This window comes from Bradyrhizobium sp. 18BD (assembly GCF_054185225.1).
The window spans coordinates 344,806-398,055 of record NZ_JAVAYL010000004.1 but is presented as its reverse complement, the minus strand read 5'-3'; the positions used below and the strand labels follow the sequence as shown (position 1 = coordinate 398,055).

General features: G+C 60.9%; 65 protein-coding genes and 2 pseudogenes (2 of these 67 cut by a window edge). 30 read left to right on the top strand and 37 right to left on the bottom strand.

Features of this window, described 5'->3' with window-relative positions; all coding sequences use genetic code 11:
• Positions 1-746, bottom strand: the 5' portion of a protein-coding gene (locus tag RAD16_RS10325; protein WP_458157748.1) for a DNA topoisomerase IB. Its footprint begins 358 nt before the window's first position; only the first 746 of its 1,104 coding nucleotides appear in the window; it begins with the start codon at positions 744-746; its stop codon lies beyond the left edge, outside the window.
• A 259-nt stretch (positions 747-1,005) separates the two neighbouring features.
• Here RAD16_RS10325 and RAD16_RS10320 point away from each other — a divergent pair, with 259 nt between their 5' ends.
• On the top strand, positions 1,006-1,830 hold the full coding sequence (locus RAD16_RS10320; protein ID WP_458157747.1) for a ribonuclease HII: 825 nt from the start codon (positions 1,006-1,008) through the stop codon (positions 1,828-1,830).
• A 31-nt stretch (positions 1,831-1,861) separates the two neighbouring features.
• On the opposite strand, the gene ligD (RAD16_RS10315) is transcribed toward RAD16_RS10320, so the two are convergent.
• From ligD (RAD16_RS10315) to RAD16_RS10275, 9 genes are all read right to left on the bottom strand, one after another.
• Positions 1,862-2,809 carry a non-homologous end-joining DNA ligase gene (ligD, locus tag RAD16_RS10315; protein ID WP_458157746.1) on the bottom strand — a complete coding sequence of 316 codons (948 nt, stop codon included), beginning with the start codon at positions 2,807-2,809 and terminating at the stop codon, positions 1,862-1,864.
• A complete protein-coding gene (locus RAD16_RS10310; protein WP_458157745.1) occupies positions 2,806-3,141 on the bottom strand; it encodes a hypothetical protein in 336 nt (111 codons plus the stop codon). Before RAD16_RS10310 ends, ligD (RAD16_RS10315) begins: the two co-directional genes overlap by 4 nt.
• Before the next feature lie 320 nt (positions 3,142-3,461).
• Positions 3,462-3,767, bottom strand: a complete 306-nt coding sequence (locus RAD16_RS10305) for a DUF2934 domain-containing protein (protein WP_458157744.1) — start codon at positions 3,765-3,767, stop codon at positions 3,462-3,464.
• Positions 3,748-3,942: a DUF2934 domain-containing protein gene (locus RAD16_RS10300; protein ID WP_458157743.1), complete on the bottom strand. Its 195-nt coding sequence runs from the start codon at positions 3,940-3,942 to the stop codon at positions 3,748-3,750. The genes RAD16_RS10305 and RAD16_RS10300 overlap by 20 nt, the downstream gene beginning before the upstream one ends.
• A gap of 566 nt (positions 3,943-4,508) precedes the next feature.
• Positions 4,509-5,150, bottom strand: a complete 642-nt coding sequence (locus tag RAD16_RS10295) for an HD domain-containing protein (RefSeq protein WP_458157742.1) — start codon at positions 5,148-5,150, stop codon at positions 4,509-4,511.
• A gap of 180 nt (positions 5,151-5,330) precedes the next feature.
• Entirely contained in the window at positions 5,331-6,305 is a 975-nt protein-coding gene (locus RAD16_RS10290; protein WP_458157741.1) for a GlxA family transcriptional regulator, read from the bottom strand.
• A gap of 221 nt (positions 6,306-6,526) precedes the next feature.
• A complete protein-coding gene (locus tag RAD16_RS10285) occupies positions 6,527-7,033 on the bottom strand; it encodes a cupin domain-containing protein (RefSeq protein WP_458157740.1) in 507 nt (168 codons plus the stop codon).
• Positions 7,034-7,056: 23 nt separating this feature from the next.
• Complete coding sequence (locus RAD16_RS10280; protein ID WP_458157739.1) at positions 7,057-7,710, bottom strand: HD domain-containing protein; 654 nt, start codon at positions 7,708-7,710, stop codon at positions 7,057-7,059.
• A 73-nt stretch (positions 7,711-7,783) separates the two neighbouring features.
• Entirely contained in the window at positions 7,784-8,773 is a 990-nt protein-coding gene (locus tag RAD16_RS10275) for an NADP-dependent oxidoreductase (RefSeq protein ID WP_458157737.1), read from the bottom strand.
• Positions 8,774-9,326: 553 nt separating this feature from the next.
• Between RAD16_RS10275 and RAD16_RS10270 the strand changes: the two genes are divergently transcribed.
• Entirely contained in the window at positions 9,327-9,746 is a 420-nt protein-coding gene (locus tag RAD16_RS10270; RefSeq protein WP_458157736.1) for a CopG family transcriptional regulator, read from the top strand.
• A 4-nt stretch (positions 9,747-9,750) separates the two neighbouring features.
• Positions 9,751-10,899, top strand: a complete 1,149-nt coding sequence (locus tag RAD16_RS10265) for an extracellular catalytic domain type 1 short-chain-length polyhydroxyalkanoate depolymerase (RefSeq protein WP_458157735.1) — start codon at positions 9,751-9,753, stop codon at positions 10,897-10,899.
• Positions 10,900-10,999: 100 nt separating this feature from the next.
• On the opposite strand, the gene RAD16_RS10260 is transcribed toward RAD16_RS10265, so the two are convergent.
• From RAD16_RS10260 to RAD16_RS10240, 5 genes and pseudogenes are all read right to left on the bottom strand, one after another.
• A complete protein-coding gene (locus RAD16_RS10260; protein WP_027559961.1) occupies positions 11,000-11,197 on the bottom strand; it encodes a hypothetical protein in 198 nt (65 codons plus the stop codon).
• Between the two features lie 160 nt (positions 11,198-11,357).
• Positions 11,358-11,614 (bottom strand): annotated as a pseudogene (locus RAD16_RS10255) (Ku protein); the annotation flags it as partial.
• A 279-nt stretch (positions 11,615-11,893) separates the two neighbouring features.
• Positions 11,894-12,109 (bottom strand): hypothetical protein, encoded by a 216-nt coding sequence (locus tag RAD16_RS10250; protein WP_458157734.1) that lies wholly within the window; start codon positions 12,107-12,109, stop codon positions 11,894-11,896.
• Between the two features lie 58 nt (positions 12,110-12,167).
• Complete coding sequence (locus tag RAD16_RS10245; protein WP_084334434.1) at positions 12,168-12,410, bottom strand: transcriptional regulator; 243 nt, start codon at positions 12,408-12,410, stop codon at positions 12,168-12,170.
• 96 nt (positions 12,411-12,506) lie between these two features.
• Positions 12,507-12,716: a cold-shock protein gene (locus RAD16_RS10240; protein WP_283079884.1), complete on the bottom strand. Its 210-nt coding sequence runs from the start codon at positions 12,714-12,716 to the stop codon at positions 12,507-12,509.
• Between the two features lie 409 nt (positions 12,717-13,125).
• Between RAD16_RS10240 and rpsU the strand changes: the two genes are divergently transcribed.
• Complete coding sequence (gene rpsU / locus RAD16_RS10235; protein WP_342738927.1) at positions 13,126-13,401, top strand: 30S ribosomal protein S21; 276 nt, start codon at positions 13,126-13,128, stop codon at positions 13,399-13,401.
• 137 nt (positions 13,402-13,538) lie between these two features.
• Here rpsU and RAD16_RS10230 read toward each other — a convergent pair whose 3' ends face one another.
• The 3 genes from RAD16_RS10230 to RAD16_RS10220 all read right to left on the bottom strand — a co-directional run bounded on the left by RAD16_RS10230 (position 13,539) and on the right by RAD16_RS10220 (position 14,459).
• Positions 13,539-13,817 carry a DUF1488 family protein gene (locus RAD16_RS10230; protein WP_342738928.1) on the bottom strand — a complete coding sequence of 93 codons (279 nt, stop codon included), beginning with the start codon at positions 13,815-13,817 and terminating at the stop codon, positions 13,539-13,541.
• 100 nt (positions 13,818-13,917) lie between these two features.
• A complete protein-coding gene (locus tag RAD16_RS10225) occupies positions 13,918-14,214 on the bottom strand; it encodes a hypothetical protein (RefSeq protein WP_458157733.1) in 297 nt (98 codons plus the stop codon).
• On the bottom strand, positions 14,211-14,459 hold the full coding sequence (locus RAD16_RS10220; protein WP_458157732.1) for a hypothetical protein: 249 nt from the start codon (positions 14,457-14,459) through the stop codon (positions 14,211-14,213). The genes RAD16_RS10225 and RAD16_RS10220 overlap by 4 nt, the downstream gene beginning before the upstream one ends.
• 349 nt (positions 14,460-14,808) lie before the next feature.
• Between RAD16_RS10220 and RAD16_RS10215 the strand changes: the two genes are divergently transcribed.
• The 4 genes from RAD16_RS10215 to RAD16_RS10200 all read left to right on the top strand — a co-directional run bounded on the left by RAD16_RS10215 (position 14,809) and on the right by RAD16_RS10200 (position 16,881).
• Entirely contained in the window at positions 14,809-15,153 is a 345-nt protein-coding gene (locus RAD16_RS10215; RefSeq protein WP_458157731.1) for a hypothetical protein, read from the top strand.
• A gap of 223 nt (positions 15,154-15,376) precedes the next feature.
• Positions 15,377-15,619: a hypothetical protein gene (locus RAD16_RS10210; RefSeq protein ID WP_458157730.1), complete on the top strand. Its 243-nt coding sequence runs from the start codon at positions 15,377-15,379 to the stop codon at positions 15,617-15,619.
• Positions 15,620-15,789: 170 nt separating this feature from the next.
• Positions 15,790-15,981: a hypothetical protein gene (locus RAD16_RS10205; protein ID WP_458157729.1), complete on the top strand. Its 192-nt coding sequence runs from the start codon at positions 15,790-15,792 to the stop codon at positions 15,979-15,981.
• Positions 15,982-16,578: 597 nt separating this feature from the next.
• Positions 16,579-16,881, top strand: a complete 303-nt coding sequence (locus RAD16_RS10200) for a hypothetical protein (protein WP_458157727.1) — start codon at positions 16,579-16,581, stop codon at positions 16,879-16,881.
• Between the two features lie 515 nt (positions 16,882-17,396).
• Here the strand turns inward: RAD16_RS10200 and RAD16_RS10195 are convergent.
• Positions 17,397-18,581: an MFS transporter gene (locus RAD16_RS10195; protein ID WP_458157726.1), complete on the bottom strand. Its 1,185-nt coding sequence runs from the start codon at positions 18,579-18,581 to the stop codon at positions 17,397-17,399.
• A 208-nt stretch (positions 18,582-18,789) separates the two neighbouring features.
• Here RAD16_RS10195 and RAD16_RS10190 point away from each other — a divergent pair, with 208 nt between their 5' ends.
• Positions 18,790-19,011, top strand: coding sequence for a hypothetical protein (locus tag RAD16_RS10190; protein ID WP_458157725.1), 222 nt, complete (start codon positions 18,790-18,792; stop codon positions 19,009-19,011).
• Between the two features lie 143 nt (positions 19,012-19,154).
• Here the strand turns inward: RAD16_RS10190 and RAD16_RS10185 are convergent, their stop codons facing one another.
• From RAD16_RS10185 to RAD16_RS10170, 4 genes are all read right to left on the bottom strand, one after another.
• On the bottom strand, positions 19,155-19,376 hold the full coding sequence (locus RAD16_RS10185) for a hypothetical protein (RefSeq protein ID WP_458157724.1): 222 nt from the start codon (positions 19,374-19,376) through the stop codon (positions 19,155-19,157).
• Between the two features lie 41 nt (positions 19,377-19,417).
• Positions 19,418-19,657: a hypothetical protein gene (locus RAD16_RS10180; RefSeq protein ID WP_458157723.1), complete on the bottom strand. Its 240-nt coding sequence runs from the start codon at positions 19,655-19,657 to the stop codon at positions 19,418-19,420.
• A 668-nt stretch (positions 19,658-20,325) separates the two neighbouring features.
• The gene (locus tag RAD16_RS10175; protein ID WP_458157722.1) at positions 20,326-20,823 is read right to left on the bottom strand and encodes an Hsp20/alpha crystallin family protein; all 498 of its coding nucleotides are present in this window, start codon (positions 20,821-20,823) and stop codon (positions 20,326-20,328) included.
• An 85-nt stretch (positions 20,824-20,908) separates the two neighbouring features.
• On the bottom strand, positions 20,909-21,364 hold the full coding sequence (locus RAD16_RS10170) for an Hsp20 family protein (protein WP_458157720.1): 456 nt from the start codon (positions 21,362-21,364) through the stop codon (positions 20,909-20,911).
• Between the two features lie 456 nt (positions 21,365-21,820).
• Between RAD16_RS10170 and RAD16_RS10165 the strand changes: the two genes are divergently transcribed.
• The 3 genes from RAD16_RS10165 to RAD16_RS10155 are packed head-to-tail and all read left to right on the top strand — an operon-like array spanning position 21,821 to position 23,673.
• On the top strand, positions 21,821-22,957 hold the full coding sequence (locus tag RAD16_RS10165; protein ID WP_458157719.1) for a glycosyltransferase family 4 protein: 1,137 nt from the start codon (positions 21,821-21,823) through the stop codon (positions 22,955-22,957).
• Between the two features lie 24 nt (positions 22,958-22,981).
• Entirely contained in the window at positions 22,982-23,308 is a 327-nt protein-coding gene (locus tag RAD16_RS10160; protein WP_458157718.1) for a hypothetical protein, read from the top strand.
• A complete protein-coding gene (locus RAD16_RS10155) occupies positions 23,302-23,673 on the top strand; it encodes a hypothetical protein (RefSeq protein WP_458157717.1) in 372 nt (123 codons plus the stop codon). Before RAD16_RS10160 ends, RAD16_RS10155 begins: the two co-directional genes overlap by 7 nt.
• Before the next feature lie 243 nt (positions 23,674-23,916).
• Here the strand turns inward: RAD16_RS10155 and RAD16_RS10150 are convergent, their stop codons facing one another.
• Positions 23,917-24,069, bottom strand: coding sequence for a hypothetical protein (locus RAD16_RS10150; RefSeq protein ID WP_458157716.1), 153 nt, complete (start codon positions 24,067-24,069; stop codon positions 23,917-23,919).
• Between RAD16_RS10150 and rpoH the strand changes: the two genes are divergently transcribed.
• The 3 genes and pseudogenes from rpoH to groL all read left to right on the top strand — a co-directional run bounded on the left by rpoH (position 24,068) and on the right by groL (position 27,075).
• Complete coding sequence (rpoH, locus tag RAD16_RS10145; protein ID WP_458157715.1) at positions 24,068-25,036, top strand: RNA polymerase sigma factor RpoH; 969 nt, start codon at positions 24,068-24,070, stop codon at positions 25,034-25,036. The genes RAD16_RS10150 and rpoH overlap by 2 nt on opposite strands.
• Before the next feature lie 61 nt (positions 25,037-25,097).
• Positions 25,098-25,399: pseudogene (locus tag RAD16_RS10140) on the top strand (co-chaperone GroES).
• Between the two features lie 38 nt (positions 25,400-25,437).
• Positions 25,438-27,075, top strand: a complete 1,638-nt coding sequence (groL, locus tag RAD16_RS10135) for a chaperonin GroEL (RefSeq protein WP_458157714.1) — start codon at positions 25,438-25,440, stop codon at positions 27,073-27,075.
• A gap of 177 nt (positions 27,076-27,252) precedes the next feature.
• Here groL and RAD16_RS10130 read toward each other — a convergent pair whose 3' ends face one another.
• Positions 27,253-27,474, bottom strand: a complete 222-nt coding sequence (locus RAD16_RS10130; protein ID WP_458157713.1) for a hypothetical protein — start codon at positions 27,472-27,474, stop codon at positions 27,253-27,255.
• Between the two features lie 219 nt (positions 27,475-27,693).
• On the opposite strand from RAD16_RS10130, the gene RAD16_RS10125 reads away from it, so the two are divergent.
• On the top strand, positions 27,694-28,119 hold the full coding sequence (locus RAD16_RS10125) for an Hsp20/alpha crystallin family protein (protein ID WP_458157712.1): 426 nt from the start codon (positions 27,694-27,696) through the stop codon (positions 28,117-28,119).
• Between the two features lie 66 nt (positions 28,120-28,185).
• The gene (locus tag RAD16_RS10120; RefSeq protein WP_458157711.1) at positions 28,186-28,584 is read left to right on the top strand and encodes an Hsp20/alpha crystallin family protein; all 399 of its coding nucleotides are present in this window, start codon (positions 28,186-28,188) and stop codon (positions 28,582-28,584) included.
• A gap of 236 nt (positions 28,585-28,820) precedes the next feature.
• Here the strand turns inward: RAD16_RS10120 and RAD16_RS10115 are convergent, their stop codons facing one another.
• Positions 28,821-29,003 (bottom strand): hypothetical protein, encoded by a 183-nt coding sequence (locus RAD16_RS10115; RefSeq protein WP_458157710.1) that lies wholly within the window; start codon positions 29,001-29,003, stop codon positions 28,821-28,823.
• 119 nt (positions 29,004-29,122) lie between these two features.
• On the opposite strand from RAD16_RS10115, the gene RAD16_RS10110 reads away from it, so the two are divergent.
• Together RAD16_RS10110 and RAD16_RS10105 are read left to right on the top strand one after the other, a co-directional pair.
• Complete coding sequence (locus RAD16_RS10110; protein ID WP_458157709.1) at positions 29,123-29,320, top strand: hypothetical protein; 198 nt, start codon at positions 29,123-29,125, stop codon at positions 29,318-29,320.
• A gap of 872 nt (positions 29,321-30,192) precedes the next feature.
• Positions 30,193-30,558: a response regulator gene (locus RAD16_RS10105; RefSeq protein WP_458157708.1), complete on the top strand. Its 366-nt coding sequence runs from the start codon at positions 30,193-30,195 to the stop codon at positions 30,556-30,558.
• A gap of 29 nt (positions 30,559-30,587) precedes the next feature.
• Here the strand turns inward: RAD16_RS10105 and RAD16_RS10100 are convergent, their stop codons facing one another.
• From RAD16_RS10100 to RAD16_RS10090, 3 genes are all read right to left on the bottom strand, one after another.
• Positions 30,588-30,884 carry a hypothetical protein gene (locus tag RAD16_RS10100; protein ID WP_458157707.1) on the bottom strand — a complete coding sequence of 99 codons (297 nt, stop codon included), beginning with the start codon at positions 30,882-30,884 and terminating at the stop codon, positions 30,588-30,590.
• A 120-nt stretch (positions 30,885-31,004) separates the two neighbouring features.
• Positions 31,005-31,439 carry a low affinity iron permease family protein gene (locus RAD16_RS10095; protein WP_458157706.1) on the bottom strand — a complete coding sequence of 145 codons (435 nt, stop codon included), beginning with the start codon at positions 31,437-31,439 and terminating at the stop codon, positions 31,005-31,007.
• Positions 31,440-31,539: 100 nt separating this feature from the next.
• A complete protein-coding gene (locus RAD16_RS10090) occupies positions 31,540-31,899 on the bottom strand; it encodes a PRC-barrel domain-containing protein (protein ID WP_458157705.1) in 360 nt (119 codons plus the stop codon).
• A gap of 557 nt (positions 31,900-32,456) precedes the next feature.
• Here RAD16_RS10090 and RAD16_RS10085 point away from each other — a divergent pair.
• Positions 32,457-32,651 (top strand): hypothetical protein, encoded by a 195-nt coding sequence (locus RAD16_RS10085; RefSeq protein WP_458157704.1) that lies wholly within the window; start codon positions 32,457-32,459, stop codon positions 32,649-32,651.
• Between the two features lie 544 nt (positions 32,652-33,195).
• On the opposite strand, the gene RAD16_RS10080 is transcribed toward RAD16_RS10085, so the two are convergent.
• On the bottom strand, positions 33,196-33,414 hold the full coding sequence (locus RAD16_RS10080) for a hypothetical protein (RefSeq protein ID WP_458157703.1): 219 nt from the start codon (positions 33,412-33,414) through the stop codon (positions 33,196-33,198).
• 447 nt (positions 33,415-33,861) lie between these two features.
• Here RAD16_RS10080 and RAD16_RS10075 point away from each other — a divergent pair, with 447 nt between their 5' ends.
• The 3 genes from RAD16_RS10075 to RAD16_RS10065 all read left to right on the top strand — a co-directional run bounded on the left by RAD16_RS10075 (position 33,862) and on the right by RAD16_RS10065 (position 38,136).
• Entirely contained in the window at positions 33,862-35,544 is a 1,683-nt protein-coding gene (locus RAD16_RS10075; RefSeq protein ID WP_458157702.1) for a helix-hairpin-helix domain-containing protein, read from the top strand.
• A 277-nt stretch (positions 35,545-35,821) separates the two neighbouring features.
• Positions 35,822-37,642: a DNA ligase D gene (ligD, locus tag RAD16_RS10070; protein WP_458157701.1), complete on the top strand. Its 1,821-nt coding sequence runs from the start codon at positions 35,822-35,824 to the stop codon at positions 37,640-37,642.
• Entirely contained in the window at positions 37,639-38,136 is a 498-nt protein-coding gene (locus tag RAD16_RS10065; RefSeq protein WP_458157700.1) for a hypothetical protein, read from the top strand. Before ligD (RAD16_RS10070) ends, RAD16_RS10065 begins: the two co-directional genes overlap by 4 nt.
• Before the next feature lie 252 nt (positions 38,137-38,388).
• On the opposite strand, the gene RAD16_RS10060 is transcribed toward RAD16_RS10065, so the two are convergent.
• Complete coding sequence (locus tag RAD16_RS10060) at positions 38,389-40,374, bottom strand: protein-L-isoaspartate(D-aspartate) O-methyltransferase (RefSeq protein ID WP_458157699.1); 1,986 nt, start codon at positions 40,372-40,374, stop codon at positions 38,389-38,391.
• A gap of 483 nt (positions 40,375-40,857) precedes the next feature.
• Positions 40,858-41,664, bottom strand: coding sequence for an IclR family transcriptional regulator (locus tag RAD16_RS10055; RefSeq protein ID WP_458157698.1), 807 nt, complete (start codon positions 41,662-41,664; stop codon positions 40,858-40,860).
• A gap of 238 nt (positions 41,665-41,902) precedes the next feature.
• On the opposite strand from RAD16_RS10055, the gene RAD16_RS10050 reads away from it, so the two are divergent.
• The 7 genes from RAD16_RS10050 (at position 41,903) to RAD16_RS10020 (ending at position 49,072) form a co-directional block, all read left to right on the top strand.
• Positions 41,903-43,252 carry an MFS transporter gene (locus RAD16_RS10050; protein WP_458157697.1) on the top strand — a complete coding sequence of 450 codons (1,350 nt, stop codon included), beginning with the start codon at positions 41,903-41,905 and terminating at the stop codon, positions 43,250-43,252.
• Between the two features lie 196 nt (positions 43,253-43,448).
• Complete coding sequence (locus RAD16_RS10045) at positions 43,449-44,363, top strand: sugar phosphate isomerase/epimerase family protein (protein ID WP_458157696.1); 915 nt, start codon at positions 43,449-43,451, stop codon at positions 44,361-44,363.
• A complete protein-coding gene (locus RAD16_RS10040) occupies positions 44,351-45,187 on the top strand; it encodes a shikimate dehydrogenase family protein (protein ID WP_458157695.1) in 837 nt (278 codons plus the stop codon). The genes RAD16_RS10045 and RAD16_RS10040 overlap by 13 nt, the downstream gene beginning before the upstream one ends.
• Positions 45,180-46,238 carry a Gfo/Idh/MocA family protein gene (locus RAD16_RS10035; protein WP_458157694.1) on the top strand — a complete coding sequence of 353 codons (1,059 nt, stop codon included), beginning with the start codon at positions 45,180-45,182 and terminating at the stop codon, positions 46,236-46,238. The genes RAD16_RS10040 and RAD16_RS10035 overlap by 8 nt, the downstream gene beginning before the upstream one ends.
• Positions 46,239-46,644: 406 nt before the next feature.
• A complete protein-coding gene (locus RAD16_RS10030) occupies positions 46,645-47,370 on the top strand; it encodes a LuxR family transcriptional regulator (protein ID WP_458157807.1) in 726 nt (241 codons plus the stop codon).
• Between the two features lie 84 nt (positions 47,371-47,454).
• Entirely contained in the window at positions 47,455-48,126 is a 672-nt protein-coding gene (locus tag RAD16_RS10025; protein ID WP_458157693.1) for an acyl-homoserine-lactone synthase, read from the top strand.
• Positions 48,113-49,072 carry a LysR family transcriptional regulator gene (locus RAD16_RS10020; protein ID WP_458157692.1) on the top strand — a complete coding sequence of 320 codons (960 nt, stop codon included), beginning with the start codon at positions 48,113-48,115 and terminating at the stop codon, positions 49,070-49,072. Before RAD16_RS10025 ends, RAD16_RS10020 begins: the two co-directional genes overlap by 14 nt.
• Here RAD16_RS10020 and RAD16_RS10015 read toward each other — a convergent pair.
• The 5 genes from RAD16_RS10015 to trbL form a co-directional block, all read right to left on the bottom strand.
• Positions 49,039-49,284 (bottom strand): DUF2274 domain-containing protein, encoded by a 246-nt coding sequence (locus RAD16_RS10015; RefSeq protein WP_458157691.1) that lies wholly within the window; start codon positions 49,282-49,284, stop codon positions 49,039-49,041. The genes RAD16_RS10020 and RAD16_RS10015 overlap by 34 nt on opposite strands.
• Positions 49,285-49,287: 3 nt before the next feature.
• Positions 49,288-50,493: a TrbI/VirB10 family protein gene (locus RAD16_RS10010; protein ID WP_458157690.1), complete on the bottom strand. Its 1,206-nt coding sequence runs from the start codon at positions 50,491-50,493 to the stop codon at positions 49,288-49,290.
• On the bottom strand, positions 50,490-51,524 hold the full coding sequence (gene trbG / locus RAD16_RS10005) for a P-type conjugative transfer protein TrbG (protein WP_458157689.1): 1,035 nt from the start codon (positions 51,522-51,524) through the stop codon (positions 50,490-50,492). Before trbG ends, RAD16_RS10010 begins: the two co-directional genes overlap by 4 nt.
• Positions 51,521-52,204, bottom strand: coding sequence for a conjugal transfer protein TrbF (gene trbF / locus RAD16_RS10000; RefSeq protein WP_458157688.1), 684 nt, complete (start codon positions 52,202-52,204; stop codon positions 51,521-51,523). The genes trbG and trbF overlap by 4 nt, the downstream gene beginning before the upstream one ends.
• Positions 52,205-52,301: 97 nt before the next feature.
• On the bottom strand, positions 52,302-53,250 hold the 3' portion of the coding sequence (gene trbL, locus RAD16_RS09995) for a P-type conjugative transfer protein TrbL (protein WP_458157687.1). 281 nt of this gene lie beyond the right edge of the window; only the last 949 of its 1,230 coding nucleotides appear in the window; the start codon falls outside the window, past its right edge — the gene reads right to left on this strand; its stop codon occupies positions 52,302-52,304.

The window sequence follows — 53,250 nt, the reverse complement described above, 5'->3', positions numbered from 1 at the left end:
TTGATGTAGGCATTGACGTCGCCGGAATCCACGGTGCGCGGCTGTCCGTCGTCGTCCAGGTACTTGAAGAGCTCGTGTCCCGGTATCTCAGCGCAGCGCTTCACAATCGCGGCTATGCGCTTATCCTCGACGCGGAGCTTCCACTGCTTGCCTGACTTGCCCGTGAAGTCGAACCGAAGGACGCCCCGGCCAACCGCAACGTGCTTGCGGCGCATGGTGGTCAGTCCGTAAGACTTGTTTTTCTCGGCGTATTCCGCGTTGCCGACCCGGATCAAAGTCTTCTCAAGCAGGCTGACGATCGTCGCCAGCACCTTCTCGCGGGGCAGCCCGTCCAGCTTCATGTCGGCGGCGACCCGCCCCCGCAGGGCGGGCAGCGCGGCCGCGAACTGGATGATGTGCTCGTACTTGTTCTGGTCGCGCAGCTCGCGCCATTTCGCGTGGTAGCAGTACTGCTTGCGACCCCGCGCATCGAGCCCAGTTGCCTGGATGTGGCCGTTCGGCGATGGGCAGATCCACACGGACTCGTAGGCCGGCGGGATGCCGATCGATTTGATGCGTCGGATGATAGTGGCATCGGTGATGCGCTTGCCGTCCTTGTCGTAGTAGCTGAAGGTGGTTCCGGTCCGCTTGCGCGTGTAGCCCGGCGCAGAGTCGCTGACGTACCGGAGGCTTTCTTCCGCGATGGTGGCCGCGACCTCGGCGGTGCGATCCAGAATCTGATCTTCGTTGCTGGTCTGTCGGAGCATGGGCCGGTCCTTCGGAAGCACCCTGGGGTGAGGCTCCGCTCTTTTCCAAGGGATGAAGATACCGGTTGGTTCCAGTCTGAAGGTCGGTGGTGCGATGTGTAACTGGCTGGCAGCGCCGATATCGAGACCTTAGATGAGATGCGGCCGGTTCCTTTGGTAAAGCGCTACGCAGTCGATGGAGACGGCATGGCTCAACTTCAGACAATCGACACAAAGTTCACGGACACGTTCCTCCCAGTCAGTCTTTGCGAAGGCCGCTATGTCCCAATATTCGCTCGATGTATTGCGTCAGCGCTATGTCCTCGAAAAAAGACCGCTCGAGGCCACGGTCGAGCAGATCTTGCGGGCCGACACCCGCGCGGGAGCCCGTGCCATCCTGGCGTCAATCGATAAGCGCCGCTTCGAAAATAGGTCCGAAGGGCAGCGTCTCCGCAAAATGGTCCGCTTCGAGACCTCTCTTTGGGAGAAGGGCCATCATGCCGTGGCGGGCGTGGATGAGGCTGGAATGAGTCCGCTCGCCGGGCCGGTCTCTGCTGGCGCTGTGATCCTGAAACCCGGCACGCGGATAGTCGGGATCGACGACTCGAAAAAACTCGACGCTGCCGCTCGCGAGGAACTCGCGAAGGAGATCAAGGAAAAGGCAGAGAGTTGGTGTGTGGCGTTCGTCGAGGTCGAGGAGATCGACGCGATCAACATCTATTGGGCAGGCATCCAGGCTATGCAGCGTGCGGTCCGGGGGCTGGGGTTGAAGCCGCAGCACTTGCTGATCGATGCGAAGCGGTTGAAGGAAATCGAGATCCCTCAGCAGGCTATCATCAAGGGCGACGCCAAGTCCGCCAGCATCGCCGCCGCCTCCATCCTCGCGAAAGTCGAGCGCGATACCGTGATGCGAGCGCTCGACCTGCGACACCCCGGCTATGGCTTCGCGGATCACAAGGGCTACCCGGTGCCGGCTCATTATGAAGCGCTCGCCAAACTAGGCGCATGCGCAGCTCACCGGCGGTCATTTGGACCCGTTCGTAAGGCTCTCGGGTTGCCGCCCCTGCCGCCGTGGCCTTCCGCATCCGAACGCGCCGCCGGCTGAACTCCAGGTCGTACGTTTCGGCTGGCCTGCATTATTTTCGCGACCAGCTCTTTTCGCGAACGACGTCCTTCGCGTTTTTGTCGGAGCGCAGCCCGAGATAGACCGGCTGGCGCAGCTCGCCCTTGCTGGTCCACTCCGCGAACTTCACTTCCGCGACCAATGAAGGACGCACCCAGGTCGTGACCCGCTCGTCCTTCACCTTGGCAGGAAAAGGCGACTTGGCTGTCTTGAGCGTCACGAGCTTGCCGTAAAGCTCTTCGAGAACTTGGTGGCTGAAGCCGGTGCCGACGTGGCCTATGTACCGCCACGCATCGCCTTCGCGTACCGCCAGCACGAGGGCGCCGAAGAACGGCCGGGCTCGCCTCGGCGCCGTGAAGCCGGCGATCACGACTTCCTGTCGCTGTGCGGTCTTCACCTTGAGCCAGTCCGCGGTCCGGCCTCCAGATGCATACGCGCTGTCGGCGCGCTTCGCCATGATCCCTTCGAGGCCTTTCTTCTCGGCCTCCGCGAAGAACTTTTTGCCGTCGGCTTTTCGGTGCCGGCTGAATGCGATCAGTCTGTGGCGTGGCAGGATGGCCTCGAGTCGCTGCTTGCGTTCGAGGAGGGGCAGCCTACGCAGGTCCTCCCCGTCTACGAACATGAGGTCGATCACGCAATACAAAAGCTTAGCCTCGCGGCGCAGGGCGTTTTGAAGCAGTTGGAAATGGGATACACCGTCTTTCCCGATCGCGACGAGCTCGCCTTCGATCACGGCGTCGCCCTTGACCCTTTCGAGGGCCTGTGCAACCTCCACATACGAATGGCTGATGATCTTGCCGTTGCGGCTGTACAAGGCCACCCTGCCCCCGCGGATCTCAGAGACCATCCGGAATCCGTCGTACTTGTCCTCAAACACCCAATGAGGATCGTCGAAGGGGGCATCGGTGAGCGTCGCCAGCATCGGCTGCAGGCGCTTAGGCAGCGTTGACTCTCGGCTCATTTCGAAGCCGACTGTCGATCGAGAACTCTCTCGGTGCTGCCGGGACGGAATACCCCGAACACACGCGTCCGAACCGAAACGAACGCTTTCCAGAGTTTCGCGAACCAAGGGATCATGAGCAGCTTCGGCTTCACGATGACGAAGAGCCGCTCGACCACCAGAAGGCTGAATGCGTAGCACGCCACGATCATCGCCGTCCCGGTGATCCAGTGCCCCTCTCCTGCCACGGCTACCGCCACGAGCTTCAGGGGCTCTACGGTAGCTGTCGGGAGCGCCAACAAGAAAAGCGACGGGTAGGGGCCGAGGCCTCCGATGGACCTTCTTAAGCTCATGCGATGCTCCTCCGAGGAAGAACGACAGCAGCCTGCCGGTTGTTCCTCGTAGCGGAACATACGTCGCTTGATCTCTTTCCATCCGTGCGGGGGCTTGAGAAGGACTGGATGCGCGCCGCCATCGAACACCACAGCGAAGTCAAGGACGCAGCGCCGCCCTTGGAAAACGAGGTGACCGCCGGGCGTGGCAGCCCCCGGTCCAGAGACAAGGGACCACGATAGGCAAAGTGCATGTCGTCCGTATCTCGAAGCGTGTGATGCCTCGCGTCTCATGGATGTTTTGCCACTCCGCTCTATCGGGTCAGCGGGCCGCGCCCCCTTCAACCTTCGCAACTTCCAAGCTTTGCTTGGTCCAGCACTTCGCGTTCCGCGCGTAGCCAGAACTCGGCATCTCTACCGTGTGGCCGCCCCGCACGCTCCCAAAGCTCGTACGCGCGTCGCCTGGTCTCGTGTTCCAGGCTCTCAAGTTTCAGTCTGCAAACTCTGCGGCTGATCTCACGAGCGAACTCTTCGAGGCGCTTCGCGGTCGCCTGATCGGTTATGAGCGCGGCCGCGCGACGAGCCAACCGAAGCTGATGTTCAAGCCGCCGAAGTTCGGACAGGTGGTCAATCAACGCACTCTGCATAGACCGTGATGGCCTCAGGATTGTCCGACGTCTTAAGCTCGTGGCTGAGGCTTTCCTCCTTCAGGCGTTGCTCCGCCTCGTACCAGAACTCATCTATTCGGCCCTCCGGCTTACCAGCTTCCTCCCAAAGCTTGTAGGCGCGGGCACGTACGTCATCTAAATCAACTTGGGTCATATTGCTTCATCCTCCCTTGCTGTACGTCAGCTGCCAAACGTACTGGCCGCCGGGACCAGAACTCCAAATTGCGAAAGCAACCTGTTTGGCGGTGCGGAGTTCCCCAGCCGGCAAAACCAAGACAGGTAGGTAACTGATCGCCACAGGGCCGCGCGGCTGGGGTTCGCCTGTCGACCGGACGACCCTGGTGTATCGACCATAGGAACGATGGTCCAAGGGAAGACTTGGCTCTGCATGCGTTTCCGACGCATAGGCTCTCCGACGCCGGCCGACTTTCAAGCCAACCGAGTTCAAGCCTGGTCTCCGGATACGTAGTCGGTCGCACCAATTTAGAGGGCCCTTTGAAAAGCTCGCGTTGCGCGCTCTGAGCTGAAAACTGATCTGCTCGATCGTCCGTCGCGCGACCGGCGCGTCGCAGAATTCACGGCACGCAAACCGGCCGGCCAAGATCCCATCGACCGCAACGACATCTCCCTCACCCGTGCCGGTGGCGACGCCTTCCCCGACCGGACATCGTCGTACGGCTGGGATCCATCTCGGCCTCCTCGGCTAGGAGCAGGCAGGGCTCAGTTCGGCCAGGTAGAGCCAAGGATGATCGAGCAGAAGTTCTGACGGACATAGTTCATGTCCTTCAGCGCGAGGACGTCGGCCTTCACGTTTCCGAACGTCGTCAGCGGCTTCTTGATGATGCCATTGGCGAAGTGATCGATGATATTCTCCTTGAAGTTTGCCTCGCGCGGATGATGGACGCAGACATGGTCGCGCTGTTCATGCGTGAAGTCGTGATAGGCGATGCCGAGCACGTCCATCTCCACGCCGGCGGTCACCAGCGCGATCGTCGGGCGCATATGCTCGGGGATTCCGGGCGTGGTATGGAGCGCGATCGCGGTCCACACGTCCTCGATGTCACGCTCGGGCACGCCGTAGCTTTTCATGAATTTGCGGGCGGCATTGGCGCCATCGACCTCGAAGCGCAGATCGGGGCTCGAATATTTCTCGGTCAGACCCATGTCGTGAAACATGGCGCCGAGGTAAAGCAGCTCCGGATCGTATTTCAGCTCGCGGCGCTCGCCGGTCAGCGCGCCCCAAAGAAAGACGCGGCGACTGTGGTTATAGAGCAGGTCGTCTTCGGTATCGCGCACCAGCTGCGTGGCGGCGCGCGCGATAGCGCTGTCAGGCACGCGGATGCCGGCGATGATCTCGGACATGGAGCAATCTCCTCGATTGAATAGTGGGCTGCTTGCTTGCCGGGATTAGGCAACAGACCCCAGTACCGGACAACGAGCGGGATGCTATGGATCAGGACAGCCGTCCGTCGTTTCCTGACAACAGGCCCGTCGGCGCCTTCGCGCCAGCAGGAGACAGCCCTTTCGTCCTTGGCTCGCGAGCTATTCCGGTTCCGCCCGCCGGAAGCTGGCGCGGTATTGGACAGGGGTCACGCCGAGACGGGTGCTGAAGACAATCCTCATCCGATCCGCCGATCCGAAGCCGCAATCGAAGGCAATGGCCTTCAGCGGTCGATCGCTTCCTTCCAGCATCATGCGCGCGGCATCAATACGGGCGCGCTCGATGAATTCGTGCGGTGTGGTCCCGGTCACCTGCACGAAATGCCGGGCCAGATTCCGGGCGCTCATGCCGACGACCGCGGCCAGCGACTCCAGGGTATGGCGATCGCCAATGTTGGCCATGACATGGTCCTGGATGCGCGCGATCGGCGATTCCGGATCGGCAGGCGCGGTGAGATAGGGACTGAACTGCGATTGTCCGCCCTGGCGCTGGGCAACCACGACCAGCCGCTTGGCGACTTTGAGTGCCGTTTCGGCACCGTGCCGCTGCCCGACGAGTGCCAAGCCGAGATCTATCCCCGCAGTCACACCGGCCGCGGTGATCAGCCGTCCATCGCGGACATAGATCAAATCAGGCTCGACTTTTGCCTTCGGAAACCTGGCCGCCAGCGCCTGTGCATCCTGCCAATGCGTTGTGACACGCCGATCGTCGAGAAGGCCGGCATAGCCGAGCACAAAAGCTCCTGTGCAGATCGATCCATAAAGGCTCGAGCGCCAAGGCAGCTCCTTGACCCACTGAAGCAGGCACGGTTCGGGCTCCGCTTCTGGTGGCGTCGGAGTGCCGGCCACCAGAACGACGTCGAAGCCGCCCGCCGCCTCTTCGAAGGTCAGGTCGGCGACCATGCGGATCCCGTTCGACGCGCGCAGCGGATTGCGATGAGCAGCAACCAAGGCGGTTTCGTAGCGATCCGCGCTGCCGAGAAACGTGTTCGCCTCGCTGAACACATCCATCGGGCCCGCCACGTCCAGGGCCTGGACCCCCTCACAGACGACGATCGCGACTGCTTGTACCGGCACCTGCTACAGCCTCTCCACCCTGGAGCCTTATTATGCAGGTAGTCCGGACTCTGTAAAAGGCCTGGCGGGATCCGGGAGGCAACGGAACGAACATCCGCACATCCGGATCAACCAGGGGTTATGGACTTCTATTGATCGATATTGCTCTCCCGGCGGCCAACCAGGCGGCGCATGCAGGTCCAAAAAAGATCGTCACGGCGACAGCCGCATTTGTCGCGCCGTTATTGTGATCCCGGCATCTTGTCTGGCATGGTCAAGGGCTCGTCCTTGGAATCGACAACGAAGACGGCCAGTAAGCTGGCGGGCTCCTTGTCGCTCGCGTTCTCACTGATCCTGTGATGTGAACCGGGCATTTCGTAAAAGCTTTCGCCTGGGTGATAGATCTTCGCGGGTTCGTCGCCGACTTGACTACGGATGACCCCGGACAGCACATAGGCGTAGATAAAAGCTGATGCTGCGTGGCGATGAGGGAGCGATTTGGCTCCGGGAGGATAAGTCACCGTGACAGCAACCAGCTTCTTTCCTTCGATATTCGGCAGTGCGTGCGCGAAGGCGACTTTCACCTGCTCCCGGCCCTGCGCGATCGCTGGCGAAGCTCCCAGAGCGATCGCTGCTGCTAACAGCGGGACGGCGGCAGCTCGCGTTGCTCTCCTCAGCGCGTTTGCTGCCGTCTCGCAAGAGATCGACAGAGCACTAATTCCAAAGACAAATCCCTTGATTGACGTCATCGCTACTCTCCTCACGAGGCCACTTAAACTATGGAATCCGGGAAGGGCGAAGCAGCGATCAAGTCGCAGGCATTGGGGCTCTTGAATCCCGGGATGAAACGTTCGCAGACGGCGGCATTGACGGTGCCATACGTCGTCGCCGGCTTGTGCGCAAAGCCGGCGAAATACTCCTGAATGAAGCCTTCTTTGAAATTTGTTCGCGGGTACTTGGCGACGATTTCCTCGCGCAACTCCGCGGGAAACTGATCGAAGCCCACCCCGGTGACATCGAGAAGTACGCCGGAGTTGAGGAGCGCCACTTCGGGTCCCATATGCTTCGGGATGCCGGGGGTGGTATGCAGCGCAATTGCTTCCCAGACGGTCTGTACCTGATCTTCAGCGATGTTGTGGGTGCTAAGAAACTGTCGGGCGGCATTTGCACCATCGACCTCGAAGCGCTCGTCTGGGCTCGAGAACTTCTTGATCAGGCCGAAATCGTGAAATGCGGCGGCGACGTAAAGGAGCTCACGGTCGAAGCGCTGATTCCTCTGACGGCCCTGCTCGGCAGCGAACAGGTAGACGCGGATCGAGTGATTGAACAGCAGATGGGTGGAATGCTCGCGCAGGATGTCCGTCGCCTCTTTCGCGAGCAAGGAATCGGGAATGACGAGAGCCTGGGCGAGATTTCGGGTTGTCATTGTTGCGTCCTCTCAAGTTACTGTGGGGCTTGGCTGCGCGTTGCGCGCGAGCGCAACGACGAAATCATGCTGATCAACTCGCTCCGACGGCGAGCACGATCTTTCCTTTCGGCTGAGGCCGCACGCGTTCCAGCATCAAATGAGCCTCGCGCGCATCCGCGAGGGGCAAGACTGCCCCGACGTTTGTTCGTAGTTTTCCACCATCGATGAAGCGAGCGATCTCCGTCAGATATTGGCTCGTGACGTTGACCAGAAAGAAGGCGGCTTCAACACCGTAGCGCTTTGCAAGATCCTGATCCGGGCGGGATACTGCCGAAATCAGCTTGCCGCCGCGACGAAGGACCCGGAACGAGCGGCTTTGGGTTTCGCCACCGACCAGATCAATCACAGCGTCGGCGTCCCGAACTTCTTCCTCGAAGCGCTGCGTCCGGTAGTCGATCACCGTGTTTGCGCCCAGATTGCGCAGGATGGAAATATCGCCCATCGATGCGGTTGCGACAGTTCGCAGACCAGCATGATGGGCCAGTTGAACCGCATAGGATCCAACGTTGCCGGCCGCACCGTGAATGACCACCGTTTGACCCGCTTTGAGTTGGGCGTGATCAAACAACGCCTGCCATGCCGTCACGGCAACGACAGGAACGGACGCGGCTTCAACGTGGGTTAACGAGGTCGGCTTGTTCGAGACCATGCCCGCGGACGCTAGAGCGTATTCGGCGTAGGCCCCGACAAACTGCGGATTCGTAACACCATAAACCTGATCTCCGACACGCAGTTCGGAAGCCCCAGATCCCATCGCGACGATTTCACCAGAGAGATCCGAGCCCAGCGTGAGGGGGAGCGGTTGCGGCAAAGCGCTCTTGCCGGACCTGATCCAGCCATCCCATGGGCCAACTCCAGCAGCCGCGACTTTGACCAGGACCTCGCCAGGACCTGGCTCGGGTCGCGGCACGGGTTCGAACTTCATAACCTCTGGCGGCCCAAACTCGTGCACGCGCCAGGCCATCATTGTTGAATGGGTTCGCTCTTCATCAAGTCGAGGAACGATGCTGCTGGAGGTCATCTCATGCTCCTTGCGCTTAGTTCGTCATGCTTGCCGTCGACCGTTCGGGGCGATTGATGGGACGGGCTTATCCGTATGTCGCAAGGACTCGTGCCCCAGACAACGAGCACGATCCCGCGGATCAGGACAGCCGTACGTCGTATCCTGACAAAGGCCTGTCGCGCCTTCGCGGCAATAGAGGCGCTTTCGTCGCCAGATGATTCTGGATCTATTCCGATTCCACTCTGCAGAAGCTGCCGCGATATTACGTCCAAGCGGGTGCTCAGAGGCTTACACCGAGGGTGGAAATCCCACGATAGTTGCTCGCGCGCATTCGCAGGCTATGGCTGAAGAACGTCACGGCAGGACCCCCAGCTTACGTTATCGGCCGGGGCAGCTCCCCTCCTCGGGTTCGCGCCGCGCTCAGCGCGCCTCCTGAAACCTAGACTCGTTCCGATCGAGAAGATTGGCTAGGCCCCTCCCCTGCGCCTCACGTCGTATCACTGGCGCACCCTTGAACGTCCAGCTTCTCCATCTATATACCATCCACCCGGATGGAAATAGGATGGAGGCCATGGCTAGTAACGTCCGCGAAATCCGACCAAAGCCGTCGGACTCGGAAAAAATCACGATCAATCTTGGCTTCGTTGATCTCGGTCAGGTCGACTTGATGGTCCAGGAAGGATTCTACTCGAACCGGACCGATTTCATCCGAACGGCAATCCGCAACCAGCTCGAACGCCATGCCGACGTGGTCAAGCAGTCCACGGTCCGAAAGAGTTTGGACCTCGGGCTTCGGCACTACAGCCGCGAGGATCTCGATGCGGCGCGGCGGGCCGGTGAAATGCTGCACATCAATGTTTTGGGGCTTGCCACCATCGCCCCAGACGTGACCCCCGAACTCGCTCGCGCGACGATTGCCTCGGTCTCCGTGTTGGGGGCCCTGCACGCCAGTCCCGCCGTCAAATCCGCTCTCGCCGACAGAACGAGGTAAAGCCATGCTGAAATTGGACATCGTTCGCGAAGCCACACGCCTCACGCGTTCGGGCCAGTTCGTCGAGGCCACGGCGCTGCTCCAACGCATGCTTCGGGGTGAGCACACACCGGACATCGCCGCCCCCACCACACAACGCTTTACCGCGACAAAAAGAAAGCCGCCGATCATCGACGCCAAGCCAGACGTCACCGCGACGAGAAGTCCGCGTCGCACGGTCCGTCCGCCGTTGGATCTCGCCAAGAACCTCCCTGGGCTTGGCCTCGGAGGGCCGCTGCGGCGCGCCCCGCCGTCCATGGCGGACATCGTCCCGGACCGCACTCGCTTCGTCGAAGGCAGCTACGGCAACGCCGCGGGAAGCCGCACGTACCGGCTCTTCATCCCCAGCGGCTATCATGGACAGGCCATTCCGCTGGTGATCATGCTGCACGGTTGCACGCAGTCGCCGGAGGATTTCGCCGCGGGCACGCGGATGAACTTCATCGCCGAAGAACAGACCTGCTTCGTGGCCTATCCCGCACAGCGGGCCGAAGCAAACCATGCGAAATGCTGGAATTGGTTTCGTCCAGCCGACCAGCAGCGCGGCGGCGGCGAACCCTCGCTCATCGCCGGCATCACCCGCCAGATCATGCGCGACCATTCTGTCGATCCGCAACGCGTCTACATCGCCGGGCTCTCGGCCGGAGCTGCGGCTGCCGCCGTGATGGCATCGACGTACGGCGATCTGTACGCGGCAGTCGGCATCCATTCCGGACTTGCCTGCGGGGCCGCCACCGATCTGCCCTCGGCGCTAATGGCCATGAAGCAAGGCGGCGGGCCCGAGGCGATGCCGGGCAAGGGTCCGCCCGTCCCGACGATCGTCTTTCATGGCGACCGCGACAACACGGTGCATTCGAAAAACGGTGATCGAATCGTCCGGCAGTCCATCGGTGGGACGAGCACGACGGCGAAGGTGCAGCGCGGACGGGTGCCAGGAGGGCATGCCTACACTCGCACGGTCCATGTCGACGCCGGCGGACGCGGAGTCCTGGAGCACTGGGAGATCCACGGAGCCGGACACGCATGGTCGGGGGGCAGCCCCGCCGGCTCCTACACCGATCCGGACGGACCGGACGCAGCGAGAGAAATGCTGCGCTTCTTCCTCGAGCATTAGCTCCTACAGGGGCGGAATCGAGGTGGCATCCGCTATCATCTCGGTGATGGGAAGCAGAGCTCGCAATCGTTCTCCATCGAACGGGAGCCCGCTGGCGCTATCAGGTCTTCGGCTTCTGTTCCGCTGCAGCCTCTCGAGCGATCCGCTCCGACTTCAGGCGCTCCCGGTTTGCATGGAATGCCTGTTGGTCGCGTTCATGCTCGGAGACCGGTGCCTCCGCGCGCGTGTCGCGAAACACCTTCTGGGCCTCCCGTTGGGCCGCGGTCGGCGTCATCCGGTCTGATGTGCGATTGTTCATTGCTCCCTCCTTCGGGCGCAAACGGTCCTTGCGCTATGTTGCGCATTCGGACCGCCAACCTTGGGGGTAGGTTTTCCCCCGGCGGGGCTTTTGGGGGGCCAGGGGCATGGATTCGACTCTTCGCGAAGCCATTCGTTCCAATCCCCTGGTGTCTCGAAGATTACGCCGACTTCCGCTGCGCCTTGGCTGGCTTTTTAGCCGCCGCTTCCTTCGCCGGCTCCTTGCCCTCGATCGACATTTTCTTCTGGCCGGCTGCCGCCCTGCGCGGCTTCTTGGCCGGGTTGGCAGCCTTCGCCGGCGCGGCCTTCTTGCCGACTCGGCGTAGCGCCTCCATCGGGTCGACGACGTTGGTCGCGCGGGTTTCGATTTCGGCGTGATCGGTTTCCCGGAGCGCTTCTGGTTGATGAGGTCGATCAGGTCGTACCGGCTCGAAGCGGCCAAGTCAGAGTGGTCGAACTCCTATCTCAGACGAATGTCGCTCGAACCATTTTGATTTCTGGGATGGCGGTTAGCTCGCTGTAGACGAAGAAGCCCTGGAGATGGGCCGCTTCGCGAGCTTCGAAAGCCAAGTCATCGATGCTCGCGAAGCGTCAAGCTCTTGGGCGATGTGCGCAAGAGACAGCACCGCTCCAATTTCAACGGCCGCCCCTTGACTGGTCAAAAAGTGCTCGTGCAAACTTGGGTCCGGTCCGACCACTAGAGCATCGAAAGCACAACAACTCCATGTTCGAGCTCGCCTGAAGCAAGGCGTGCGCGTGCCATACGTTCGAACTCCGTTCGATGTTTCTGTAGATAGCTGAACGCCTGCTTCTCGGTACTGAATGTCGTCGCAAGCCGGCACATCTGCCGATTTGCGCCGAACGCGAGAAAGAAGGTGATCGTCCCGCCGCGCTCCGATCTAGCTCTACGCAAGACGCCCGCCCTGTCGCATGATCGACTCCCCAGATTTCGGCGTTTGCCTTACAGGCCACTAGACCCGCGGCTTTCTTGGGCGCTTCTTCGGTGGAGGCGCTGGCAACGCCGCCTGAAGGACTGCGTCAGCTGCTTCCTTGGCCTCACGAACTTCTCGAAGCCGCGCCATGTTCTTACGAACATCGATGGCCTGCTTTTCGACATCGGCCAATGCCCGCGCTCCCTCTTCAGCGGCCAAGCGCTTGCGATCGGAACGCGCGATGGCTTCTGATGATGGCTCTGCCGGCTTCTTGGCGGTCATCGCTCGCCTGGCTCCACAACGACAAAACCCGCTCAATCCAACGATTGAGCGGGCACAAGGGCCGTTCCAGTACATCCGTGAAACGGCGCCACGATATCAAGCCAGCGAGAGGTTCTCAGCGCTGACTTTGCCTCGCATCTTGTCGGTCTTGGTCTCGAAGTTGACCTTTTGGCCCTCTCCGAGCCCGGAAAGACCAGCTCGTTCAACAGCGCTGATATGAACGAACACATCGTTGCCGCCGTCGTTCGGCTGAATGAAACCGAAGCCCTTTTGGCCGTTGAACCACTTAACAGTACCTGTCGTCATTTTCTTCTCCAAAGCGCAAAAGCGCAAACCGCGCGATGATCGCGCAGCTATCTTCAACTTCGTCGATGTCTTTGGAAAAGGAGCCCGCGGGCGCATTCAACAAGGCACAGCGGCTAATCGAACAACCCCTAATATACGTCAGTTTTCGGATTTTACAAGGAGGGAAGCCAATTAGTTTCGTCCTGCCAATTCTGGTGCTCCGAGCAGTCTGTCGAGATGCGAGAAAGGGTTTATCGATTGACAGTCGGCGACGCGAATGGTCACGTTGATGCACCAAGCTGCATTGCTGTTGCAGGCAAACGAGCACGTCGCGAACGTCACCGCCGTTTCCTGAAGACCGAATTAAAGCTCCTGCGCATTTGGCTGCCTGCAGGACGTATCGCGTTTTGCAGCCAGCGAGGAGACTGAATTGCAGGTACTTGTCAGAGACAACAATGTCGAGCAGGCGCTCCGTGTTCTGAAGAAGAAGATGCAACGAGAGGGCGTCTTCCGGGAAATGAAGCAGCGCCGCTCCTACGAAAAGCCGTCGGAGAGAAAGACCCGCGAGAAATCCGAAGCCATCCGACGAGCCCGGAAGCTTGCCCGGAAGCAGGCGATCAGGGAGGGATTGCTGCCCGCGCCGCCGAAAAAGAAGCCGTTTGAGCGGAAGCCGCCCTTGCCGGAGGTCAAAGCACGAGCGGAGTAGAAGGAGGCCCTCGTTCCGGAGAAAGCCGCACGTCAACTGACGTTGCTTGTCGGACCTCGTGCTATCAGGGCCGCGTCACCTGTGAAGCAGCGAAGAGGATGCAGATCATGCATTCAGCCGTGGCGGTCCCATCATCCTTACTGCCTGAAATCGATGCCTCGCAGCACAATGCCTGGCGGCGTGCCTTCGAACTCGGTCGCGCGATACTTGCTTGCCGCACGGGCTTCGATGCGATCCCGCAGGCGCGTGAATTGAGCTTCCCGCTGCTCGGGTCTGACTTGCGGCCCACCCTCGATGGCGTCCATCGCAGAGGTCGAGATCGCGCAAGGAATCTCTCTGGCGCCGTCATGCATCGAGAACCGCACGATCATCCGGTCGTATTCGTGGGCGATAAAACGGCCGCTGGTCAATGTCATAGGTTACTCCGTTGCGTCATCGCGAGTTGGAAGGATCCGCCTCCCAAGGCATATCGTTCGCTGCCTGCCGCTTCGCGGCCGCAACGAGCATGACACCGCCTCAGCCTTCCCCCGACAGCCGGGCGAAATCATCGAACAGCGCAGCCACCAGGGCGCGGTGGCGCGTGTCCTCGGCAGGGAGGCTTGCAGCATAGAGATTGAGCAGATGCCGTGCCTTCACCGCCGCCTCCGACCAGGAGCCAGCAGGCACCGTCATCATGCGATTTTCCAGATCAGCCTCGCGCTCGCGCAATTCGCGCAGATTGGTCTCGACCTCGGCCAGCGCCCGGCGCAAGTCCGTCGCCTTCTGCGCGGCCATCCCGCGGTGCTTGTCAAGGTCGACCGGCTGATCCGTCATTGACTGATGCTCGCGTCTACGGCTCGCGCATGCGCATGTTTATCCGAGCCGGCCGACAGCAGCTCCGTGGCTTCGCACGGGCCCTCGACGAGCACGGTGATCGTCCTGGCAGTGTGGCGACAGGCTGAGAAGCTCGGACCCTCGATCGTCTCCTCGTCCATGAGGACCTTATAGGCCCCCGGCAAGACACGCTCGCTCCCGCGGATGCGGAAAGCGACGGCTTCTCGCCGCGAGCGGATGGTCATGCATGCCTGCCTTTCGCAAGTGACGCCCCAACCGACGCTGGCGGTCACGACCATGCTCCCGTTGCGTGGCAATAGCCAGCACTATCGTCACCAGGGGCGAACGAGCGTCGCCGCGCGACCGTCGCCTGCGCAGCACATATCGCTCGCGACCGGCTCGTCGCGGGCGTAGGATCGCTGCCATCACCGCACTTCTCAACGGCTTCGACCGGTGACTGAGGGTCACGTGTGCTCCCGCCGAAGGCTTCGCAGGAGCATTCGATGCCGCGTTTTCGCATTTCGGAATGGATAGTGCCGCAGGTGATCGTTCCGTTGTTTCTTCTGCTTCTCGTGTGCGGAGCCGCCTTCCTCAATGGCTAGGGCAACACGCGTGCCGTATCTCGTCAGCGGAACCAACGAATACGGTAGCTCCAATCTCGGCCGCGGCACTGCGACAGTCGCGCTGCGCCTCGCACGGAAGCTGCTGCGTGAAGGCTACATGGACGTCAGGGTTTGTACCCCGCGTGGACGCGTGCTGCTGTCGGACGAACTCGACGAACTCAAGCCACCAAAGGAGAGCGACATGGCGAAGGGCCAGCAACGCGGCAATCGTGAAGCCAAGAAACCGAAGAAGGAAAAAGCCAAGGTGATCGCCGCGACCCCGAGCCGCAAAGAGGCAGCCTGGCAGCCGGACTTCGGACCTGCAAAGAAGAAGTAGCGAAGAGCGGATGGCGAGCGGCGGCGCTAGCGCCTCACCGACAGCTCCGGCGTGATCCATCGGACGGCTGGCCGTCGGCCTATTGCCAAAGCGGTCTGGGTCGAAGTGTCTTGGACCAGTAGCGGCTGCCGGCCGGCCCTGTTGACGATCGGGTTTGAAACCGACCCCCATTTGGGCGCATTTAGCCCCTGCGCGAGGCATCTCGCCACGAGCCGAGCGATGAATGGCACGATCCTTCGAGACACGCGTCTATCTTGTCCGCGTCCTGACCGACGACCGGACGAGCAGGCTTTGGGTTGCCGCAGGATCATCTTCCGAGGACGCGGTGCGCCTGGTTCTAAACGTCATTCCTGAGGGCTGGTCCGCCTCGCCGGCGCAGCAACAATTGACCTCCGCCGAAATGGAACGGCTCAATCTGAAACAGGGCGAAGTCCACGAGATCACACGCACCATCCGCATGTGTTGAAGGGCTACTTTGAGTTGGCTGAGAAGTGCCGCGCCCTAATACAAAAGAGGACTAGCGATGCGGCGAATAAGAGCGCACGCTACCAAACATCACCGGCCGAGGCACTGTCCGTAGGCGTCGGTGGCTGAGAGACCGATTGTGCTCCCGCCTGCAAGGCAGAGGAGCACGCGATGTCAATCTATTCGTATGATCACGCAATACTCGCACGTTCCCGCGAAGTGATTCGCCAGTCTCTCGAACTGCTCAGATGGAGCGAGACCTTTGTTCGGCAGCATTGGAAAAATCAGATAGGTGAAGGCGCTGAGCCGCAGAATGCCACATTCTGGGCCGATGCAGCGAACGATCGACGATCTTTTGACTAGAGCGGAAGCGGCCATCGCGGAGGCGAGAGCTCTTCGTCATGAGCGCGAACGTCTCCTGGCCACGGCTCGAATGTGGACGTGCGCCCCTCAGATCGCCTTGCGACAAATCCAAACCGGGCTCTATGAAGGCGATGGCTTTATGATCGGTCCGACCACCAGACGGTAGTTTGGGACCCAAGCGCTGTTCCAGCTTTCCAGCGTGTCCCGCAATTGATGCATTCGAAGCTACTTACTTCCCGCGCTGGAGCCATTGCTTCGGTGCGGTGATAGACGGCTCCGCATTTGCAGTTTCGATGCTGCTCTTCATGCAGCATGCCGTAACGCCGATTTGGGCCCAGCGGCCATCTGGACGATCCTAGATATGGCCACAACTCGGGCCCTATCGCGAGTAATTTCCAGAAGCGCGCGCGATCAATTCGGTTGTGCGACAAGCCTGGCTCCCTCGTTCAGCAGACGGGAGCCCATGGTCTATCAACCACCAACGCTCAGCAGGGCCCCTACTGGCGACCGAAGTTACCGATGTTGTCAATCCGAACCGGCCCTGGAACCTTAACCTATGTTAATCGTTTGTACCGTCTAGGCGTTGAGGTACCGCGCATGGATCAGAAAGATCGAGTGGCCGCCATTCGTAATCGCATTGATGAGCAAATAGAGGTCATTGCGCAGGCGATCTGCGATAACAAAGAGCCCGTGGCGGCACAGCGCGTGCTTACAGCACTTGCGGCCCGTCTGGCCGCGGAAGAAGCTTTGGAAACCGGAAACGCCGGGCCTGCCCGACCCGCGCGCGCTAAGGAGGTCGGCTTTGATTCCTTATGCGGGACGAGGAGCTCATCGAGCGGTCTGTGCCCGGGACTTTCAAGAAGTGGAAGCGATTCTCTTCTGACGGGCGATGCAGCGTAACGTGACGCCCGCTGGCTCCGTTTTGACGGCCCTTGGACTCTCGCGATGACGGATATTTGGATTTCTCTCACCACACGGCAATTGCTCAACTACTCGCTCCGAAAGAGGGCTGCTAGCTGGCGCGGTACAATGCTTCTCGAAGATCATTCCGCAGCCAGCAGCAGGCAATCAGCCGTGCAATACTTGCGGCGATGGGCGCATCGATTAGCCAAGACCATGCACTGCAGGGCCGGACGCCGGAAAAGCGAGCCGGCGTGCGACTCAGGTTCCCTTTTCCGACAGAAACCGAATGTGGTCCCACCGATTCTCAACTTGAACAACGATCAATCCTGAAGCTCAAGGCAGAGGGCTGGTTGTACCTGGCGGCCGTCATGAACCTCTTCGGCTGCAAAAATCGTCGGCCGGGCGATGCGCGATCACGTGCAAGTCGATGGCTACCTGTCAGTAGCGACCAGAGCCCGGATTGATCCCCCACTCCGATTGCGGCGTGCAGTAAAACCCGCGCAAAGCTTGCATCACGTCGCAGGGATCGTGTGATCCCGTGTGTTCCCTAACCCAACCCAGGCCAGCGGAAGTGCTACAGCACAGAGAGCTGCCATCGGAAAGAAGGCGGCTCCGGGATGCGAGGCATACAGAATGCCGGATAAGTAGGTCAGCGCCACTGTTACCAAACCTGAGCCAAATGCGTAGAAGGCCTGCGCGGTTGCGGCGGCGCTTCTCGGGATCAGATTACCCATTATGCGCATGCACGCGAGATGAAGCAAAGCGAAGGTCAACCCGTGTAGCGGCTGTATCAGCGCAAGCGCCAACGCGGAGGTCGTTAGGCCGGCAACACACCAACGCACGATTCCGGCTCCGGCCGCCAAAACAGCTGCACCGCGGGGGCCCCAACGATCGAGGAATGCCGGACCGACGAGCAAGAACACGAACACTTCCGCAATGACCGCTTCTGACCAGAGAAAGCTGATCGCCGCAGGGCTTATGCCAGCATCGGTCCACCGTATCACAGCAAATGCATCGTGCATTGCGTGGCTGCCATAGACCAAACCTGATACCAGGATTACGGTTCGAAACGACGGAATTGCAAGTAGTGAACCGACTTTAGGGACGGAAGACCAAGGCGCACGCTGCCGTGCGGCCCGACTGGGCACACCGGATAGCAATGCCGTGGCGCCAGCGGCCGCGATCAGAAGGCCCGCGTTCAACCAGATGACCGCAGAGAAATCGGCGGGGCTAATGAACTGGCCGACTCCGAGGGTCCCCAATATGAAAGCTGCCGAGGCGGAGCCTCTTATCCAGCCGTACTCGAACCGCCTTCCCGCTATTCGAGGCTTCGCCACGTTGACCGATAACGCATCTGCGATTGACGTCGTGGGAGCAAGAGCAGCGGCCTGAGCTAGCGCGATAAGAAGCAGCAAGAGGAAAGTATCGGCCCAGATCAGTGCGGCCGCGGCCGCGGCGGCCAAGGCAGCACAGCCTGCGAGCAGTAAACGCAACGCTCCGATCAGATCGGCGAGAAACGCAACCGACGGTCCAGAGGCGAGCCGCATGAGCATGGCGGCAGCCAGCAGCATACCGATCTGCTGGGGGGCCAGGCCTTTCGTTTCAAAAAACTTTGGCCAGAAAGGAGATGCGACGCCGAACGCTGCGTACAGGGCGACGTAGAGGAGAACATACGCGACTGGTCCAGGAATGCGCACTGGCTTGAGGCCTTGGGATGAGTTTGGCAGGGCCTTAGCGGCACTGCCCTAAGAGGTTTTGACCCGCCCGCCGCCAGCCACACTGAACGGGTGTTGGTCCGCCCGGATCGCGTCAGATCGTGGTCTCCACGTCGCCTTCTGTTCGCGAACTAACAATCGTCGTCGACGTTATATTGAGTCCGAGTTCCAGCGAAGTGTCGAATATCGCATGCTGACCAACTCCAGTTGCAATCTCCGTCCAGCCGGTGAGGAGGAACAGTGCTACCTCGAATCGCTGATCCGCGAGGATTTCGAGCGATGCCATCCCGGTGAGACACTGGACGATCTCAAACGGCGAGCCGCCTTTTCAAGGGAAGACAAGGGACTGCTGCGGGATTGGATGGCAATAGCTGTTAGACGCGCAGCCGATGACTCGGGCCATAACCATTGATGTGGGTGCTACCCGGGAGCTGTTCGATGCCGGCCACGAGGTTAGTCCGATCAGGAAAGACGCATGCACAGAGGCCGCTGCCAGAAATGCTTTGGCAAGCCACGCCGGATATCGATCGACAGCGTGATCATGATCTTTGTTCCTTAGTCTTTCTCGACAATGATCTGCGACTCAGCCGCCAAACCGGCCAGCGAATTTGCAATTGTTCGGCGCAAGGCATCATCTGGAGTATCGGTCGCCTTCCAGACAATAATCTGTGGTGCCTCGCTCCGTCGTGACCAGACCAGGCCGTGTTTACGTATGAGGCCGCCCGCCTGTATCGTCTCAAGCGCCTCCGAAAGCGCATCGTGGAGCTTCACGCTCATAATAGACCTCTTGCCGAGATAGCCGACGGAAGTCCTCGAACTCACTCGATCCCGGTCCGCAACATGGCGCGAGCCAGCTCGAGCTCACCAATCGCCTGCCGCAGCGCTCTGCGCGCCGCCCGCTTGTCGCAGTTCGCACAAGCTACGCTTAGTTCCTTGAGGTGTTGAACCGCCGTTTCAGCGTGCGTGACAATATCTGCAGCACCTGCAAAGCCTTGTTTCTCATCCATCGTCGAACCCGCTTGCAAAGAGTCGTCGATATCCTCGAGCGCGGCCTCCAAACTATCGTCAGCGCGTCATGACATTTCAAGATCCCTTTCCTCTCGTGGCCGTACGCCCGTGAGATGGAGGCCTACCGCCGCTTGCGATTTAGGAGCGGAAGCTGAGTTGTTTCCATCTTGCTTTTGCTTCTCCGATCTAAGCGGCAATGCAGCTCTGCGACTTGCTGATTGGACTTGCTGCGCCTCCGAGTGCCGTTCAGTTATGGGCCGAGCGAGCCGAAACGCCAAAGACGCCCCGGGTATGGGGTCTTCGCCTGCCGGTTTGATGAGCCCGTGTGCAATGAGACTCTGCAATGCGCTTCTGAGTTCTCGATGGCTGGCCGACATACCTGCATTCACGGCCAAGCTCTCGATCGTGATGCCACGCCCCTCAGGACCGTGGCGAGCGAACACGGCCAGCAATCTGCGCTCGGATTCCTGAAGTCCGGTTAGGTTCTCCATGGCGCGCACCTCCCACAGTGTGGCCGCGCGGTCACCCCACGCGCCACTAAGCCGCTGCAGTCGCACCTCTCGCAACGTCCGTAGCATTCGGCTGAAGCGTTCGATTGAGCCACTCAAGCTTTCGCGGTCGTGGGCCCGGCACGAGGGGGGCCGCTGCTGTCTCGTTGTGCGCGACCGAGCCTCCCGTCGGATGGCCCGGGAGCGGTTACCTCGCTCCCGCCACGCACTTACTTCGAGTTGATCGCGATGCGCTTCACCTTCGATTCCGCTTGCGGCAGCTTCGGCATGGTGACCGTCAGCACACCGTTCTTGAACGCGGCCGACACTTTGTCCTGGTCCACGTCGTCGACCGGAATGCGCCGTTCAAAGCGGCCGTAGTAGCGTTCGCTGAACCGGCGACCCTTGTCTTCCGTTTCGGTCTTCTTCTCGCCCTTGATCGAGAGTACGCCATTGGCGAGCTCGACCTGGACGTCCTTTTCGTCAAGCCCCGGCAATTCTGCCGTGACCTTCACGTCCTTGTCGGTCTCATTGAGTTCGACCCTCGGCCACTTCATCGACTGCTCAAACAAGCTGCCGCTGAACGGCGCGACATCAAACCCTCGGAAGACGTCGTCGAACAGGCGATTCATCTCCCGATGGAGGGTCAGAACCGGATTGTAGTCTTCGCTGCGGCGCGTGGTCAGATCACGGCCGCGGCCCCAGGGGATCAGATCGGTCATTGCCATTGCCTTTCTCCTTTCTTTCAAGCAAACGTCCGCAGCTGCGGCGCGGCGGCGCCGCGAACGCAATCACAGGCCCAGGCCGGCAGTGTTACGCCGCTTGCTTGTGCTCAATCTGCTGTTGGTCGGTACCTGCGTTGATCGCAATCTGGCGTGGTTTCATGGCCTCGGGGACCTCACGCACGAGATCGACTTTGAGCATGCCGTTCTCAAACGAGGCACCCTTCACCTGCACGTAGTCCGCCAGATTGAACGTCCGTCGGAACGGGCGCGAAGAAATGCCGTGATAGAGATATTGGTGGCTGCCCTTCTCGGACTTGCGGCCCTCCACCGTGAGCAAGTTCTGCTCGGCGGTGATGGTGACCTCGTCAGCCGTGAAGCCGGCCAGAGCCAGCGCGATTTGGTAGTGATCCTCAGCGACGCGTTCGATGTTGTAGGGCGGATAGTTGTCGCCGCCCGTCCATCGGACCGAGTCCTCGATGAGGTCGATCAGGCGATCGAACCCAACCGTCGACCGCCACAGGGGAGCTAGATCAAGGGTGGTCATAGCCATATCCTCCTTCGAGCAACATGGTTACGAGCGCCTCGGACACTGCCTCCGGCGCCCGCTGACCGGGCCCTTAGATAGGCGCCCGGTGCCACACGATTGCTCGTGCGTGCACCCATCAATTTGGAAGCGACACCTCTTATTTCAAGAGTTCTTCGAACCTCTTGCAAACAAACCAATGCGTCACCCATCTACTTACCGGGGCCGACTCAGACGGGTAACAGCATGGCTGCCCGCCACTCGCTCCCGCTCCGCCACGGGCCGGTCTTCGCAGCGTAAGCCAAGCAGAACGAGAGCACCGATGACCGCAATGCGAGACGATCCATCGATACGGCGCTTCTGGAATCCTTTCCGGCGAGCTGCCGCACGCCGGCCCGGCCGCCCGGATCACAGGCGATATGGACGGGTCGCAAGGGCGACGAACTGATTGCAGCACCGAAAGCACGGGGGATTGGAATGAGGATTGCGCAGATTGCTCCGCTCTTCGAAAGCGTGCCGCCGCGGCTTTATGGTGGAACCGAGCGGGTCGTGCATTACCTGACGGAGGAGTTGGTCAGGCAAGGACATGAGGTTACGTTGTTCGCGAGCGGAGATTCCATCACCTCCGCCGAACTCGTCGCCTGCACGCCACGCGCCTTGCGGCTCGATCCTGATGTCCGCGATGCCGTTCCCCACCAGATGCTGCTGCTGGACAAGGTTCGGGAGCGCGCGGAGGACTTGGACATCCTCCATTTCCACGTCGACTATCTGCATTTCCCACTGTTTCGAACCCAGGCGGGACGGACGCTGACAACGCTCCACGGCCGGCAGGACCTTGCCGACCACATGCCGTTCTACGCTCATTTCCCGGAGATGCCGCTGGTCTCCATCTCGGATGCGCAGCGCGCGCCGCTGCCGCGGGCCAATTTTGTGGCGACCGTCCACCATGGGCTGCCGATCGATCTGCACCAGCCGACGTTCGAACCGCGCGGCGGCTATCTCGCATTTCTCGGGCGCATCTCCCCGGAGAAACGGCCGGACCGCGCCATTGCGATTGCGCGGGCATCAGGCCTGCCGCTGAAGATCGCGGCGAAGGTCGACAAGGCCGACGAGAGGTATTTCCATGAGGTGATCGCGCCGCTGCTCGAAGGAGGCGGGGTGGAGTTCATCGGTGAAATCAACGAGAGCGAAAAGACCGAATTCCTCGGCAACGCCGTTGGCCTCCTGTTTCCGATCGATTGGCCGGAGCCCTTCGGCCTCGTCATGATCGAGGCGATGGCGTGCGGCACCCCGGTGCTGGCCTTCCGCGGTGGCTCTGTGGCCGAGATCGTTGAAGACGGCGTCAGCGGACGCATGGTGACGAGCGTGGAGGATGCGGTGCAGGCCATTCCAACTTTGCTCGCGCTGGATCGCCGGGCGGTCCGCGGCCATTTCGAGGAGCACTTCTCGGCAACCCGCATGGCCGCTGACTACGTCAGGGTATACCAGAAGCTGCTGCGCAAGCGCCCGGCGCCCGAGCGCCAGCTCTCGGTGTTGACAGCGCATTCGGCCGCAATGAATGGGCATACCGGGCACGCGGCGGCAGCCATCGCAACGCAACACGAGACAAATTGAGGGGGCGCGCTAAGGGAGGTGATCATGCCGCCCAATGAGGTCCCGAACACCAGCTCACCCGCTCCAGCATCGCCCCAGACCAGTGCCGCCGAGGACTCCGCAGCTTGGGCGCGCTGCCTGGAAGGCGATCGAGACGCCTTCCAGCAGGTGATCGCCTCTCATTTGGACGAGCTCTTTGCGGCCGGGCAGCGCGACATCCGCTACCACGTCGCGGTGGGCGATCTTGGAGACCGAGATCTCACGGCCGAGGAGCTCGTCGGCGAGACCTTGTTGCGCGGCGCGACCGACGAAGCCGGCCGCGATCTCTCGGAATTCGCGCATGGCTCCTCGGGCTGCAGTTTCGGGTGCTGATGCGCATCGTGCGGCAGGAGCAACTGCTTCGGCGGCTGCGGGAGGCGGATCCCGCGGCGGTTTCGACCGGAACGCAGGAGACGCTGGACTGCCTACATGAGGGGCGCGTCCTCACCTTGGTTGCCGACGACAGTTACGCCACGCCCGGCAGCCACTGCCGGCAATGCCAACGCTTGTTCGAAGCAAAACAGCTCACGACTTGCCCGATCTGCCGAAGCACCGACCTGGAAACGATCGACGATCTCGTGGAATCAGCGCTTCAGCAGGCGCTCGATCGGAAGGGAGAGATCGCATTCATTCGCGATCCCGCGCGTCGATCGGCATTTGCCGGGATGGGGCCATTGCGCGCCCTCCTGCGATACTGAACGAGGGCGGCAATTTGCGCGGCCGTTACGGCTGGCCAGGAACAATTTTCGACGGTTTGCGTTCTCTGGACGCCTCACCTGCCTGCGGACGCCTGCAAGGGTCCAGCTACGCAGGGGCGGCAAGCTCGTACCCATCTTGCTCTTGGAGGATATGGATATGGGACACATTGCGACCCTTTTCCGGCGATCCAACCTGGTCCTCATCCGTTTGGTCCGCACAGTCCGTGGTGCTGATACGGGCCGTTATTTCGCGCAAGCGAAAGCCGATTTGACGAAGTCGCTCTCGAAGTTGCACAGCAAGCTCAGATCCTTTGCCAGCAAGCTGGCCGCTAAAACGACCGCCAGCTCTTCATAAGCTTCGCGCGTGCAATTCGAAAAGAAAGGAGCGATCGTCATGTCGGCTATCGCAACCCTGCCGTCTGTCTCCGCAGAGGGGGGCCTCTCTCGCTACCTTGTCGAAATACGGAAATTTCCGCTGCTGACAGCCGCCGAGGAGGCCGCCTGTGCCAAGAGGTGGCGGGATCACGGAGACCGAGAGGCCGCCTACCGTCTGGTCACCAGCCATCTGAGGCTGGCCGCGAAGATCGCCATGCAATATCGCCGCTACGGTCTTCCCATCGCTGACCTCCTTTCAGAAGCCAACTTTGGCTTGATGCAGGCGGTCAAGCGGTTCGACCCGGCCTTGGGCTTCCGGTTGACCACTTATGCGGTCTGGTGGATCAAGGCGTCGGTCCAGGAATATATCCTGCGGTCATGGTCATTGGTGAAAATGGGCACCACGGCTGCCCAGAAAAAACTGTTCTTCAAGCTCGGCCGCCTCAAGACCAGGATCGCAGCCGGTGACGAAGCCGAACTCCGCCCTGACCAGGTCAACTATATCGCCGAAGAGCTCAAGGTGAGCCCACCGGAGGTGGTCGAGATGAACCAGCGCATCCGCGGGGATGCTTCGCTCAACCTGACGATCAGTGAAGACGAGACGACGGAAGAATGGCAGGACCGACTCGTCGACCCTTCGCCCGATCCGGAGAGCGCCCTGACGGATGCTGACGAGTCTCGGCGTCGGCAGGCTGCGCTGTCAGAGGCACTCAATGCGCTGTCTGTACGGGAACGCACAATCCTCGAAGCACGATATCTCGCCGATGAGCCGAAGACGCTCGACGACCTCGCGCAACAATTTCGCGTCTCGCGGGAGCGCATCCGCCAGATCGAGCAGCGCGCTTTCGAGCGGGTCAGGCGCGCGGTCCGTGCCCGGATTGCCGATGGTGCTGCTCCGGATCTCGCCGACGCCCAGTCCAGGGCGTGCACAACTCGCGGCCGGAGGCCAGCCCTTGAAAATCACAGCTGTCAAACTCAGTTGATTTAGCGGCTGGGCCTCGCCAGCCACAGCAGCTAGCACCGGGAGGTGGGAAGAAGTAGTCAGGAGGTTGCGTCCGCTGCACGATCGCGTGCTAGTTAAGTGTTGAGGCCGACGAGAAGTCGCATGGCGGGATCATCACTCCCGACACCGCGAGAAAAAAACCGCAACAGCGCGAAGTGGTCGCGGCCAGTCCGGGCGGCCGGGGGTCCGAAAGCTCACGCTGATCGATATCAAAGTCGGTGATCGCTTCTCTTCGGCAAATGGACCGGAACGGAGATCAAGCTGGATGGGATAGAGTACCTGATCATGAAGGAGAGTGATCTCTTGGGCGTGCTGACAGATGGCACAAGCGCAAGGAAGACCGCCTGACCATGGTGAAGAATAGGATTCTTCGGGAGGAAGGAACGATGGGCGCAAAGGAGGTTCGATTTTCGAGTGACGCCCGCGAGAAAATGCTCCACGGCGTCGATGTTCTCGCCAATGCCGTCAAGGTGACACTAGGGCCGAAGGGCCGCAACGTCGTGCTCGAAAAGAGCTTCGGCGCCCCCCGGATCACCAAGGACGGGGTGACGGTAGCCAAGGAGATTGAGCTCGAAGACAAGTTCGAGAACATGGGAGCTCAGATGGTTCGCGAGGTCGCATCAAGGACTTCGGACCAGGCGGGCGACGGCACGACGACCGCCACCGTGCTCGCGCACGCGATTGTGCGCGAAGGAGCAAAGGCCGTTGCCGCCGGCATGAACCCCATGGATCTCAAGCGGGGCATTGATCTTGCCGTCGACGCGGTCGTTGAGGAGTTGAAGAAGAACTCGAAGAAGATCTCCTCCAACGAGGAGATCGCCCAGGTCGCCACCATCTCTGCCAATGGCGACAAGGAGATCGGCCGCTTTTTGGCCGATGCGATGAAAAAGGTCGGAAACGAAGGCGTCATCACCGCCGAAGAAGCCAAATCGCTCGAGACCGAACTCGAGGTCGTCGAGGGGATGCAGTTCGATCGTGGCTATATCTCTCCGTATTTCGTGACCAATACCGAGAAAATGCGGGTCGAGCTCGAGGAGCCTTACATCCTGATTCACGATAAGAAGCTCTCGGGTCTCCAGCCCATGCTGCCTTTGCTAGAGGCAGTGGTCCAAAGCAGCAAGCCCCTGCTGATCATCGCCGAAGATGTGGAAGGCGAGGCCCTGGCGACGCTGGTCGTCAACAGGCTGCGCGCCGGATTGAAGATTGCTGCAGTCAAGGCGCCAGGTTTTGGTGACCGTCGCAAGGCTATGCTGCAGGACATGGCGGTGCTTACCGGCGGCAATTTCATCAGCGAAGACCTAGGCACCAAGCTTGAGAAGGTTACGCTCCAAATGCTCGGACGTGCCAAGAAGGTCATGATCGAGAAGGACAACACGACCATCGTGAGTGGCGCCGGCAAGAAATCCGAGATTGAGGCACGGATCAAGCAGATCAAGATCGAGATTGAAGATACCACCTCCGACTATGACCGCGAGAAACTACAGGAGCGCCTGGCGAAGCTCGCCGGAGGCGTCGCTGTGATCCGGGTGGGCGGCGCGACCGAAGTCGAGGTCAAGGAGCGTAAGGATCGCGTCGACGACGCTATGCATGCAACGCGCGCGGCGGTCGAAGAAGGCATCCTCCCCGGCGGCGGGGTTGCGCTGCTGCGCGCGACCTCTGCGCTGTCGAAGCTCAAGCCGGCCAACGAGGATCAGCGGCATGGCGTCGAAACGGTGAAGCGGGCAATCACGTGGCCTGCGCGGCAGATTGCGGAGAATGCGGGCGAAGAGGCATCGCTCGTGCTCGGCAAAATCCTCGAGAACAAGGAGTACGCCTTCGGCTTCGATGCGCAGACCGGAGAGTACGGTAACCTGTTCGCGAAAGGGATCATCGATCCGACCAAGGTCGTCAGGTCGGCACTGCAGGACGCCGCATCCATCGCAGGTCTGTTGATCACGACCGAGGCGATGGTCGCTGATGCTCCCAAGAAAAATAATGGGGCCGGCCACGGCGCATCCGCCGGCGCCGGCGAAATGGCCCTTTAGAGGCAACAGCATGCCGATAAGGGCGCTTGTCCGGGAGAGAACACCGCGCACCTTCTTTCTCCCAGGTGGTCTTACGCCCATTTGCTAGTGGGTTCGTAAGTACAGCTGGAAGTCGAATGCTTTATTTTCAACGCCAAGGTTGCTGCCTCGAACGCACGGCTTCTGGTGGCCGCGAGCTCATGACCGCTTGAATGCTGGATCATCCAGCGCTCTTCCGAACGCGGCAAGCATTGCCGCCGCGTCGTGGTCTCCGCGATCATCAAGAACGTGGTGAAGCAGCTCAGCCCGCTCCCGGAATGCGGGCAGAAGCGACGAATCGCGTTCGCACAGAACTCCTGCAATGCAGAGAGCGAGGGCTTCCGTCCCCATTTTGACCTGAGCCAATGAGTCTGCAGTCATATCTCATTCCTCCCGATTGATTTGCCGGGGGCGAGAGGCCGCAAGCGGCCTTACGGCCGGCGCAAGTGCGAAAGTCCGCTATTGGTACCAAATTTTCTCCTAGCAGTTCAGCGATAGCGCCTGCCTCTTGAAAGTGCCAAAGACCAACCCAGATCAAAGCACAGAGGGGCGACCGTGATGCCTTCCTCGCCCCGCCAACAAATACCGTGGGGTTCAAACATGATCATGGGATTTGCTGATCCGTTCGACACGCTACTCAACCTTCAACGCTCCCTTGACGCGACCCTGGCCAACGACTGGCTCCAAGATTTGACTGCCAGCCGCGGCCCCTTCCCGCCAATCAACGTTTTTCAGCAGGGCGACGACATCCTGGCCATCGTCGAACTGGCGGGTGTTAAGAAGGATGACCTGCAAATTCAGGCCAAGGAAAACTCGATACGCATCTTCGGCAGGAAAACGGTCGAATACCCCGGGGAAGTGAGCCTGCACCGGCAGGAACGCGTCTCTGGCGAGTTCGATCGGACGCTGTCATTCCCGGTGCAGATCGAGCCGGATGGAATCAAGGCCGAGTATCGGGATGGCATCTTGGCGCTATTCCTTCCGCGTGCGGAAAGTGACAAGCCGCGCACCATCAAGATCGCTTGAACCGCAATGACCAATGACCATCCTCACTCGCCCAAATCTGCAGCAAGGCGTTCTAGGAGGCACAACATGGCTTCGAAACGGGAACTACAGCTGGCACAAAAGCGCGAGCTGGAGAAGAAGGAAGAGACCACTGTCCCGGCCCGCATATTCGTGCCGAATGCTGACATTTATGAGACGAAGGACGGGCTCAACGTAGTCCTCGAAATGCCCGGAGTCGAAAAGAACAGTGTCGACATCCGGGTCGAGGACGACGTGCTCAAGGTCGACGGGAAACTTGACTTCTCCAAGTACCAGGGCCTGCAGCCGCTCTATACCGAGTACAATGTCGGCCACTTTTCAAGGAGCTTCCGCCTTTCAAACAAGATCGACCAAGGCAAGATCGCTGCTGATCTCCAGGACGGCGTGCTCTCGCTCATGCTGCCGTTCGCCGAGAAAGCCAAGCCGCGCTCTATTCAGGTGAATTGAGAGCAAGCCATGGAGCGGCCGCGCGCCGGTGCCTTCCAGCGGCGCGCGGCAGGTGCTGACCCTCATCCCTCGAGCCGCTTCAGGAGCCGCTCCTTCTGCGCAGCAGTTTTGCGACCGTCGACAGCGCATCTCCCCAGGTCTTGGCAACTACAAACCAGTTGGTGCGCCGACGATGAACTTGCCACTCCCGGCTTTCCGAGGCCCGGACAAGCCCACGCTGATCTCGTCCTTGACCGCTATTTTGCCGGCCGCCGCAGCGGGCCGTCCACCCACTTCCGGGCGGCGGGATCGTGCAGCGGATCGTCGTCGCACTCGGGGCAGACATAGCGTTCCCTGCTTCTCGCCGCTTCGTCGCGGACGAGCTTCATCGGCCGCCCGCAGTGCGGGCACGGCTTCCGGATAGGGTGCAGCAGCGACATCGGACTCCCCCGCCGGGGAACAGCCTAACGGCTTTTGGCGGGCGGGCACAAGCGATGTCTTGACGTGAACCTCGCCGACCATCGAAGATAGGCATTCGGTGATATTGTGGGGTGGCGTCATGGAAGAGTTCTACAGCGGCTTCGCGCAGCAAGCGCGCGACTTGGCGGACAAGGCAGATCCGTTCACACGCAGAAGGCTGCTCGACTTGGCCAAAAGGTACGACGCCAAGAGCAAACCCGCCGGCAGTTCCCGGCCGCTGCCACCACCACGGACCAGCCCGCCCTCGACGCTCTTCTCAGGTCCCGGCGAAGCATGAGGAAGCGCGGGCCTGCCGAGGTCAAGTGCGACGCCTGCGGTAGCACCGGGCACCAGCCGGCGCACGTGACGGAACCGGACGGAAGCATCTTTCAGGGCCATTGCACGAAGTGCGGCGGCAAGGGACCCGAGTGAACTTCTCCCGCTGCCCCAACCGTTAGTCGCGTGCGCGGCGCAGAGCCGACTCCAGGTTGCTCTCTGCTTCTCCCAGCGGCTCTCTTCGGCCTCGGCGCGCTCATCCAATGCCCGCGCTCTGCTTCGATGGCGCTCGCCTTCTTCTCGTGCTGCCGCCGGGCTTCGTCCATCGCTGCCTGCGCCTTGCCGACCGCCCTCTCCCGCTTCTTGCGCTCCTTGGCCCAGGCCGCGTCTTCCCGGCGCCGCTCGGCTCTTCTCGCCGCCTCTGCTCCTTCTCGAACTCCTGTGCCGCCTTGCGGGCTTCCTTGTCGCTGATTTTGGGAGACGCTCGCTTCTTCGGCTTAGCCCGCCTTCGCTCGCGGCTGCCGGCGCCTTTGCCGCGGCCAAGTTCGGCGGCAACTCGGAATGCTCGGCGAAGCGGCCGTTCGATCCAGCAGGACGCTTGAGCACGACGCCGGGCTTTGTCATCGCCGCGTCGACCACGTCGGCGTCCTCCGTCTCTTTCGCGACACCCTGATGGAACAGATTGCTCCCAGCGCCCCAGGTCTCGAGCGCCGCCTTCATTAATGGCGCGGCGACCGCAAGATCGTAGAATCCAAGCGAGGTTTGATAGGTCTTTAGTCTTCTTGGCATGAGACCGCTTGAATCCTCCAGTCAACTGGCGCGCTCAATCTCAGGAACGACAACGCGATTGTGCCGTTCGACATGCGTCGCGAACTTATCCCAAGCGAGCCGCCAGTGAGCGTACTTCTCGTCGAGGACGATCCCCTGATCCGAGAATTCGTCGTCGAAGCGCTGCGCGATGCAGGCTATCACGTGATCCACGCAAGCACCGGAGAGGAGGCGCTGGACTGGTGCAAGCGCCACGTCGCGGACGTGCTGGTCACCGACGTCCGGCTTCCCGGAAAGCTCGACGGCTGGCAGATCGCGGAGCACTGCCGCGAAAGCCATCCGGAACTACCGGTCATCTACATCACGGGCTACTCGCCCACTACACCACATCCGGTGCCGGGCAGCCGCATCGTGAAAAAGCCCTTCCATCCGCACGAGATCGTCCGGACGGTGCAGGAGCTGAGCGGGGGAAAGGGGATGCTGCCAAGCTAGAAAGACGGCATCAAGCCCGAGCTACCGCGTCACTTACGATCAGGCTCCTTGGCCGGCGGACCGCTCTTGTTTCCAGGCAGACCTTTGATGTTGGACGTGTCCTGCTGCTGGACGGTCGGATTCTGCTGGTTTGAGCTCGAGCTGGCGCCTACGGTCTCCCCCGGCTTGGCGGCTGGACCGTTCTTGTTGCCGGGCTGGCCGGCTATCCCGGCACCCGAGTTCTGCGCGCTCGGAGCGCCGGAGACGTCGGGCTTCGTCGTCTGGGCAAGTGCGACAGGGGCTGAAAGTGCAAGAGCAAAGACCAACGCGCTCGCAATGGACCTCATGGTGAATCCTCCTCTGAAGGAATTCGGAAGCGCGAGTTGCGGCTACCTTGCAGTCGAACGTCGCGTTGCCTCGGGCGTTCCTTTCAGCACGGTGAGGTCCTTCAGCGATTGCCGAAATATCTAGCCCTCACCCTCGTCTCGGAATCTGCGCGCACGGCCGCCTCTTCTCGCCGCCGCGACCGCCTTGGCTCGCTCCTCACAGCGAGTGCGCAACTCTTCCAATTCGTCAGCCGAGAGGTGCTCGATGCCGACGAAGGAATTCTGGACGCTGCCGGTTCGGATGAGCTCGTCCAATTTGACCTGGATCGCAGCGCTGTCCCGGTTCTGTGAGTTTTGTATCAGGAAGACCATCAGAAAGGTCACGATGGTCGTGCCCGTGTTGATGACGAGCTGCCACGTATCGGAGTATCGAAACAGGGGGCCCGTCACCGCCCAGATCACGATCACCGCACAGGCCAGCACGAACGTCGATGCACGGCCGGCCGCCTGCGAGGCCTTGTTGGCGATGGACGCGAACAACCGGCGCGGGCGCTGCTCGCTTTGTTGATGGCGCATGTAGTCCTCCTTCGACTGTGATCAGACGCGCCCTGACGGAGACGCTCAACAGGACGAGCGGAGAGCTTGCGCCAACCTACGGAGGTCGCCGGCGCGTTTACTAGGCGACCGGCACTCCATAGTAGTCGTCGACCGAACGCCTCGTTCGGGCGTCCCAGCTCCAACTGCTCTCGTCGTCATATTTGGGAGCGCCTGTGAGCTGATCCTGAGTGACGCCGGTGACGTATCCGCCAAGGTTGGTGTCGTATTTCAGGGTCTGCCAAGGCAGCGGGTAGTGATCGTCCCCGATGCCGAGCAGGCCACCGAAGCTGAGCACCGCGTAGGATACCTTGCCGCTGACCTTGTCGATCATGACGCGCTCGATGTAGCCGATCTTCTGCCCGTCGGGCCCGTACACGTTCGTGCCTTCGACCTTGTCGCTTCCGATGAGACTCGAGGTCTCGCGATCTTCCATGGCCATGTTGGCCTCCTGCATGTTGTCTTTCGCAATCAACCTGTCGACAAAGGCTCCGTTCCTGGCCGAACAATGCTGTTCGCGCCGGCGTCTGGGATCAGCCGCACCCAATGGACGGCGCGCCTGCCGACACCGAGCTCGGAGGAACGATCATCGTCCCACCCTATTGACCTGGAGGGACCGCCGCCCGCCGTTGAACTACGGCGCCTGTCGCGGATAGCCAAAGGTCTCATGACCCGCTATTCCAGAACTAGCGCTCGCGAGGATAGCCAAAGGCGGCGGCCTCCCTGCCCGCCTCAGTGCCGCGCTGAGCTGCTCAAGGAATCTAGGTCTGAATCAGGTCTCTGACGCGGCGCACGATAGCTGGCCAGCGACGCCACCCCGGCAAGGAATAGCTGCACCGCAACAGCAATTGCGCTGGCAGTCGAGGTCTCCATCAGCCGGAAAGGCTCGAACTACTTACCTGCCTTGTTCGTTATCTGAGATCACCGGCCGGACGACTACGGGCGCCGGTTACTGAGAGACAACGCAGTTCTCCCGCCTGACCAGCATAGGAGAGAGCCGTGCATCGAAAGCGCTCCAGTCCCCATACGTTCGACCAGCGGCTGTCCGCTGAAAAAGCCCGCCTCGAAGAACAACTCAACAATGCGACCCAGGAAGGACAACGCGAACTGATACAGCGAAAACTGCGCGAGCTCGAACTAGCCTTTCAGATGGACAGGTGGATGGCATCGGGCGAACTGCAGCCTCCGCGCTAGGCTCCCCGCGCAACGGATGCGCTCGGAGCGAGACAGCGGGAGCGTCGGTACTTTTTGTTTTTGAGCCGGGTCTACAGAATCTCTTGGCGTCCCGATCTTCCCCGACCGGAACAAGGCATTTGGTACTAGCGGGCAACCCGAGATCCGATCAAAAGTTCAATGTTGAACAAAGGCGACCTGTGGTAGTTGTCTTGGCATCATCGGCCGAGGCTCTGCCCGTAGGCGTCGGTGGCTGAGAGACCGAGCGCGCTCCCGCCTGCACAGGAAGGGAGTTGCCGATGTCACATTCATCGGAAATCGCTGAGCATATCGAACGGCGGAGACGGATGGCTCCCTATGCGGCCGAGATTATCGCGCGTTCTCGCGAGTTACTTGCTTATTCCAGAGCGCTGCTCGAGAAGAAGCCGCCGACGGCTTTCCTTGGCGAAAGCCATCACCTAGTGAGCCCGGACCCAATTGCCCTCCCCGATGGCGGGAGAGGACAGCAGCGGCGCCAGGCGTGAGGACATGCGGCGCGTGCCGGACGTCCAGTCGGCCTGTAAGATCACTTCTGGCCCGACGGCGCTTGGGCATTCGAATTGTTCGGATTCTTCTTGTTGGCCTCGTGATGCCCAATCACGCATCCTGCCGCAGCGCCAAGTTTGCCATGTCCGGCCATATGGCCAGCCACGCCCCCGACGATTGCGCCCTTGATGCAGCCCTTCGCTTCCGCCGGCGAAATCGAGGCGAGCGCGAGCAGGCTGGCGGTCAGGATCGGTTTCATGCTCGTCCTCCACTCTCCAATTGTCGGTGATCAAGTCCCTGCAAGAACACACGTTCCGAACGACCGATCCTGGACCGAGCTGCTCAGGCAGCTTTCAGATCGATGTGCGCGGAGATCGGCGAGGCGGCGGCACGGCGAAGCCGCCGCGGTTTCCTCGCTGCCGCACCTGGAGCATCTGAAGGTGATCTCGGGCTGCGCAAGCATATCCTTGTGCGAGCCCACAGCCATCGGCCAGGCACCGCATTTCGGGGAGTTCACCAGCAGATCATTCGTTTCGAGCATCGCGAAGGCTCCTGAACTTGCGCCCCATGGCCCGCCAACGAACCGACGACCCAGCCGTTCCCTGCACTCGCGCCGGACTCGACGCGCGCGACGAAGCAGCCCTCGGCATCCCGGAACCCTGCGTCGTAGCGAGCCGTTGAAATCGCACTACGCTTCGGAGGCACGGTGCCCAAGGCTGGTACGCATGAGATCGCCAGGCTGCTGCGAGAGTACGCGCAGCGGAGCGCGCTGCGCGGCGGCAACCCGTACCGCGCGAAAGCCTATTCCCGCGCAGCCGACAGCCTGACTGCGCTCGCCGTCCCTATCGAGCGGCTCATCGAAGAGGACAGGTTGACCGAGATACCTGGGGTCGGCGACGCGATCGCCGACATCATCACCAAACTACACCGCACCGGCACGCATCCGAGCCTCGAGAAGCTCCGGCAGGAGCTCCCTGCTAGTGTCCTGGAGCTCTTGAACGTGCCCGGTCTTCGACCCGAAAAAGTGCTGCGCCTCTATAGGGAGCTGGGTGTCACCTCGCTTGCTGAGTTGGAGCAGGCCGCGAAGGAGGACCGGATCAGGAAAACCAAAGGGCTCGGGGCGGCATTGCAGACCAAGATCCTGCAGAACCTCTCGATTGCCAAGAGCGGCCAAGGTCGGCTGCACCTGCACCGCGCCGCCGCACTGCTCGAACATGCGCAGGAGTCCCTCCGCAAATCCCGTCCCGAGCTCAAGAGGCTTACCATTGCCGGCGACTTCAGGCGCGGCTGCGAGCTGGTCGGAGATCTCGCCATTGTCGCGGAGGCACCGAGCAGCGGCAGCGAGCCGGGCGTGATCGACTGCGGAGGGCTGCAGGTCCAGCTCGCCGATCGCAAGCACTTTGGGGCGGCCCTGCTGCACGCCACAGGCTCGCCGGCCCACCTGGAGCAGCTTCGCCTGCTTGCCGAAAAGAAGGGAATGCGCCTCGAAGAGGACGGGCTGCACAAGGGACGCGGCGTGGTCGCCGGCACCGAAGAAGACATTTACCGGGCGCTCGGGCTTCCCTTCATCGAGCCCGAACTGCGCGAGGGACACGGGGAGATCGAGCGTGCTTTGAAAGGAGAGCTGCCGAAGCTCGTAACCGATCGGGATCTGCGCGGGATCCTGCACTGCCACACGGACGCCTCCGACGGGACCGAGACCCTCGAGACGATGGCGAAAGCCACGCTGAAGCGAGGCTTCGAATATTTCGGCGTCGCCGATCACTCGAAGTCAGCGCATTACGCCGGAGGCCTCTCACTGGAAGAGATCAAGGAGCAGCATCGGGAAGCCGACCGGCTCAATAGGATGTTCGGCAAGGATTTCCGGATCCTGAAGGGGATCGAATCCGACATCCTGGCCGACGGGTCGCTGGACTATCCGAACGATGTGCTCGAGAGCTTCGATTTCGTCGTCGCCAGCATCCATGGGCGATTCAAGCTGGACAGAAAGGCGCAGACCGAACGCCTGCTGCGCGCCATCGGCAATCCCTATACCACCGTCATAGGCCATATGACCGGCCGCCAGCTTCAGCGCCGGCCAGGGTACGAAATCGACGTCGAAAAGGTGCTGCGCGCCTGCGCCAAACACGATGTCGCCGTCGAGATCAACGCCCATCCCTGGCGTCTCGACCTGGACTGGCGATGGCACGAGGCGGTGCTTGAGTTCGGCTGCATGATGAGCATCAATCCGGACGCGCACTCGATCCGCGAGCTCGACTACATGCGCTGGGGCGTCGAGATGGCACGCAAAGGCGGCGTGCCCGCAGATCGAGTCCTGAACGCGATGACGCTCGCCGAGATTACCCGTCACCTGAAGCGGAAACGGCGAACTTTGTCGCGGGCGGCGTAGCGGCAGAAACGGCCTGCGCACCATAGGCGCGTAGCCGAGCCCGACGATATTGCCCAGGCAGTGAGTGACCTGGCCGGTTTCGGATGCCGCCGACTACGTCACGGGCGCGACTTTGTTCATCGATGGCGGCATGTGCTCTTCCCGGGCTTCGCAACCGAGGCTAGCGCGCCAAGACCCAACTGGCTCCGGTCCGCGAGCAGCCATCCTGCGGCGCCCTTCTGCCGAAACGATCACAGAGCTCCCAGGGAACGAATCAGTTCGGCGGCGTTGAGTCCGCATGTGTGCCGTGGCGTTGCGTCAATCTCGTTCGGGAGTCTCGTGGGTCGCCGGTGCCCGCAAGGCCGCTATTCCAGGTTACATCGAGCCGTGCGATCCCACGCTGCGTGAGAATCCGCCCCGCGGTGAGGGCTGGGTCTACGAAATCAAGGCCGACGGATATCGCGCTCAACTCCATCTCCATGCTGGCGACGTCACAGTCTATTCGCGCACGGGGCTCGACTGGACTGAGCAGTTTTCCTCGATTGCAGCCGCGGCTCATAAGCTGAACGCAAAGAGCGCGATCATCGACGGCGAGGCCGTCGCATACGGCAGCGGCGGCCTTCCAGACTTCCAGCAGCTTCGACGCGAGCTCGGTCGCAAGCGCAGCGAACGTGTGCGCTACCACGCGTTCGATCTCCTGTACCTCGACGGCTACGATCTGCGCGACGCGGCATATGAGGATCGCAAGCGCCTATTGCAGGAGCTCCTGAGGGACCCTCCGCAGACCTTCATCTACGTCGAGTCTCTCGAGGCCGATGGAGAGGAGATCTTCGCCAAGGGCTGCAAGCTCGGCCTGGAAGGACCCGTCGCGAAACGTCTTGGCCGTCCGTACCGCTCAGGCCGGCAGGAGATCTGGATCAAGCTGAAGTGCAAGAAGAGCGAGACCTTTCCGATCGTCGCCTTCGTCGAAAAATTGGGCGCTCACCCGCGCAAGATAGCCTCCCTCTACGTCGGGCGCCTGGAGAACGGCAGGCTCGTCTACGCCGGCAAGGTCCGGACCGGATACACGGAGACGAGCGCGCGCGAACTTCGCGAGCGGCTGGATCCGCTAATCCGGCGGACATCGCCGCTCGATGTCCGGATCAAGAAGCCGAAGGCGACCTGGGTTGAACCGACGGTGGATATCGAGGTGGAGTATGGCGCACTGACAGACGACGGCCTGCTCCGCGAAGCAGTCTTCAAAGGGCTTCGGGACGATCTGGCGCTGCGGAAGGTGAAAGCCCCCCGGCTGGTGCCCTCCTCGGCGGCGCGGCCGAAGCTCGGCGTGCCCAAAGAAAACATCCTCCAGCTTCTGCCCGACGCGGTCGTCCCGTCGAAGGAAGAACTGGCGGACTACTGGACGCGGGTATGGAAGAGGGCGCTACCTCATCTCGGCCATCGCCCTCTCAAGCTGGTGCGGCACGTGCACGGCACCACGTTCTACCACAAAGGTCCGCTTCCGAAGGACATCCCGGAAGCCGTGCACCACCTCCACATCCAGAAGCGCGAGGGCGGACAAGGGACGCGCCTTTGGGTCGACAGCCTAGATGGCTTTCTAGGGCTGGTTCAGATCGGAGCCGTCGAGCTGCACCCGTGGAATTCAACCGTGGAGGACTTCGAGCACGCAGATCGCATCGTCATCGACCTAGATCCCGGCGAGGGCGTTGAATGGAAGGCCGTGGCTGAAGCTGCGCTTGAGCTACGCACGCTCATGAAACGCGAAGGGCTCGACACCTGGCCCAAGCTGACCGGTGGCAAAGGAGTTCATCTGATGGCGCCGCTTGAGGAGCCGATGCTGCACGATCAGGCGCATCGGATCGCGCGAGGGCTTTGCTCCGAGTTCGCGGCACGCGATCCACGCTGCTACATCCTTTCGGCGCAGGCAAAGCGCAGTGGCCGGATCTTCCTCGATTATCTCCGCAACGGACGCGGCACCACCGCGATCGGCACCTATTCGCCGCGGGCGCGCGAAGGATTTCCGATTGCTGCACCCGTAACCTGGACGCTTATCGAGAAAGGGATCAGGCCCGACGCGTTCACGATCGACAGTCCGTTCCGGGCGAAGAGGAGATCCACATGACGGACGCGTTCGACCGTTGGATGGAATGGGCAAAAAAGCCGCCCGGTGAAAGATCGGGCCTTTCGTCCGAGATCTATGCCAGCCTGATGTCTTTACCCAAGGAAGACCGCGCCGACCGGCAGAAGGTCAACGCCGCCGTTGCGCAGCACGCCGAACTGCGCCGGAACGAAAGGACTGTATGGCTCTATCTCAATGACTACGACCGAGGAATGCAGCGGAAGGTCGGCGACCCGGAATGGGTGAAGGTGTTCGCGTCCGAGGACGCCGCCGATAGATGGTTCGACCAGCACGATCCTGAGGGCGTTGCGTGGGAGTACGAGATCGAAGGCGGGCAGCGGCAAACGTCCATTTGGATCTACATCGCCGATGAGAGCTCCAGGGCAATTGGCGACTCCTCCTGGGCCAAGCTGTTCGCGTCAAAGCAGTCTGCAGAGAAATGGCTTGAGCAGAACGCTCCCAGCGGCAAAGTCTGGGAATATCCGATCGAGAAGTAGCGCGTGAATACGTTGATCGATAGCTCTATCTGGTTCACCACCGCGACCGGAACAATGAGCTCGCCCGATGCATTCTGCTCATCCTCGATCAATGGACCGTACTGCTCGACAGTTGGCAACTGCTCAGATCGGGGGCCGCGAGTCTGGTGCCGAGCCCGGCAAAACAGCGATCTTGAATCCGCTTCGCAGGTCACGGCCGCGCCGTGGACGGAAAAACCACATTTGCCCCTACACTCCTGAGGTCGATGATGTTTACAGACCAAAAGGATATGTATCAGGAACGCCGCCTTTTGAATGCCCCGCCTCCAACGGGCTTACCGCATGCGTTTCGTCGAACCATACAAAAGCATCGAATTGCTGCGGCAGAGACGCTTCCGCATAGTGGCTTTGCAGCTCCGTCTCAGGCCGGTAAATGACGCCGATGAAGCGCTCAAGACGCGGCTCGAGCAAGCGGCGTCGTAGCGCTTCGTCCCGATCGAACGCAATCAAAGACGGTGACACGCCCGCGTCGTGAAAGGCGCGTTCATAGCTGTCTGCGCGCGATGGACGAACAGACATCACCTGCATGTCGCCGTCCCAATCCGAGGCGGCCGCCACGGTACCGGTATGCGTACCAAAGCCGATCAATCGGGCCGCTTGCCCGAACTGCTGGCGGCAGAGCTGGCCGATGTTCAACTCGCCCCGCACGGCCCCCATTTCGGTGAACCGGGCATCGCCAATATGCGAGTTGTGCGCCCAAACCACGGCCTTGGCGTCGAAACCTTGAGCATCGATGATGTGATTGAGCGTTTCGAACATATGGGTGTCACGCAGATTCCAAGATTCGGCGCCGCCGTAGTACATGATGCGGTAGTATCGCTCTGCTGAGGCGATCAGGCGAGCGTTCTGGGCGGCATCCAAGTAGCTATCCGGATCATTTGTCGCGTAGTCGAGCTGCCGCTCAAGGATATCGCGGCACTGCCGAACCACTTCGCTCTCGCATTTGCGATAGCTGTCGGTAAGCACTGCTCTGCCATAAGTCGCCGGGTCGCGCTGCCAAGGAGTTAGACATCCGTAGCGTTCGCGAGCGATAGCGGCCGCGTTCGGATCGACTTTTTCCAGATATGACAATACCGCGGCAATCGAACCGCGCATGTTATAGATATCGAGCCCGAAGAAGCCGGCACGCTCTTCGGCCGCACGATTCTGATTATGCCGCCGCATCCAGTCCACGAAATCCCGAACCGCGGTGTTTCGCCACATCCAGGTGGGAAAGCGTTGGAATGGCTTCTCCCTACTCTCGCGCTGACGGTGCCTCACGTAAGCGTCTATTGCCGCAGCGTCCGGCCAGTCCGCCTCGACCGCGACGATCGAGAATCCGTATTCCTCGATAAGGCGGCGAGTAATCGCAGCCCGCGCTCGGTAGAACTCCGAAGTACCATGACTCGCTTCGCCGAGGAGGACGACGCGCGCCTGACCGAACCGATCGAAAATTTCGCCAAACGCAGGGTCGTCCAGGGCCGGTAATGGTTCGGCGGCCATTCGGATCATCTCGCTGATCGATCGGGATCGTGCGCTGCCCGGAATGTGGTTGCTGGCCGATCGTGTCCCGTCTTCCGCCCAGCCCTGCTCCCCGATCAACGGCACGAAGCGCACGGCCCCGAGACTCTCCTCGTCGAATTCATGTTCCGATCGGCGCGTCACGCGGAGCAACGTCTGTTCGGCTTCATCACCAATGGGGATAATGAGACGGCCTCCGGGCGCAAGCTGTCGCTTGAGAGTTTCGGGGACGAATGGTCCGCCGGCAGCAACCAGAATGGCATCGAAGGGTCCCTCCTCCGGCAAGCCTTGCGTGCCATCTCCAACATGCACGGTGACGTTCTTGTACCCCAGCACAGCAAGGCGTTTCCTGGCCGTCTCGGCGAGACCGGTGTGCCGCTCGATTGTGTGCACAGCCCGCACGAGCAGCGACGCAACGGCCGCGGCATAGCCAGACCCCGTCCCGACTTCGAGGACGGTGTCCGTGGCTCTCAGTTCGGCAGCCTCGGTCATCAAGGCAACAATGTAGGGCTGTGAGATGGTCTGACCGTTGGCAATCGGTAGTGCGCAATCTTCGTAGGCGAACTCCTCGGCTCCGCTTTGGACGAACTGCTCACGGGGCACCTTCCGCATTGCGTCGAGGACGCGCGCATCGCGAATCCTTCGGGCCGCGAGCTGAACCTCGACCATTCGGTTACGCAGACTATCAGGATCGGGCATGGGCCACCTTAAGCCAGATCATCGTATCTGACCGAGCGGGATCGCTGAAAAACTGGCCTTCTGCGGCGCACAAGTTGACAGAAAGAAGTGCAGACCCATCGATCTCGCCAACACGGACATTAATCAGCGAAATTCCCGATTGTTGCTAAGGCCGAACGCCCTCCATGCTTGTCAAAGTGCCAAACAAAGCAATCTGTCGTGGAATTGAGTGCGTTTCGCTTGGCAATGCCGCAACCTCAGAACCTGCCCAGCTGGTTTTCAGGTTCAAATCGCGGAGGCGCAACCACCGATACCGACATTCGCTTCAAGTTGCGATCTGACCAACTACGGCACCTGCGTCGCGAACGCAGTGAGCATCTTCTAAGTCATTGACTTTCTTTATACTTCAGCCGCATCAACTTGCGACATGCGGATTTTGTCCATCACTGGCGGAGGATAGTTCACTTGAGTGCAAACGTGTAACGGCGAAGACTTGGCAGTCGCTCAAGCGGTGTGCACGAGCAACTTCTTGGGCCGCGTAGTGAACATCGGCGAACCGCTGGATGAGAGCGCAAGTTCAGAGGCCGCAGCGCGCAAAACCGGCGCGAATTCTTCGAGGCGTAGCTTGGTCATACGCACGCTGGGGCCGGCGATGCTGACCGTACCGATCGGCAAGTGCGTGTGCGGTGAACAGATCGCGGCTGCAATCGCCGAGGTACCGGCTTCGTATGCGTCGAATACGGTCGCGTAGCCAAGTTCTCGCGCGCGGTGTACCCGATGCATGAGATCCTGAATCGTCTGCGGAGCACCTGGCCCGAAACCGTCGCGAACAAAGCCCTGTCTGGCGACTAGCTCGAGTGCCTGCTCATCGCTGAGGCAGGCCAGCCAAGCGTGACCGTTGGCGGCAGCGGCGAGATAGACCTCGGCACCATCATCGGGATCGTAGCGCAGGCCGCTATGCGCACCCTGGGCCTTCGCCACCCAGGTAAGCCGGTTGTCGTCAATCACTGCAAGGCGAACGAGCTCGCCGGTTCGATGCGCGAGCGCATCGAGAATCGGCTGCGCGATGTCAGTAATGCCATTCTTGGCGAGGTAGGCGAGGCCCAGAGCCGCGATCTTCGCCGTGAGCCGGTACGGCCCGCCATCCCGGTCCTGTCGCACGTAGCCGGCCTCCTTTAGATCCGCCAACACCCGATGGGTGGCGCCACGGGGAATGTCGAGCCGGTCGGAGATTTCCAGCAACGGCAGATCGAGCCTGGATTGCGCCAACAATTCAAGGATTGCGAGAGCGCGGTCGCGAACGGGGGTCATTGGGCAAATCGTCTGGTTGGATCGCAAGCATACTTTACCTGCGAATCAATTCCAAATCCGACATGAGGCCGGCCTGGAATAGTTTTCCATTTGGAAATGCATTCCAGATGTGCTATGCGCGATCGTTATTGGCCTAGCGCCCACCCGCAAAGAGGCGTCACCGGTATCTCGCTACCATTCAACCTTGGGCTAGCGCTGGTGAATAAGAGCCGCTCCAACAAACCGAGAGGAAACACCCATGCCCACCGCACAGCGGCTCGATATCCAATCCTTCTTTGACAATCGACCGGTTGGCTTCTTTCAGTGGAAAGTGCTGATTATCTGCCTGATCGTGTTAATCCTCGATGGCTTCGACGTCGTGGCGATGGGCTTCATCGCGCCTTCGATTGTTTCCGATTGGCACATCGCGCGCGAGGCGCTCGGGCCGGTACTCAGCGCGGGTCTGTTCGGCCTTGCCATCGGCGCGCTCGCGGGGGGGCCGCTAGCCGACCGCTTTGGTCGCAAGGTCGTGATCATCAGCGCCATCCTCTTTTTTGGCTTGATGAGCTTTGCCTCCGCGTACTCACCGGACCTCACGACGCTGACGATTTTCCGGTTTCTCACCGGGCTTGGGCTCGGCGCCTCTCAACCGAACGCCGCGACACTGGTTGCAGAATACGCGCCGAAGCGCCGTAGAGCGCTGTTCGTGACCGTCGTCTATTGCGGCTTCACCCTCGGCGCAGCTGCTGGAGGCTTTCTCAGCGCAGGGCTGATCCAATCATTTGGCTGGTCCTCGATCCTCATTGTGGGGGGCGTGGTGCCGATTTTGTTCGCGGTGGCGTTCATTCCCCTGATGCCGGAATCGGCACGATTCCTCGCGTTGAAGCACAAGCACCGGTCGGCACTAGTGGCGATCGTCAATCGCATCGAGCCCGGCACCGCCGACCTGTCGACCGAATTCGTTATCCACGAGGAGGCTCATGCAGGCAAAGGCGCGATCAAGTTAATCCTCTCTTCGGGCTTCCTGTTGCCGACGCTGACGCTGTGGGTCGGCCTGTTCATGAACCTGCTTACGGTCTACCTGCTCAACAGTTGGCTACCGATCATGATCAAGGACGCCGGCTTTACGCTACAGGAGGCGGCACTGATCGGCGCCATGGGCCAGGTCGGCGGCACACTCGGTAACATCGCGATCGGCTGGGAGATGGACCGTTGGAATCCCCACAAGGTGCTGATAGGCACATTATTCGCGGCGGGCGTGATTGCGTTGCTGATTGGCTCGCAGACGCACAGCGAACCCGTATTGATGGTGCTGATTTTCGCGATCGGGTACTGTATTAACTCGTCGAATACCGGCTGGACCGCGCTCGCAGCAAGCTTCTACCCCACCGAGATGCGTGCGACCGGTACAAGCTGGATGACCGGCATCGGACGCTTTGGTGCGATCTCCGGCGCTTCGGTCGGAGCGGTGATCCTTGGCGCACAAGGAACATTCGGCCAGGTCTTCATCTTTCTCACCGTACCAATTGCAATCGGGATGATCGCCGCGTTTCTCAAGGGCCGCGCGCGCCCGGGCCCCGCAACTGCCGTCGAAGCGGTGGCTCACTAGGACGCGATCCAAATAGCGCCTCGCGATGCGCGATAGTGAAATCATCACGACGCGAGGCGCGCTGACTGCGGCACGGCCCAATGCCAGCCCATCGCGGAAAACAGAGGGAAGCATCGATGTATCGAAAATTCCGATTACTGGGACCTAAGCGCCTGCGCCACGACACCGCGTTCGCCATTACGACGAAAAGGGCATCATGAAACTCGCGATCGACTCCTATTGCTATCACCGCTTCTTCGGCGAAGTCTATCCGCAACTCGAGACTGATCCCGGCCGACGGATGACGCTCGACGACTTCATCGCCCGCGCGTGCGCGCATAGGGTCGAAGGCATATCGATTGAATCCTTCATGCTCGATGACTTAAGCCCTGAACGCTTGGCGACATTGCGCCGCGCGCTCGATCGGGCTGCGCTTGAGCGCGTTTGGGCCTGGGGTCACCCGCGTGGCCTTGAGTCGGGCATCGCACCGCATGCACTCGACGATCTCCGGCGCCATATCGAGATTGCGAGGGCGCTCGGAGCCAAGGTGATGCGAATCTGCGCCGGCGGCCGCCGCACCCGCACGCTGTCATGGGCGGAGCACAAATCTCTGCTCGTGCCCCTGCTGAGGCAGGCCGCCGATTTTGCGGCCGCCAAGGATATAGTACTCGCGATCGAGAACCACATCGATCTCCTCGCGGACGAACTGCTCGAATTGCTGACCGCACTAGACCACCCGGCACTTGGCGTCTGCCTCGATACCGCAAACAACCTACGTATGTTCGAGGACGCAACGGTCGTGATTGAAAAACTCGCACCTTATACCAAAGCAGTCCACCTCAAGGACATCTCAGCTTTTCGCGGCAGCCCCCGTGACTTCGGCTTCTGGCCGAGCGTGCCACTGGGCGATGGGCTGATCGACATTCCGACCGCGTTGATGCTGCTGCGCCGCGCGAACTACACGGGGCTCCTCGCACTCGAAATCGACTATCTGCATCCCGCATACGACGGCGAAGAGGCCGCGATCAATCAAAGCCTGTGTTATCTTCGAAAGGCTCTCGATGCGCTGGAGAAGGCCCCGTCGCACGACACGACAGCTGACCGAGCCGGACGGGTGTTATGTCGCCGGTGATCCTCTCACCGCGTGGTACCACGCGACTCTACGCAGTAGTCGGCGATCCGGTGGCGCAGGTGCAAGCTCCGACAATGCTGAACCAACTGTTCAGCGAAAGCGCAATTGACGCGGTCATGGTGCCCGTGTTGGCGCGACCACAGGATTTCGCGAAGGTGTTCGAAGGACTGAAGGCCATCGGCAATCTCGATGGCATGCTGATCACCATTCCACACAAATTCACAGTGTGCGCCCACCTCGACCGTATCAGCTCCATGGTCGAGCTCTCGGGTGCCGCGAACGTGCTCAAGCGCGACACCGACGGCCGCTGGCGCGGTGAGAATTTCGACGGCCTCGGCTTCGTCGCCGGCCTGATCCGTTCTGGACTCGATCCACAGGGCAAGACTGTCGCCCTAGTGGGCGCCGGCGGCGCAGGATCTGCGATTGCCGCTGCGCTCGCGAAGGTGGGTACTGCACGGCTGCTGCTGACGGACGTGGTGCGGGAAACGGCCGATCGGCTGGCTGACAGGCTCGCCCCTCGGTGGCCCGGCGTGGTGAACGTGACCGATCTACCGCAGCTCGCTGAGGCCGATATCGCCGTGAATGCCACGCCGCTCGGCCTGCGGCGAGAAGACCCGCTGCCGTTCGATGTGGCTCAACTCTCACCTGACGCCGCGGTCGCGGAAGTCATCATGCGTCCGCACGAAACCGCCCTCCTGCAAGCGGCCAAGCGGCGCGGACTAAAGATTCAGCACGGCACGCACATGCTGACGGAACAGCTTGACCTGTACCGGCAATTCTTTGGCTTTTCTAAACGTACGGATAGTGAGGACGGTCATGACTGAAATTCGTATCGGATTGGTCGGTGCCGGGGCCATCGGTCGCGCCCATGTCACCGGCGCCCTGGCACAAAGCACCGCTGCCAAGGGAGTGAAAATCTGTGGCATCGCCGACCCAAGCCCGGCTGCGAAGGCTCTGGCTGACGAGTTCGGCATTCCCCATTTCGTCGATGATGACGCGATGCGCGCAACGGTCAAACCTGACGGCGTCGTGATCGCCACGCCGAATTGGTTGCATGTGCCGATGGCGCTGCGTTACATCGCAGACGGGATCCCCGTGCTGGTAGAAAAACCGATTTCCGACGCTATTGAGGACGGCTATCGCTTGTCGGAAGCCGCGGCCAACGCGAATGTCCCGTTGCTGGTCGGTCATCACCGGCGGCACAATCCGATTCTGCGCCACGCGCGCGGGCTTGTGCAGTCCGGTGCGCTGGGGACTCTCGTATCGGTCGGCGTGCTCGCCGCTTTCCGCAAGGCCGACGCCTACTTCGATGTGACGTGGCGCCGAGCGCCCGGCGGCGGACCGGTTCTCATCAACCTCATACATGAGATCGATCTACTGCGCTTCGTTTGCGGCGAGATCAACACCGTACAAGCCGTGACTTCGAATGCTGTCCGCGGCTTCGCCGTGGAAGACACGGCCGCTGTTGTCATCCAGTTCGTCAAGGGCGCACTCGGCACCATCATGCTATCCGACGCCGCCACAAGCCCATGGAGCTGGGATCTAACCTCAGGCGAAAACGCGAACTTTCCCAAAGCCGCTGCCGACAGTCACTTCATCAGCGGTACGCAAGCTTCCGTGTCGCTGCCGAGCCTAACGCTGTGGCGGTATGCAGGCGATCGTGGCGACTGGACCGAACCGCTGATACGTGAGAGCGTAGCGATCGCCGAGGCGGATCCCTATGCCGAACAGATTCGCCATTTCGCTGCCGTGATCCGCCGTGAGGAAGATCCGCTCACCACCGGTCACGACGCAACGCGCACGCTCGAAGCCACGCTTGCAGTGAAGCAGGCAGCGCAGACGCACCAACTGGTACGGATCACGCCGTTCAATTGACAGGTCGCGTCGCCGAACGACGGCAGCATCGCAAAAATGCCGCAGAGCATCGTGAAATGGCGCACTTTCAGACTGCCGCGAACGCCGGCGGCGCCAAACGGGTGCTTAGCACTGACGGCAAACCTTTGCTGATCGGGCTCGCAGTACGCAACGCGATCGATGTCGCCAGAGCCGGGGCCGTGGGTCTCCTGCTGACACTCGTTAGTGATGGCGAGAAGGCTGATCCTGGTCTCTCCATCGCGACGCGGGAAGCGGTAACCTCGGCGCTCACGCGATGTGGACCGACGTGAGCGCGCAGGCAATAAGGGGCGCAGCCACAACGTTTCGTCGTGAAGCAGGACTTACAGCAGTCGACGCCAAAATAGCTGAATGCGAGCGTAATTCTTTACCGCCTCAGATGATGACAATGCACCGCATCTTCCAACCGTTTATCGACCTCTTGTCGAACGCTAACGATCCGACGGATTTTTCGAAAGTTATCGCGACTACGGCGAAAGCGTTGGACCTTTCTTGCTTTGCATACTTGGCATTGCCCAAGAGTGGCGCCAAGCCGCGTCTATTCTCAACGTACCCTCAAGAATGGACTTCGCATTACCTGAGAAATAACTACGAACAAATTGATCCGGTCATTACGGAGGCGCTTCGAAGCCCCGAACCTTTCCAATGGGGAATTGGTTTTCCAGCAAGACACCATTCAAAAGCTCAACAGCGGCTCTTCGATGAGGCGTCTCAGTTCGGGATCCGGTTCGGTTTCACAATTCCAATTCATGACGAACACGGCCCGATTGCCGCATTGACCTTTGCGGCCGATCACCGTGACATGACACTGATAAATCGCTTGAATTCAGACGCGCGCGTACTTCAGCTTATGGCCATGTACTTCGACGCACATGTCCGTCGCAAACTCTTGAACGCACACCCGCTTGATGGAAGACAACTATCCCCTCGTGAATTCGAATGCCTGGAATGGTCTTCACAAGGCAAAAGCGCTTGGGAGATTGGATGCATCCTTGGCATCTCGCGCAACACGGTTGCATACTACCTAGAGAATGCGAAGGAAAAGCTGGGTGTTCGCACGATCGCGCAAGCGGTGACGCGCCTTGCCGCTGCAAATAAAAGAAAGCAGAATTAGGACACACCTCCCCCACAACTACAGGTAATGATTCAGGGCAATAATCCCGCTTCAAAAAAGGTGGTGAACACCTTTGGAGGGATTATGATTCAGCTGATCACACCATCTTCGTATGGAGAGTTTTCCGAGACTCTCGTTGAGATGCATCGGTTACGGCATCGCGTTTTCAAGCTGCGCATGGCGTGGGAGGTTCAGACCAGCGGAGACATGGAGATCGACGATTTCGATGCGCTACATCCCGACTACCTAATCCAGGTAGGTGAAGATGGCCAAGTGCAGGGTTCTGTTCGCCTGCTTCCCACGCTTGGCCCGACCATGCTTCGAGATACCTTTCCTGCGCTTCTTGAAGGCGAGCCCGCGCCGGCAACTCCTCTCGTTTGGGAAAGTAGTAGATTCGCAATCGATGTTGCTACGGACGCCCCGAAAGGTGATCACGGCATCACTCGCGCCACTTACGAGCTGTTTGCTGGAATGGTCGAGTTCGGGCTCTCACGACAACTCACTGACATCGTTACCGTCACGGACGTCCGTATGGAGAGAATCCTTCGACGAGCCGGCTGGCCCCTGCGGCGTATTGGCAATCCTTTCGCAGTAGGCACCACCTTGGCCGTGGCGGGTTATCTCGAGATTTCGCGCGAGACCCTGGCCCGTCTTCGTGAGGCTGGCGGTCTTTCGACGCCGGTTCTTTGGACGCCGGTAATCGTCGCTGCTGCGTCTTGCGGTTTCCTGCCGAGCTATGAACATGACCGAAATTGAGACCAGGAACGATCACCGAAACACAGCGAGAGCTATTGACCTGCAACAGCTTCGATTGGCGGTGGTCGCTTGTGACTACGGAAGCTTTCGAAGAGCCGCAGAAGCCCTTTCGATCAAGCACACCGCCTTCAGCCGCGCCATCGGTCAGCTCGAGTACCTGGTGGGAACTTCACTGTTTGAGCGCTCAAGCGGGGGAATCAAGCCCACTCTGGCTGGACGAGCTGTTCTGCGAATTGCACGACTCATTCTTGAACAGGTCGATACACTTGTCGACGCCGGACGCTCCAGTGGTCGCGGCGAATCGGGGCACCTTGCCGTCGGCTTCTGCACATCTATTTCAACCGGGAATTTGCGCGCGACCTTGGGAGAGTTCAGGAAGCAGCTCCCGCAGATCGAACTGGCAACGATGGAGCGCTCTCGACTTCGTCTAATGAGCGCTCTTCGTAGCGGGACCCTCGATGTCGTGGTCAGCCCCGGACGCTTGCTTGCAAAAGATGCCAAAGCACAAACGCTCTGGAGCGAACGCATCTTGGTCTCGCTGCCTCAGGATCACCGCCTGGCTGGACGCGACGTTGTTTACTGGACCGATCTGTGCAACGAAACGGTTCTCTTAAGCCAGTATGATCCTGGAAGGGAGCTTGAGGATCTTCTGATCTCGAAGCTCGTACTGCTTGAGGACCGCCCCAAGATCGAACGCCACGACGTCAGCCGGGGCATCATCAAGAGCCTGGTAAGTATGCGCATGGGGCTCAGCCTCGTGATGGAATCGGATATTGGGGCGAACTTCGCCGGCCTCGTGTATCGAGAACTGCAGGACGGCACGGGACCAAGCCGCTTGGACTTCCATGCGCATTGGCGCGATGACAATGAAAATCCGGTTCTGAAGCGCTTCCTTAGCCTGTTGGCAGAGCGCTATCCCTCGCCTCCGCCTGCTCCAGGGGAATGACCGCTTCGTCGCGCCTTTGCAAATCCGCGGTCGGTGGCCATAAAGCGCGCCAGCATGGGCGGGATCAGTTTCGCCGGATCGATGCGCTGCCCGCTTTCGCGTGCCAAGGCCTCTGCATAGGCGACGAGGTCCCGATGCACTGATGCCGGAAGGTCAGTTGTGACCTTGACCGGCTTATCGTCCGGCAGCGCTCCTATTTTCAGCCTGGGCATCCCCTATCCTCCGTAAGGCGCAAGTATGAGGTCACGATTAACGAGAACACGAACCGGAAAACCAGGTCGCACGGTCAGGGTGGGCTGGATATTGAGACTGCGCCGAACGACCTGCTGTCCAGTCTGGTTCAGTGAGTCCGAGGCGCCGTGTCGCAATGCCTGGATGATTGCGCTGTTGTTGCTGTTGCTGTCCGAGCCGGCCCCTACCTCGGTCCCGACCGCCAGAAAGGTCGATAGCGCCGCAGCCTTGAACAACTCACCCCAGTGATTGTCGACTTGGTCTTCGACCCCCGCGTAGCCTCCCGTATCAGTTCCCGGTTGCCGCTCGAGCACGGTGGAACGTCCATTCGGCATGATCAGGCGCGTCCATACCAGCAAGACGCGAGACTGGCCGAATGTTACCTGACTGTCGTAGATCCCGATCAGACGCGCTCCCTGAGGCACAAGCAGAAAACGGCCGGTCGGCGTGTCAAAGACATTCTCAGTTACCTGCGCCGTGATCTGGCCGGGCAGGTCCGATCGTATGCCGGTGATCAGGGCGCCCGGGATGACCGTCCCGGCCTGCACGATATAGGGTGAAGCCGGCCTCGTGATGCGGTCAGGGCTGACCGTACGACGGTCCACGGAAGCGTTCACGAAGGCAAGCTTGCGGTCCTGAGCACTTTGAGCGGATCCATCGTCGCCGGTGCTCGTTGCGCCCGGCGGCACGGCGCGCTCGCTTCCAACAGCCGCAGCGGCGGACGGACGCATTTCTCGCCCGTTAGTCGAAGCGAACAGATGACTGATGCGGGCTGCTTCCGTCTCTTGATCCTGGCGCTGTTTGTCCGGATCGACGCCACTTGTCGGCGACAGGCCTTGAGCGGCAAGGATCGGTCGACCGAGGTCGCCTGGAAGCGGCGGACCTAGCTGCGGAACTGCCTGGCGAGGAACGCCAGCGTAGTCCTTCGGCAGTGTCGTAATGCCATCGGCAACATTGTGATGGTCGGTGCTGTAAAGCTCCGCCTGGTTGCGAGAACGGCTGGACTGGAGCGACCACAAGACGGTTCCGCCGATGACCAGCAATACGATAGCAGTCCCTCCGGCTAGAACTTTCCGCGACAACCGGGTCACTCGCGGTTGCTCTGCTCTCAGGCGGAAGCTTCCGGACCGATCCTCTTGTGTCGCCAGCGGGACGGATTGCTCGTGATCGTTCCCAGTCAAGCTGCTCATGACGACGGCCTCCCGTCGGTCCTGACAATCCTGACCCTCTGCTGGTGCTCACCGCCGAGCCGGAGTTCGGCGGCAGCAAACAGTCGATCCACAATCAGCACGTTCCCGTAGGTGCGGTAGTTGACCAGTTCGGTCTTGCCGTCCGGTCCAATGACAAAGAGCGGAGGCATCTCGCCCTGCACAATGCCGAGCGGGAATTCGACATAGACCTTGCGGCCATCGTCATATGCGGCGAGCGGCCGCCAGGGAGGACTATCCCCTTCGATGGCATAGCGGGAGATGCGCTGCGTCGGATCCGGAAGAACAGGCTTCAGAGCGACTAAACGCGATCGTTCGTGCACGGTTTCAGGATAGTACCAGGCGACAGAAGGCATGTATGGCCGCTCACGGGAGCGGAGCTCGATCAGGTAGGTACGCCGGTCGGTATTGACGACAAGGTTGGTTTCGATCGAAGACCGTGTCGGCTTCACCAGGATGTGGACGCGCCGCGTGTCGCCGCTCCCGCTCTCGGTATCCCCTACGACCCAGCGGACGGTGTCTCCGGCCGCGATGGGCCCTGATCCCGTCAACTGCTCTCCCTCCTCAAGCGCGATATCCGTGATTTGTCCCGGTGCGGCGTAAATCTGATAGAGCGCCCCGGGACTGTAAGCATAGATTTGCGCTGCGTTGAAATACCCCCGCTTGCGTGGTTCGACCCGGGCGGCGCTGTTTGCCGTCTCAACCCGGCTCGCGGGTTCGGGCTCTTCCTTCCCTCCCGATTTGCCGCCGAGAGCCGGCTTCCAGAGCGGCGGAACGTGAAGCGGTCGCGGTCTCTCGTCGAGAGCCACTGGGGGTGCCGGCAATGGAGGAACTTCAGCGTCATAGCTGATCTCCGGCGGAATGTACGTCGCGCACCCACCAAGCATCGACGAACAAAGCAGGAGAGCGTGCAGACATGCTCGTTTCGCGGTCACGAACTTGGGCCAAGCCGAATTGAGCCTCCTTTGCACGAAGGGATGCTTCGAATGAACGTCAGACGGCGTCTTGGTCACTGACTCAACTCCTTTGACCAGTTGATGGCGCGGACATAGACGCCAAGGGGATTCTTGCGCAGGCGTTCGGCATCGCGCGGTGTCTCGATCACGATCGTGAGAATTGCCGTCCAGCGTTCGGTCGAGCTCAACGAGCCGTTGTCGTAGATGCGCTGGGTCCAGGCGACTCGAAAGCTTTCTGAAGACGCGCGAATGACGCTCGAGACGTCGACCGAGATCTGGGCCTTGCCCAACTTCGCAAAGGGGTCGTTGTTGCGCGCATAATCGTTGAGCGCGGCCGCGCCACGATCCGTCGTAAAATCATAGGCGCGGAGCCAATTCTGGCGCAGAACGATACCGTCCGCGGGTAGGCCTCTGACATCCTCGATAAAGCGCGCCAGATGGTAGGCGATCTGCGCGTCTGTTGGCTGATAGTCGATGTTGGCCGGCGCAACCCTTTGGGTCTGGCCGAGGTGATCGACTTCGACCACCCAGGGCGTGATCGAGCCCTGGCTCGATTGCCAGACAAGGCCTCCAGCAAGACCGGCCGATAGCATAAGGCAGCCGAACGCCATCAAACGCCAGTTCCTGGCCTGCACGCGGGCGGATCCAATGCGTTCGTCCCAAACCTGCGCGGCCTTTTGATAAGGCGTGACCGGCTCGGGCATGCGCCCGTAGTGAACGGAAGGTCGTTTGAACATCGATAGTGCCCCTGAGATCAAGTGATCGGTTTCGAGTCGTGCGGTGTCCGCGTTGAGTCGCCCGCACAGCGGGTGCCAAAGACGCAGTGGCTGCGTGTCAGCGCTCTCCTTCAGACAAATCGACGGAAGAGCCGCTCCCACCGTGATCGCCTGAGCGGACCCCGTGGCCGGCAGCCGACGCACCGTGCCGAATAGTTTCGGCACGCTTCATGCGCCGCGCCCAATCGGGCTGCCCTTCGGCCGAAGTGCTCGCAGCCTGTGCGGCGGCTTCCCCACCTCCGCCGAGCGCAGCGACCGCACGACGTAACGGGCTCATGGCAGCCGAAGTGCCAGCCTCCGCGACGCCAGCAAGGCCCCCGCTTCGATAGGCGGCTGATGCTCCGCTTATGACAGCGCCGCCACCGCGCGCGGCGCTTGCAATCGCGCCGCCAGCGAGACCGGCACCGCCCGCGGCGAGGCCCGCGCCCGCCGCAACAATACCGCCAGCGGCAAGGCCCGTTCCAATCGCCGCACCGGCGCCGAGCTGCGGCCCGCCAGACACCAGCCCGTTGGCGATACCCGGACCGAAGATACCGAGGCCCAATAGGGAGAGCGCCGCGAGCACCAGAGTCATCGCGTCTTCGATGGTCGGCTGTGCGCCGCCAAAGCCAACGGTGAACTGCGAGAACAGGGTCGATCCAATGCCGACGATGACGGCCAGGACCAGGACCTTGATTCCAGAGGATATGACGTTGCCCAAAACTCGTTCAGCGGCGAAAGCGGTCTTGCCAAACAACCCAAAGGGAATGAGCACGAAGCCAGCCAGCGTCGTGAGCTTGAACTCGATCAGGGTGACGAAGAGCTGGATCGCCAGAATAAAGAAGGCGAGCAGCACCACCACCCACGCGAACAGGAGGACCACGATCTGGACGAAGTTCTCGAAGAAACTGATGTAGCCCATCAGGTTCGAAATCGAATCGAGCAACGGTCTCCCGGCATCTAGTCCGACCTGGGCGATTTTTCCCGGTCGCAGGAAATCGGATGCGGAGAAGCTTGCGCCCGATGCT

What these genes read in the sequence shown, in the direction of transcription:
- RAD16_RS10320 (WP_458157747.1), top strand. Translation starts at nt 1,006, where the DNA reads ATGTCCCAATATTCGCTCGATGTATTGCGTCAGCGCTATGTCCTCGAA.
- ligD (WP_458157746.1), bottom strand. Translation starts at nt 2,809, where the DNA reads ATGAGCCGAGAGTCAACGCTGCCTAAGCGCCTGCAGCCGATGCTGGCG.
- RAD16_RS10310 (WP_458157745.1), bottom strand. Translation starts at nt 3,141, where the DNA reads ATGAGCTTAAGAAGGTCCATCGGAGGCCTCGGCCCCTACCCGTCGCTT.
- RAD16_RS10305 (WP_458157744.1), bottom strand. Translation starts at nt 3,767, where the DNA reads ATGCAGAGTGCGTTGATTGACCACCTGTCCGAACTTCGGCGGCTTGAA.
- RAD16_RS10300 (WP_458157743.1), bottom strand. Translation starts at nt 3,942, where the DNA reads ATGACCCAAGTTGATTTAGATGACGTACGTGCCCGCGCCTACAAGCTT.
- RAD16_RS10295 (WP_458157742.1), bottom strand. Translation starts at nt 5,150, where the DNA reads ATGTCCGAGATCATCGCCGGCATCCGCGTGCCTGACAGCGCTATCGCG.
- RAD16_RS10285 (WP_458157740.1), bottom strand. Translation starts at nt 7,033, where the DNA reads ATGACGTCAATCAAGGGATTTGTCTTTGGAATTAGTGCTCTGTCGATC.
- RAD16_RS10280 (WP_458157739.1), bottom strand. Translation starts at nt 7,710, where the DNA reads ATGACAACCCGAAATCTCGCCCAGGCTCTCGTCATTCCCGATTCCTTG.
- RAD16_RS10275 (WP_458157737.1), bottom strand. Translation starts at nt 8,773, where the DNA reads ATGACCTCCAGCAGCATCGTTCCTCGACTTGATGAAGAGCGAACCCAT.
- RAD16_RS10270 (WP_458157736.1), top strand. Translation starts at nt 9,327, where the DNA reads ATGGCTAGTAACGTCCGCGAAATCCGACCAAAGCCGTCGGACTCGGAA.
- RAD16_RS10265 (WP_458157735.1), top strand. Translation starts at nt 9,751, where the DNA reads ATGCTGAAATTGGACATCGTTCGCGAAGCCACACGCCTCACGCGTTCG.
- RAD16_RS10260 (WP_027559961.1), bottom strand. Translation starts at nt 11,197, where the DNA reads ATGAACAATCGCACATCAGACCGGATGACGCCGACCGCGGCCCAACGG.
- RAD16_RS10245 (WP_084334434.1), bottom strand. Translation starts at nt 12,410, where the DNA reads ATGACCGCCAAGAAGCCGGCAGAGCCATCATCAGAAGCCATCGCGCGT.
- RAD16_RS10240 (WP_283079884.1), bottom strand. Translation starts at nt 12,716, where the DNA reads ATGACGACAGGTACTGTTAAGTGGTTCAACGGCCAAAAGGGCTTCGGT.
- RAD16_RS10230 (WP_342738928.1), bottom strand. Translation starts at nt 13,817, where the DNA reads ATGACATTGACCAGCGGCCGTTTTATCGCCCACGAATACGACCGGATG.
- RAD16_RS10225 (WP_458157733.1), bottom strand. Translation starts at nt 14,214, where the DNA reads ATGACGGATCAGCCGGTCGACCTTGACAAGCACCGCGGGATGGCCGCG.
- RAD16_RS10220 (WP_458157732.1), bottom strand. Translation starts at nt 14,459, where the DNA reads ATGACCATCCGCTCGCGGCGAGAAGCCGTCGCTTTCCGCATCCGCGGG.
- RAD16_RS10215 (WP_458157731.1), top strand. Translation starts at nt 14,809, where the DNA reads ATGGCTAGGGCAACACGCGTGCCGTATCTCGTCAGCGGAACCAACGAA.
- RAD16_RS10210 (WP_458157730.1), top strand. Translation starts at nt 15,377, where the DNA reads ATGGCACGATCCTTCGAGACACGCGTCTATCTTGTCCGCGTCCTGACC.
- RAD16_RS10205 (WP_458157729.1), top strand. Translation starts at nt 15,790, where the DNA reads ATGTCAATCTATTCGTATGATCACGCAATACTCGCACGTTCCCGCGAA.
- RAD16_RS10200 (WP_458157727.1), top strand. Translation starts at nt 16,579, where the DNA reads ATGGATCAGAAAGATCGAGTGGCCGCCATTCGTAATCGCATTGATGAG.
- RAD16_RS10190 (WP_458157725.1), top strand. Translation starts at nt 18,790, where the DNA reads ATGCTGACCAACTCCAGTTGCAATCTCCGTCCAGCCGGTGAGGAGGAA.
- RAD16_RS10185 (WP_458157724.1), bottom strand. Translation starts at nt 19,376, where the DNA reads ATGAGCGTGAAGCTCCACGATGCGCTTTCGGAGGCGCTTGAGACGATA.
- RAD16_RS10175 (WP_458157722.1), bottom strand. Translation starts at nt 20,823, where the DNA reads ATGGCAATGACCGATCTGATCCCCTGGGGCCGCGGCCGTGATCTGACC.
- RAD16_RS10170 (WP_458157720.1), bottom strand. Translation starts at nt 21,364, where the DNA reads ATGACCACCCTTGATCTAGCTCCCCTGTGGCGGTCGACGGTTGGGTTC.
- RAD16_RS10165 (WP_458157719.1), top strand. Translation starts at nt 21,821, where the DNA reads ATGAGGATTGCGCAGATTGCTCCGCTCTTCGAAAGCGTGCCGCCGCGG.
- RAD16_RS10160 (WP_458157718.1), top strand. Translation starts at nt 22,982, where the DNA reads ATGCCGCCCAATGAGGTCCCGAACACCAGCTCACCCGCTCCAGCATCG.
- rpoH (WP_458157715.1), top strand. Translation starts at nt 24,068, where the DNA reads ATGTCGGCTATCGCAACCCTGCCGTCTGTCTCCGCAGAGGGGGGCCTC.
- RAD16_RS10150 (WP_458157716.1), bottom strand. Translation starts at nt 24,069, where the DNA reads ATGACGATCGCTCCTTTCTTTTCGAATTGCACGCGCGAAGCTTATGAA.
- groL (WP_458157714.1), top strand. Translation starts at nt 25,438, where the DNA reads ATGGGCGCAAAGGAGGTTCGATTTTCGAGTGACGCCCGCGAGAAAATG.
- RAD16_RS10130 (WP_458157713.1), bottom strand. Translation starts at nt 27,474, where the DNA reads ATGACTGCAGACTCATTGGCTCAGGTCAAAATGGGGACGGAAGCCCTC.
- RAD16_RS10125 (WP_458157712.1), top strand. Translation starts at nt 27,694, where the DNA reads ATGATCATGGGATTTGCTGATCCGTTCGACACGCTACTCAACCTTCAA.
- RAD16_RS10120 (WP_458157711.1), top strand. Translation starts at nt 28,186, where the DNA reads ATGGCTTCGAAACGGGAACTACAGCTGGCACAAAAGCGCGAGCTGGAG.
- RAD16_RS10115 (WP_458157710.1), bottom strand. Translation starts at nt 29,003, where the DNA reads ATGTCGCTGCTGCACCCTATCCGGAAGCCGTGCCCGCACTGCGGGCGG.
- RAD16_RS10110 (WP_458157709.1), top strand. Translation starts at nt 29,123, where the DNA reads ATGGAAGAGTTCTACAGCGGCTTCGCGCAGCAAGCGCGCGACTTGGCG.
- RAD16_RS10100 (WP_458157707.1), bottom strand. Translation starts at nt 30,884, where the DNA reads ATGAGGTCCATTGCGAGCGCGTTGGTCTTTGCTCTTGCACTTTCAGCC.
- RAD16_RS10095 (WP_458157706.1), bottom strand. Translation starts at nt 31,439, where the DNA reads ATGCGCCATCAACAAAGCGAGCAGCGCCCGCGCCGGTTGTTCGCGTCC.
- RAD16_RS10090 (WP_458157705.1), bottom strand. Translation starts at nt 31,899, where the DNA reads ATGGCCATGGAAGATCGCGAGACCTCGAGTCTCATCGGAAGCGACAAG.
- RAD16_RS10080 (WP_458157703.1), bottom strand. Translation starts at nt 33,414, where the DNA reads ATGAAACCGATCCTGACCGCCAGCCTGCTCGCGCTCGCCTCGATTTCG.
- ligD (WP_458157701.1), top strand. Translation starts at nt 35,822, where the DNA reads ATGTGTGCCGTGGCGTTGCGTCAATCTCGTTCGGGAGTCTCGTGGGTC.
- RAD16_RS10065 (WP_458157700.1), top strand. Translation starts at nt 37,639, where the DNA reads ATGACGGACGCGTTCGACCGTTGGATGGAATGGGCAAAAAAGCCGCCC.
- RAD16_RS10060 (WP_458157699.1), bottom strand. Translation starts at nt 40,374, where the DNA reads ATGCCCGATCCTGATAGTCTGCGTAACCGAATGGTCGAGGTTCAGCTC.
- RAD16_RS10055 (WP_458157698.1), bottom strand. Translation starts at nt 41,664, where the DNA reads ATGACCCCCGTTCGCGACCGCGCTCTCGCAATCCTTGAATTGTTGGCG.
- RAD16_RS10050 (WP_458157697.1), top strand. Translation starts at nt 41,903, where the DNA reads ATGCCCACCGCACAGCGGCTCGATATCCAATCCTTCTTTGACAATCGA.
- RAD16_RS10045 (WP_458157696.1), top strand. Translation starts at nt 43,449, where the DNA reads ATGAAACTCGCGATCGACTCCTATTGCTATCACCGCTTCTTCGGCGAA.
- RAD16_RS10040 (WP_458157695.1), top strand. Translation starts at nt 44,351, where the DNA reads ATGTCGCCGGTGATCCTCTCACCGCGTGGTACCACGCGACTCTACGCA.
- RAD16_RS10035 (WP_458157694.1), top strand. Translation starts at nt 45,180, where the DNA reads ATGACTGAAATTCGTATCGGATTGGTCGGTGCCGGGGCCATCGGTCGC.
- RAD16_RS10030 (WP_458157807.1), top strand. Translation starts at nt 46,645, where the DNA reads ATGCACCGCATCTTCCAACCGTTTATCGACCTCTTGTCGAACGCTAAC.
- RAD16_RS10025 (WP_458157693.1), top strand. Translation starts at nt 47,455, where the DNA reads ATGATTCAGCTGATCACACCATCTTCGTATGGAGAGTTTTCCGAGACT.
- RAD16_RS10020 (WP_458157692.1), top strand. Translation starts at nt 48,113, where the DNA reads ATGACCGAAATTGAGACCAGGAACGATCACCGAAACACAGCGAGAGCT.
- RAD16_RS10015 (WP_458157691.1), bottom strand. Translation starts at nt 49,284, where the DNA reads ATGCCCAGGCTGAAAATAGGAGCGCTGCCGGACGATAAGCCGGTCAAG.
- RAD16_RS10010 (WP_458157690.1), bottom strand. Translation starts at nt 50,493, where the DNA reads ATGAGCAGCTTGACTGGGAACGATCACGAGCAATCCGTCCCGCTGGCG.
- trbF (WP_458157688.1), bottom strand. Translation starts at nt 52,204, where the DNA reads ATGTTCAAACGACCTTCCGTTCACTACGGGCGCATGCCCGAGCCGGTC.